This window comes from Maridesulfovibrio spiralis (SeqCode) (assembly GCF_048571135.1).
Classification (GTDB): Bacteria; Desulfobacterota; Desulfovibrionia; order Desulfovibrionales; family Desulfovibrionaceae; genus Maridesulfovibrio; species Maridesulfovibrio spiralis.
The window spans coordinates 57672-115342 of sequence record NZ_CP182344.1 but is presented as its reverse complement, the minus strand read 5'-3'; the positions used below and the strand labels follow the sequence as shown (position 1 = coordinate 115342).

Here is a 57671-nt window from a genome sequence, read left to right as displayed (position 1 = left end):
CCTGGGGTTCCAGCTCATGGAGCGGGTCGGCAGCAGGCGCAGCGGCTACCGCTTAACCGAAGCCGGACGCATTGTCCGCGACAAGTACTTCGAGTGGTTCAACAAAGTGGAGCAGGATGCCCGCACCCGGGCTGAAGAAATCTTCCCATGGAAGTCCAGGAGTTTCGGGGAAAGTTAGGCTCCGCTCAAATCAAAAAAGAATCAGCCCTTGCACGGTTAACGCGCAAGGGCTGATGTCATTTTCATAGATACAAACAGCTGTTTTAAGCTTTCCAGCCCGGTCCTTTCACCACGATTTCATTAAGAACCTTGCCCATTTCAGGGCTTTCCATCATTCCGGTGATAACTTCAATGTAGCAACCTGCGTCTGAGTCTGCTGCTTTTTGCAGGGCTTTATCAAGTTCGCGGTTGGTGGTGACTTTCGCGCTGAACCAGCCGTCCATTCCCAGAGCTTCGGGCAGTTTGCTGTATTTCCACTGCGCCAGATCATTGTAATAAATATAGGGATCTTCGCAGAGCAGCCGCTCAATCAGATAACCTTCGTTGTTCACACAGATGATGATCGGTTTGAGGCCGAAGCGCGCGAACTGGCAGATTTCCTGTGCGGTCATCTGGTGTGCGCCTTCCCCGGTCAGCAGCATGGTGCGCCGCTTAGGTGCGGCAAGTGCGGCCCCGAAGGATGCTGGCGTGGCCCAGCCGATGGAGCCCCAGAGAGTCTGGTTGAAGAAAACAGCATCTTCGGGCAGGCGGGCATTGACCAGTCCCATAGATGCGGTCCCGGTTTCACCCATGATGATATCACCGGCTTTGAAAAAGGCTTCGATGCGCGGGTAGAGGGAGTCGGCGGTGATTTCCGCTTCCGGTTCACCCACGGCTTCACCGAGTCCCTGCGGGGTCATGGGCATGGGCAGGAACAGGTTTCCAATGCGGTCGCAGAGGCTGTTCAGAACTTCGTCCATCATTACGTTGTGATAGACTGCATGGCCGATGCAAACCCGGTCGGGGTGGATTTTGATTTCACGGTTGGGGTCAAGGTTGACGGTGAAAGCTCCGGTGTTGATATCGGAGCGGATGGTTCCGAAGCTGATGACCAGATCGGCTGATTCAACAGTTTCGCGCACTTTCTCATCAAGTATGCGACCATTGTAGACACCGATGAAATTAGGGTGTGTTTCGGAAAGGGTTCCTTTTGCCATGAACATGGAAGTGAACGGGATGCCGGATTGGTCGATAAATTTGAGCATCGGTTCATGCAGTTCGTAGCGGCCTATGAGCGCGCCGACCATGGCAATGGCAGTATCGGCTTTTTCCAGCTTTTTGCTGATCAGCCCGATTACAGTGTCGAGGGTGTCCTTGTCGCTGGCTGGTGTGGGCAGGGTATGCGGCTGGGTGCAGCCCAGTTCTTTGAGTGCTTCGTCAGCCGGAACAGCGATGTAGACCGGTTGCTTTCTGGTGAGTGCGGCGTTGATGCAGCGTTCCACCTCGGCCACGGCATTCTCGGCGGTAAGGATGGTGCTGGCGCAGACCACGGGCTGGGCCATTTTATGGAAGAGGTCGAATTCCCCGTTGCCCAGTGAATGGTGGATGAGGTTACCGTTGCGCTGCACCGAGCATTTGGGAATCCCGACAATATGAAAGACGGGCAGGTTTTCGGCATAGCTTCCGGCAATGCCGTTGATGGCACTGAGTTCACCCACACCGTAAGTGGTGCAGACCGCGCTTTTACCTTTGATGCGGGCGTAACCGTCTGCGGCGTAGGCGGCGTTCAGCTCGTTGCAGCAGCCGATCCATTTGAAGTCCGGATCATTGCAAAAGGCATCATTAACCGGGAATGCGTAATCGCCCGGGACACCGAAAATATCCGTGATTCCGATTCCTTTAAGCCGTTCAAGAAGGTGCTCAATAACATTCTGGCCCATGACTTATCCCCCGTATTATTTAAAGTAGGCAGAAGGGTATAATTATCGTCTACTCTGCCATCTGGGGAAATTCATGTCTATGACAATTTGAGAGTATGTGGAGTCATGGGGTACTTTACTGGCAGAAGGTTCGGGGTTCAAAGGTTTTTTAGAAATAAAAAAGGCGCCCTGAAAAGAGCGCCTTTAAAATGACATTGAGATTTAATTAAGAGAATTTCTTGCGCAGCCCGATCAGCCCGAGAAGGCCGGAACCGAGCAGCCATACAGCACCCGGAATCGGGGTTGCTGCTGTTGAGGCTCTGCCGTGGAGGATGTAGTCATCATAGTCCTTATCGCCCCCGCGGTCGTTGAGCATGATAACCAGATCATTTTCACTGAAAACAATGTTGTTGTAGGAGAACTCTTTGATTACTTTAGCGGTGTAAACGTTATTACTCTGATCGTTCAGACCAAGGTTGTAGCTCTTGTAACCGTCAGTAAAAAAAGTGTTTTCCAGATCAACTGTAACAGCATTGTTCCAGTTGCTTTTGTCCTTGTTGGAAAAAAGCACTGTGCTGGAAGAGCCGTCATTAAGTTTGAATCTGTTATTTAACCCGGCCTGACTGACGACAGCGGTAACGTCCCAGACGCCTGTGCCGGATGTAGTCTGCAGGTAGCTTGAAAGATCGCCGGAAATCTTGGCGCGCTGCATCAAAATATTATTATGAGTAGTGCCGATATATGCTGCAAATGCAGATGTTGAGCAAAGCGTTAACAAAAGCACTACCAGAAGCAGTGTTGTTTTTTTAAGCATCCCCTTTTTCCTCCCCTTAAGTGGATCTTATTGAAATTCTAAGTAAAAAGCTAATTCTGGCGCAGAATATACCTTAAATCATCTTGAATAACCATATGTTTCTGTATGTAAAAATTGTTCAGCGCTTGGGCTTATTGTATGACTGGTAGTGGTTTTTTAGTAACTTCAGAGACTATATGTTTTAAGGTACTTGTTTTTTTAGAAGGCGGTATAGATATATTATATTCATAATGAATATTTTTTATGGCGAACTTGATATTTTTAATGTGTCAATATATGAAGTTCTTAGTGGTATCTTATTTACGTAAATATTTAACATATGGAGAAAGTTTATGACTTACCAAAAGCCTGTCGTTGTTGCGCAAGGCACAACACAGATGGCAAAGTGTAACCCCAGTAGCAAACCAAGCGGCAGGCCTTGTAATGATCCTGGGCCTCGTGGAGGCAACTAGTATTCGTGACCGAATAATTTGGTTGTCCCCCAAGTAGACGATTCGGTGAATTGAGAAAGCCTCTTGCGTGGCCCATTTGCGGTTCAACTGTATGAGGCTTTCTCTTTTGGGATTATGTGTAAAATGTTGCTAGAAGGTAAATATTTTTTAGGCACATCTAAACGTGATTGAAGGTTGTTTTATGTACGTAAAAAGAAAGTCTACTGTTCTTTTTAGAGATTATAAAAAATTTGGATATGTGACTGATAATAGGAATTACGGATATAATAAAGCTAGTGAGAAGAGTGGCTGTGTTGGCGATAGAATATTGTCAGAGAGTGGAGCTGTTTTTTTCTCTGTTTTAGATAGAGAAGCGCAATCATTAGACAGTATTGTAAGAAAGATATGTAATGTCTTCGTTGATGTTAATGCAGATGATATTTATAAAGATGCAAAGGATTTTTATAGTAGTCTTGAATTTGAAGGGTTTGTTGTTTGTGGTGGTGATAGTCAAGAGTGTGAGGATAAAGATGTTGGTTTTTCATACGAAAAATTAAATAATGAGAGTAAAGAGATGCATTTATTTCGCAATAGTTTGTCCTCTGAGTCGTCTACAGAATCATTTTTAGAAAATTATTTTGAAGGTGAACCTCAGCTGATGAGCTTACATATCGAAATAATAAGCAAGTGTAATGAGAGATGTTTACACTGTTATATCCCTCATGAGCATAAAACTAATTTTATTGACAGCGATTTGTTTTATAGTGTTGTTCGTCAAGGTCGCGATATGAATGTTTTGAATTTGACATTGAGTGGCGGGGAGCCGCTATTGCACAAAGATTTTAATTTGTTTTTAAAAATTTGTAGAGAGTATGAGTTTTCTGTCAATGTTCTTAGTAATTTGACCTTGCTTGATGAAGACATTATTGAAGAAATGAAGTTGAACCCACTGTTGAGTGTCCAGACTTCACTGTATTCTATGGATCCAAATGTTCATGATAATATAACTCAAGTAAATGGTAGTTTTGCAAAGACCAAAAAATCGATATTGAATCTTGTTAAAAATAACATCCCGTTGCAAATAAGCTGTCCTATAATTAAGCAAAATAAAAGTAGCTATACAGATGTTCTTGATTGGGCAGAATCTAACAATATTCATGGAGGAGATTACTATGGAATCTTAGGTATGTCTAATAATGCAACATCAAATTTGAAATGTCGTATGTCAATCGATGAAGTAGAGGATGTTATAAAAAATAAATCTAATCTTGATTTTAGGTATTTTGAACAGTTAGAGAATGAAGTTGAAAATAATAAAGATATAGCATTAGATGATTTTGTTTGTAGTGTTTGTGGGTCCTCCCTTTGTGTAACTGATAATGGCGATGTGTATCCCTGTATCGGATGGCATAATAATGTAGTTGGAAATTTGAAAGAACATCCACTTAAAAAAATTTGGGAAAATTCAGATAAAATTAGAGCTTTAAGGAAAGTTCGTATTCGCGATTTTCCTAAATGTGTTAAATGTGAAGATAGGGATTTTTGTACTATTTGTATGGTGAGAAATGCGAATGAAAGTCCTACGGCAGATCCATTTGAGTCTAGTAGTTATTTTTGCAGCATTGCAAAGTTAAATAAAAAATTGATGCGCGAATGGAAAAGTCAAAGAGCTAAGTAACGATGTTGCAAGCGTTTGATAATTATTCCGTCTCACAATTCTTTTTGTTACCCAATTAAACCACATATGTGTTATTTCTAACATATTGGAAATATTGACTTTATTTTCCGTTTAAGATTCTATGGGATCATCAAAGTAATTTTCAGGCGATCGGTGTGATAAATCTTCGGTTTTTATAGCCGTTTACCCCCGCCTGATTTAAATTGAGGAGGTTCCATGAATATTTCACGGCGAGGGTTCATGAAACTTGCGGGCGTCGGTGTCGCAAGTATCGGTATGAGCCAGCTGGGACTCGATCTTTCCCCTACGCAGGCTTATGCTGCGGGGCTTAAGATCAAGGGCGCGAAGGAAGTTATTTCCATCTGTCCTTTCTGTTCGCTCAGCTGTCATTTTATCGCCCACGTGAAGGACGGCAAGATCGTCAGCACTGAAGGTGATCCTGATTACCCCGTAAGTGAAGGTGCTCTCTGTGCGAAGGGTGCTGCTATGCTTTCCATGCATAACAACCACCACCGTATTGAAAAGCCCCTTTACCGTGCTCCTTACAGCACCAAATGGGAAGAGAAGAGCTGGGACTTTGTGCTTGACCGCATTGCCCGCCGCGTTAAGGAAACACGTGATGCAGACTTCAAACGCTTCAACGACAAGGGGCAGGAAGTCAATCGTGTAGAATCAATTTTCCATCTCGGTACATCACAGATGGATAACGAGGAGTGTGCAATCGTCCATCAGGGTGTACGCGGCCTCGGCCTGGTGCATTTTGATCACCAGGCACGTATCTGACACAGCGCAACAGTTGCGGCTCTGGCAGAGTCGTTCGGGCGCGGTGCGATGACAAACCACTGGTGCGATATTGAAAACGCGGATTCTATCCTGATTATCGGTAGTAACGCCGCAGAGCACCATCCTATCTCCTTTAAATGGGTACTCAGGGCCAAGGACAAAGGCGCCAAGGTCATGCATGTGGACCCAAAATTCTCACGTACCTCCGCGAGAAGTGATTTCCACGTACCTCTCAGATCCGGTACAGATATCGCTTTCATGGGCGGTATGATTAATTACGTTCTTGATAATGACCTCTATTTCAAGGAATACGTAACTAACTACACAAACGCGGCTTTCATCGTCGGTAAGGACTTCAAGTTCTCTCGCGGTCTGTTTACCGGTTATGACAAGAAATCCCGCAAATATGATAAATCCAAATGGGCTTTTGAGCTGGATAAGAACGGCGTGCCCAAGCGCGATGAATCACTCAAGAACTCCCGCTGCGTATTCCAGCAGCTGAAAAAGCATTACTCCCGCTATTCCCTGTCCAACGTTTCCAAGACCACAGGTGTTTCCAAAGACAACCTGCTCAAGGTCTACAAGGAATACGCCGGAACAGGTAAGCGCGATAAGGCCGGAACCATCATGTACGCACTGGGCTGGACCCAGCACACAGTCGGCGTACAGAATATCCGTTCCAGTGCCATCTTGCAGCTTCTGCTCGGTAACATCGGCGTAGCAGGCGGCGGTATCAACGCCCTGCGCGGCGAGCCTAACGTACAGGGTTCCACTGACCACTGTATTCTCTGGCATATCCTGCCCGGTTACCTGCCCGTGCCTAAAGCAAGTATGGGTTCTTTTGAGGAATATACCAAGGCAACCACTCCGGTCTCCCATGATCCGCAGAGTGCCAACTGGTGGCAGCACAAGCCTAAATACATGGCTTCCCTGCTTAAAGCATGGCGCGGTGACAATGCCTCCGCAGACAACGGCTTCGGCTACCGGATGCTGCCTAAAACCGAAGACGGCGAAGATTATTCCTATCTCTTCATCTTCGACCGTATGTACCGTGGCGACATCAAGGGCGGTTTTGCTTTTGGGACCAACCCGGCAATGAGTGTTCCCAACTCCACCAAGGTCCGTAAGGCTCTGGACAACCTCGACTGGCTGGTCGTTGGTGAAATCCATCATACCGAGACTTCCGAGAACTGGCATCGTCCCGGTGTTGATCCTACCAGCAACAAGACTGAAGTCTTCCTGCTGCCTTCCGCCCAGCGTGCGGAAAAAGCCGGTTCCATCAGTTCTTCCGGTCGCTGGTTGCTCTGGCACTACGAAGCCACCCGTCCCATGGGCGAATCCAAGAGTATGGGTGAAATGTACGTGGATATCATTAACCACGTCCGCCGTCTCTACGATAAAGAGAACGGTGTCTACCCCGAAGCATTGCTCAGCCTTGACTGGCCTTCCTACTACGATCCTGAAGATATGGCCCAGCGTATTAACGGCCGTTTCACCAAGGATGTTGAATTCAAAGGCAAGAAATATAAAAAGGGGCAGCAGGTACCTTCCTTCGTCGCTCTTGCTGACGACGGCTCCACTTCTTCCCTGAACTGGCTCTACGCAGGCAGTTATACCGAAGAAGCAGGTAACAAGGCCAAACGCCGCAGTCTGGAACAGACTCCCATGCAGGCGAAGATCAATCTCTTCCCCAACTACGCATGGTGCTGGCCCGTCAACCGCCGTATCCTTTACAACCGTGCATCCGTTGACCTTAATGGTAAGCCTTACGCTCCTGAAAAGGCTGTTATCGAATGGAACGGTTCCAAGTGGATCGGTGACGTGCCTGATGGCGGCTGGCCGCCGATGGCTACCGGAAAGGGACGTTATCCCTTCATCATGCGCAAGGAAGGCCACGGACAGCTCTACGGCCCCGGATTGCAGGATGGACCTTTCCCCGACCATTACGAGCCGGTGGAAACTCCCATTACCAGCCATCCGTTCTCCAGCCAGCTCAGCAGCCCGGTTTACAAGTTCACTACCAGTGACCTGGATAAACTGGCTGAGCCCGCAGATGAACGTTACCCCATCGTCCTGACCACTTACAGCCTTACCGAACACTGGTGCGGCGGTGGTGATACCCGTAACACCCCGGCACTGCTCGAAGCTGAACCGCAGCTTTATGTGGAAATGAGCCCCGAGCTGGCAAAAGAAAAGGGTATTGAAAACGGCGATCCGGTTATCGTTGAAAGTATCCGCGGCAAGGTTGAAGCCATTGCCATGGTTACTGTGCGTATGACTCCGTTCCAGATCAAAGGCCGCACCGTCCATGAAGTCGGTATGCCTTTCTGCTTCGGCTGGACCACACCCGGATGTGGTGATGCCACCAACCGTCTCACCCCCTCGGTCGGTGACCCCAACACCACTATCCCTGAGTACAAGGCTTCTCTGGTGAACGTTCGCAAAGCGAAAAAACTCACCGAGATTGAAGAGTAACCTGCAACCAAGGAGTAAAACATGTCTAAAGCATTCTTTGTTGATACCTCCAGATGTACTGCATGCCGCGGTTGCCAGGTTGCCTGTAAGGAATGGCACGGCCTGCCCGCAGTGAAAACCAAACAGCGCGGTTCGCACCAGAATCCCCCGGATTTGAACCCGTTCAACTATAAGCTTGTCCGTTTCAGCGAGCACCGCATCAACGGTAAGGTCGAGTGGTATTTTTTCCCCGACCAGTGCCGCCATTGCGATGTGCCTCCCTGTAAGGATATCGCTGATTCCTATGTTACCGGCGCGGTCATCAAGGATGAAGATACCGGAGCGGTTATTTTCACCGACCAGACTAAACGCCTCGCCGCTGACGAGTGTCAGGAAATTACCGAAGGTTGTCCTTACAACATTCCCCGCCGCAACACCGGCACGGGAATGCTGACCAAGTGCGACATGTGTATTGACCGCCAGCAGGCCGGACTGGTTCCTGTCTGCGTCAAGACCTGTCCCACCGGAACCATGAACTTCGGTGAACGTGAAGAAATGGTAGCCCTTGCTGAAAAAGCACTCGAAAGAGTTAAAAAGGATTACCCCAATGCCGAGATTATCGACGCTGATGAAGTCAACGTTATCTATCTCGTGCAGGATAAACCCGAACTCTACTACGAGTACGTCACCGCAGAGGCCTCCGGCGTCGGCAACGGCGTAACACGCAAAGAGTTCCTAGCTAATCTCGCCAAACCCGCTAAACGGATATTTGGCTAAAGAAGTGCCTCCGGCGGCTGGGGAGGGGAAACTCTTGCAAGAGTTTCCCCTCCCCAGACCCCACCCCTTCAGAACCGTTTATTAGGGCTTCGCCGTTGGGGACAATACTGTGGGGGTAAATAAAATATTTCCTTTCCCGCGTGAGGGTGTGTGGGAGTTCTTTTTGTAAATTTTTGCAGATTTAAGCCAACGGACGCGAAGCTTATTAAAAGTTTTAGGAGAGTCCAGAGAACCCTTTTTCAAAAGGGTTCTTTGGCCCCCGGAGGGCCGCCGGAGGCAAAATCGTTCATAGATAAAAAGCGCGATAGCGCATCAGAATATTTTTTCAGGAGCAAAATTAATGAGTGGTACCAATAAGAAAAAACGTGATGTGCAGGCCGGTCTTCTTACTTTGCGTAAGCGGATGCCTGCTTTGGAAAATATTTTTGATGCCTTTGGCCCGCTGCTTATTGCTCAGGAGAAAGCGGAAGAAATTCTGGCGGACTGGGATAATTTCGAGATCCCTGAATCATACGCCCCGCGTTTTGAGCAGGGTGTGCCTTTACTTGCGGATACGGAACTGCCGGAACTTGGAGATAAGTACCGAGAAGTTTTCATGTTGGTGGCGGGTGCTGTTTCCGAAGGCATTCCTGCCATTTGCGGGCAGGTTGATGAAATTGTCGCTGCTGTCGGCGATGTGGACAATTTCAATGATCTGCCCAAGGCTCTCTGGGAAGAGGATGAAAAGCAGCTGCGTGCTTTGATTGAAGAGTGGAAAGTTGATGATCAGGTGCTGGCTTTTATGGGTACTCTTGCGCTCAAGCCTTTCATGGCCCGCATGGAACCGGAAGCAGCCAAGGCTATCGAGAATATGCAGTGGCATAAGGGCTATTGTCCGGTGTGCGGTACTTTCCCGGATCTGGCTTTGCTGCGTAAATCAGGCGATGATAATGCCTATCTGAAATCCCATGGCGGGCAGCGTTGGCTGCATTGTTCCTGCTGCGGACATGAATGGCGTTTCAAGCGCAACACATGTCCTTGGTGCGAAAATGAAGACCATGAAAAGCTGCGTTATCTACAGGCCGAGGAGCGCATGAACGAGCGGGTGGATGTCTGCAAAAACTGCAACCATTATTTTGTGACCATTGATACCCGCGAGCTTGCAGAGCAGCCTGACCCTCGTGTTGCTCCGCTGGGACTTGTCCATCTGGACATCAAGGCTCAGGAAGAAGACTTTCTGCCTATGGCTGAAACTCCTTGGAATGTTTTGTAATAATTTGGGTTCATATTTGTAATTCAAGGCTGAAACTCTCGCGGTTAAAAGCGTGATGTTTCGGCCTTTTTTTATATGAAGCAGGATGGCCCGCTATTGCAATCTGTGTTGAAATGATGCATTTGGACTTGTTCCATTAAAGAACTGTTCATAGCTATCCAGAGCTTAAGTCGGTATGGTTTGTTTTAGTTTCGGCAAATTTCCTTTCCTTGGACGGAGTCTGTTTTGAGTTTAGAAAAATATCCTTTGTTGAAGAGTTTATGTGAGTTGATCCGGATCAATCTGCGGGTTTATCCGGGATTTTTGCTGCACACGAACTACAAAGTTAAACAGCTTAGAAAATTGAATAATCTTCCAAGCGATGTTGTTGTTAAGGATAAAGTAGACCTTGCAGTCGTTGCCATAATGAAGGAGGAGGATAAGTTTATTGAAGAGTGGCTGTGCTTTTACCTCCGCATGGGAGTCGGGCATTTTTATCTCTACAATAACGGTGATTTTGAAAAGACCGACAAGATAATCAGGCCTTATGTCGAACAAGGTCTTGTGACCCATATTCCCTTTCCTGATTTGCCCAACATGCCTTACGATAGGAAAAAGAAAGAAAGGAATAAAGAGCACAATATGCAGTATCTTGCTTACGGCGATTTTTTGATTCGTTATAAGCAGAATGCAAAGTGGGTTTTGAAGGTCGATTTGGATGAGTTTGTTTACCCGACAGTAAAATCGGGGTATAACAGTATTGCAGAATATCTTGAATTTTTAGATGCCGATGATGTTGTTTATGTAACGGTTCCCAGTTTTTATTTTGGTGCATCAGGGCATGATGACAGCCCGGAAGGACTGGTTATTGAAAGTTATACAGAGCGTCGACCTCACGCTCAAAGCTATAAATGTATGGCCAGAACAGACTATATTCTACCGCAATCCTACAGCACATGCCATGACTTCAATTTGAAGCCTTCCGGCAAGCAGAAGAGGATTAATGATAATAAGTTGCTTTTGAATCATTATTTTACAAAATCTAAAGAAGATTTCGCTATCAAAACAAAATGTTTTTCATTTGCCGGTAAGGATTTTGAGCGGTTTTACAGTTTCAATGCCAAGGAAATGGTTAAAGACGAAGGGGATATTTTACAATACGTAGCCGAAACAAAGGAACTGCTAAAACGCTACAAGTCTTAGCATATCGAAGCATGGGTATTGCAGCTTGCCTGTTGCTATTCCGGGCGGGTATGCAGCTTATTTACAAGGCTTTCCAGTTTTCCATTCTCTTTTATTATGTTGATCCCTTTTTGGAGCCGTTGCACAACATGGTCCGGTGTGTCTTTGTTGAAAGCGAAGTATATTTCACCAAGATTGACAGTGTAAACATTTATGAATTTCGACCAGTCCATACCTTCCTTTTTCACTGTGTAGCGCATCACATTCTTGTTTTCCAAAACAAGATCAACTCTGCCCCTGATTAGTTTATCAAGCATCATCGAAGTCTTTGTGGAGAGGTCGGTCCTAGGCTCGGGGAACTTGTTTTCCTGTAGGGTGTAGTGACCGATACCTTGTCTGGCTGTAGTGATGTTATATTTTTTTAGGTCGTTAATGGAATCGGCTTTGATATTTATGTTTTGAGTATAAAAAGAAAAGGTTGCGTTTGCTATAGGACCTGCCCACTTGAATGATTTTTCCCTGAAGTCGTTTCTGGCAGTACTGAAAAGGCAGGTGTTAGGAGTTTGTAATGCTGTTTTATATCCTCTGGCCCAAGGGTAAATATGCAGCTGGGTTTTATCTAATTGTATATCCACAGCAGCTAGGGCCGCGCGCAAGACATCAACACTGATACCCTGTATTTTTTTGTCCTCCATATAGTTGTATGGAGGGAGATGTTCGGTGATGAACACCGCTTTGTCTAAAGACTGCGCCAAGGCAGTGCTGCAAAGGGAAAGCAATAAGAAGGTGCAGATAAGAAAGCGTGTAAGCATTTGAGTCCTCACTATAAAAATGCTTACCTCAATTTTTGATAAATTAAAACGCTTACCTGCTGTGATTTTTTGATGTGATTGGGTGCTCTGGATCAGGATTGAGTGCAGGCTAAGTCATTGCCTGTAATCAGGTCTGCGAGAAGGTCTTTTCTGTCTTGAACTCCGTTAACTGGCAGTATGTATATGCAATTCCAGCAGCCGTCCCAGAGGCAATCCGCCTGCGGGGGATTTGTAAGTTCTTTACGGAAATTATCCGTTTCTCCGGCATAAAGCATGTTGACCTTGAATCCGGCCCGGTGTCCTCGTGGATGGGTATAGGCGAGAATGTAGACCCCGCCGGATTCAGGAATGGGGCGGGTTTTGGCAAAGATTCCGAATTTATATTCTGTCCCGGATTTACCTTGAAAAAGCCATTCTTTTTTCTTGAACATGTCTTCGTTCTCCGCCCACCCCTGAACCGGAGCTTCTGGTTCAGGGGTGTTGTCGTGTGAGTGGTTCCGATTTGAAAATTATTTCTTTATTGCCGCGCGCAGGTCGCTGACCATTGCGCCGATGTCATCAGCACCGACAATCTCGGTGACGAGGGCTACGCATTTCGCGCCCCGGTTCATGACTTCGTCAATGTTGTGTTCCTTGATGCCGCCGATGGCAACGAATGGGATGTCGATGTTTTTGACTACCCAGTCGAGGTATTCAAAACCTACCGGATCAACCACATCGTCCTTGGTGTAGGTTTTGAAGATCGGGCCTACACCGATGTAATCAGCTCCCGCTTCAACTGCGGCGAGGGCTTCTTCCGGTGCGTGAGTGGAAAGGCCGATTGCCATTTCTTCGCCGATGAGCTTGCGTACTGCGTGTACCGGAAAATCTTCCTGTCCTATGTGGATTCCATCCGCTTCGACCATCATTGCCAGATCAATGTCATCATTGACGATGAACGCGGCTCCTGCTTCACGGGTCATCTTGCGGATTTCCATGCATTCTTCATATTTCTGACCGGATTTGATCTCTTTTTCGCGATACTGGATCAGCTTGATGCCGCTATCGAGCATTTCGCGGACAACTTCGATATTGGAACGGCCCTTGGAAAATTTCAGGGCGGTCAGGCAGTAAATATCGGTATCAAGAATATTCTGGCGGGTAATTTTTTTGTCGCTCATGGTTCGTTCCTTTGCGTTTAAGGACGGCGAAGCCCTGTTGAAAAAGTTTGGGATTCTTAAACCCTTTTCAAAGGGTTTAAGGCCTCCGGTAGGATCGCCGAAGGCATCTCTATTCCCGGAATTTATTCAAATAGTGGCTGAGCACAATGTCGGCCTGCTTTGCCGCACAGATTGCCACCCTTGGCGAGAAGGGCGGGGTCTTTGCGTTGCACTCGGTTTTCATGTCCCCGACAATGTAGAAATTATCACGGACCTTGCGTGTTTTGATTTCATCGCTGTTGCCCGCACCGCCCATGCCCGACGCGCTGACCAGCAGCTTGTCCGTGGGCAGGAAGGTTTCCACCAATGCTTTTTTACATGCGGCATCATCGAAAGCTTCGATGATCACATCGCATTCACCGAACAGCTCCAGCATATTTTCCCGGTTCACGGTCTGTTCATAGGTCGTGATATCAAGGTCCGGGTTGATGCTGCGCAGGTTTGCGCTGAGAGCTTCGACCTTGCTTTTGCCGACCTGCTTCATGAAATAGAACTGGCGGTTGAGGTTGGATTCCTCAATGCGGTCAAAGTCGGCAATGGTGAACTGCTTGAATCCGCTGCGTGCAAGGTGCATGGCGCAGTTTGACCCCAGTCCTCCGGCCCCTGCTATACCGATGCGGACCGCTTGCAAAGAGCGCAGACAGTCCGCACCAAGATATTTGGCTATGCCTTGTTCGGTTCGGTTCACGATGCTTCCTGCAGGGGATGCCAGTCTTTGAAAACAGGCTGGTAGCCGTGTTTTCTGAGTACCGCGCACATTTCATCCACACTGCGTTCATCGCTGATGTCAAACTGGCCGACTTTTTCCTCGTCTTCGCCTGTATGACCGCCTACTTCAGTAGACACTCCGGCGGACATGCGGGTTACTCCCAGCGGGAGGATATTCTCGCGGAAGTCCGGGGCTTCACGGGTGGAAATGGTTATTCCGCAGCGGGGCAGAAAGATGCGCAGGGCAAGCATGTTCTGCACAAGGTCTGTGTCACTGACCAGAGATTTGGGAGTGAAAGCATCGCCCACATGGGTACGGATACGCGGCAGTGATACGGCGATGTCCACTTCGGGATATTTGTTCTGCAGGTACGCGGCGTGGATGCCCGTTTTCAGTGCATCATGCCGCCAGTCGTCAAGTCCGAGCAGGGCGCCGATATTGACCACGCGCATTCCTGCTTTGCAGGCTCTTTCGGGTGCATCAAGGCGGAAGCGGTAATCATGCTTTGGTCCGGCTGGATGCAGTTCCGGGTAAAGTTCTTCGTTGTAGGTTTCTTGAAACATGGTCATGCCATCTACACCCGCATTGACCTGACGGGCGTATTCTTCTTCGGTCATGGCGTAAATTTCGATGGATATGGATGGAAAGTGCTTACGCAGGATCTCCACTGCGGATTCAATGTATTCCGGGGAGGATTTGGCCCGTGCATCCCCGGTGAGGATGAGCAGGTGTTTTAGTCCGGTGGCTGCAATGGCCTTGGCTTCTTTTTCCAGTTCTTCCGGTCCAAGCTGTGAGCGGGGAATATTGTTTTTGGTATTGAATCCGCAATACACACATTTATTGGTACAGAAGTTTGCCATGTAGAGCGGGGTGAAGAGCTGAATGGTTCTGCCGAAGTGCTGCAGAGTGAGCTGGCTGGCTTTAGCCGCCATTTCTTCAAGCAGGGGAATAGCTGCGGGGCTTAACAGGGCAAGGAAGTCTTCTGGGCTTAAGGTTGCCTTGTTAAGTGCGCGCCTGACATCGTGTTCAGTAACGGAGCCGAATTGCTCGGCAAGGGGGGCGTCGTTGTATTCGGCGCAGATGGGATAGAAGCTCATTTTATTTTATCCTTCGTGCAGGAATCCGGTAAGGGGTGAGGATGCCTTGGCGTGGCTGTGTTTTGCTCCGGGACCGGAGAGGTATGCTTCGCGTCCGGCTTTAACAGCCCGACCAAAAGCTTTACCCATAAGTGCGGGGTCGCTTGCGGTAGCGATGGCGGTGTTGACCAGACATGCATCCGCGCCCATTTCCATGGCTTCACATGCTTCGGAAGGGCGTCCGATACCAGCGTCCACGATGATCGGCAGGTCGATTTCGTCAATCAGGATGCGGACCATTTCGCGGGTTTTCAAACCACGGTTGGTTCCGATGGGTGCGCCAAGCGGCATGACAGCGGCAGCTCCGGCGTCTACCAGCGAACGGGCGATGTACAGGTCCGCGTTTACGTAAGGCAGAACCACGAAGCCTTCTTTGGCGAGTATTTCGGTTGCCTTGGCGGTCTCATAGCCGTCGGGAAGCAGGTATTTGTTGTCGGAAATAACTTCGATCTTGATCCAGTTGCCGCAGCCCATAGCCTTTGCAAGGCGGGCGATGCGGACCGCTTCTTCAGCTGTGCGCGCACCGGAAGTGTTAGGCAGCAGCTGCATGTGCTTGGGGATGAAGTCCATGACGTTTCCGGTATCGGATTCAAGATCAACCCGGCGCAGGGCCACGGTGATGATCTGGGAACCGGAAGCTTCACAGACATCCGGGATTACGGAATCATCGGCGTATTTGCCTGTTCCGGTGAGTAGGCGGCTGTTGAATTCAAGACCGCCCAGTTTGAAAATATCATTGTTCATTTTAATCAGCCTCCGCCTACAAAGCGCAGTATTTCGAGGTGGTCCCCGTCATTAATTTTAGTGGAGCCGTAATCTTCCGCAGGGAGGATTTCCATATTCAGTTCAACAACTACAGTATCCGCTGCGAGTTTTTTTGATTCCAGCAGTTCGTTTACAGTCATTTCCCCGGGGAGTTCGGCTTCTTTGCCGTTGAGTTTTACGATCATTTTTACTCCGTAAAAAAAAAGCTCACCACGTAGGGCGAGCGCAACAATAGATGGAACAATGTGAATCTATGGAAGCTTCCCTACGGCGGGATTACCCGCATCAGGTTCAAAGGGACAGGCGAATTCGCCATCTCAGCCATATAAGGCACCCCCAGCTGCCGAGGAGGGTATGAAATTAGTAGAGCGGTGTAAAGGGAAAAAAGAAAAGGCCGGAAACACAGCAGTGTTTCCGGCCTCAGACTGCTGATAAAGCATCATCTGCGTTGTTGCTGCGAAAAAGGCTGAAACTCACGTATGTCTATATACGCTTCGTTCCATCCTTTTTCTTACGCCTTGCATCTGGTACTTTCTTAGCAGTCTGATTTGATCATTTGGTGGCAATTTATTTTTTACCTGCGAAGTACTCCGCATATTTGATGAAATAGATATGTTCGGAGATGTTGGTGATGTGGTCACCGACACGTTCGAGGCAGCGCATGGTGAAGAGCAGGGAGATGAACCCCGTGCCCTCCAGTTCTTCGGAGGAAACGCAGTCCTTCATTCCGGTTACGCCTTCCTTGAACAATGCATCCACGTTGCTGTCGCTGTGCCAGACGTCGAGGGCCTTTTCCACACTCAGTTCCCTGAAGGCTTCCAGCACGCTGGAGAGCATTGCGGTCAGCTCTTGTCCCATATGCTGCACATAGCCGAGATGCTGGGCATGTTCTTCGGCAAAGCCGCGCATGCCTTTCTTGGCGATGCTTTTCGCATAGTCTGCAATACGCTCAAGGTCGGAAGCGATTTTGCTCGCGGTCAGCACGTAACGCAGGTCCCCGGCCTTGGGTTCCATCTTGGTGATGATCATCAGGGACATCTTGTCCACTTCGTGCTCAAGGTCGTTGATTCTTACGTCCATGTCGATAATGGCCTGAGCTTTATCAACATCATTTTCTTCAAAGGTCTCAATGGCCTTGCTTAATTGCTCCAAGGCCATATTGCCAAGTTCGAGAACAAGTCCCTGAAGGTCGGCAAGTTCTTCTTCGTATACCTTCAAAGGGTGGTGCATATCCATCTCATCTACTCCTGTTTTATATTCAGTGGCGTTTAATTTTAAACATGTTTCGCAGTTAGCAATTACGTTATCTTTGTTACGAAAACATGTCGCCATTGTTTCAGGAGAGTGGATATAATTTTAGCACAGACTGCTTAAGCTGCGGCCTTGCTGCCATTGTTGCGTGAAAGTCCGGCATATGAACCGAGCACGAAGGCAGTGAGTGAGGCCAGTGTGGTCGGGACAATGGCATGCACGCCGCCCATTGCCGGTTTCATGATGGTCAGCACGATGAAAGTACCTACGCCGATTACAATGGAGGAAACTGCTCCGGTGGAGTTGGCTTTATCCCAGTACAACCCGATTACGATGGGACAGAGGAAAGCGGCTTCCAGTCCGCCGAAGGCGAAAAGGTTGATCCAGACCAGCAGGTCCGGCGGTTCAATGGCAGCCACAAAAACCATCAGTCCGACAACCACGGTACAGATCAGGCTCATTTTTTTGATGCTGACCAGAGTCATGCGCGAAGCATCACCCTTCAAACGGTAGTGGATGTAGAGATCCTTGATGATTGCAGCGGAGACCAGCAGGAGCATGGAGTCCACGGTGGACATGATCGCAGCCAGAGGTCCGGCGATGAAAACTCCGGCCCAGAACGGGGAGAGCAGTTCAACGATGAGCGAAGGCATAGCCAAATCACCTGCCGGGAGTTCGGGCAGGATGGCCCGGCCCAGTGTTCCGGCGAGATGCGCGCAAAGAATCATGAAGCCGATGAGCAGGGTTCCGATGATCATGGCGTCGTGCATTGCTTTGGAATCACGGTAGCCCATGCAACGCTGGGTGGTCTGCGGCAGACCGAGAATACCGATACCGACCAGAACCCAGAAGGACAGGGTGAACGGCAGCGGTACAGCATCTTTAGGCCCGGTGGGGGTAATCAGTCCGGGATCAATAGCTTTCAGGGACTGGATGCAGTTTTCCATGCCTCCACCGGCGTTGATGACTGCCAGCAGGATAACCACTACAGCCACAACCATGACAATGCCCTGAATTGCGTCGGTGAGTACCACGGCCCGGAATCCGCCAATGGCGGTATAGAGCACCACGCTGACTCCGAAGAGAACAAGGCCCACGATGTAAGGGTATCCGGTTACGGTCTGAAAAAGTCTTGCCCCGCCGATGAACTGGGCCAGCATGGCGGCCATGAAAAATACGATCAGAGCTATAGAGCAGAGGATAACCACGGCATCGCTTTTGTAGCGGGCGCGCAGGAAATCGGTGATGGTTACGGAATCGGTGCGCCGGGCCATGATGGCGAACCTTTTTCCGAGGATACCGAGGGTCAGAAAGGTGGTCGGAACTTGAATCATAGCCAGCAGAACCCAGCTGAGTCCAAGTTTATAGGCCACTCCGGGACCGCCCACAAAACTGCTGGCACTGGTGTAGCTGGCAATGATGGTCATAGCCAGAACCATGCCGCCCATGGAGCGTCCGCCGATGAAATAATCTTCAATGAATCCTTTGGAGGATTGGGTGGATTCGGCTTTTTTACGCGCCCAGAGAGCTACGCCGAAGGACATGGCAAGGTAGAGAATTACCGGAATGACGGTCATCATGGTGTTGCTCACGACTGTTCCTCCCCGCTTTTTGCGTCATATGCGGTTTCTGTTTCTTCGTCTAAGGGCATTTCTTTAAATTTGAAACGGACCAGAGCCCAAAGCAGGATTGTGATCAGCGGGTATCCGACAATGCAGCTGTAGAAAAACCATTCCGGCAGTCCGAATACGTATTCATATTGGTCCGGGTCGCCGCTGCCCATGCCGTAGGCGCAGACGTACCACCAGATGAAGTAAAGGGCATATGCGCCCAGAGTCAGCAGGGCCTCTTTGTTGGCCTGCGCGAATCGCCAGTCCTTTGGATTTTTGTCCATGGTGATCGGCCTCGAGGTGAGAAGTTTATGTTTGCGTGGATTGGGCATCATGTGCAGATGCCGCGCGTTGAGTGCCTTATGGATGGGATAATTGCAAGTTTTTTTGTGCTGGAATGTGACTATTGAATTCCCGGACCGGATTTGTCTTCCCGAGAGGGGAAACGTTTATTGCGGGGGTGTTTCCGTATGCTTTATCAGGAACATGGCTGCTGAAATGCTGGTAAAGTCTTCATTTTCAGTTCATGATAAGAATTTAGTTTCGGAATCTTTATTTTTTGGCGCGTATTGAGTGAATAGCCGCAGTAATTAATTCCGTTGTGCCTGAGTCTATGGCAGATTATATTCTTAAGTATAGGATGAATTGTTCGGAGGTAAACATATGAAGTCTTTACGTCTCGGCATATTGGGAGTTCTGGTTCTCCTGCTTGGCTTTGGTCTGTCCGGTTGCAATGCCGACAAAAAAGTGGAGCAGAAGAAAGAATTGTTGGTTTATTGCGGGATAACCATGATCAAACCAATGGCTGATATTGCAAAGATAATTGAACAGAAGCATGATTGCAAAATCCTGATTACAAAAGGCGGGTCCGGCAATCTGCTTAAGTCCATCAAAGCTAATAAAATAGGTGATCTTTATCTTCCGGGTTCGGATGCATATATTCAGACCACCCTTGAACAGGGGTTGGTTACTGATACTGTCCATGTTGGCTACAACAAGGCAGCCATGATGGTGAAAAAGGGGAATCCGAAAAGCATTCCTGCTTCCCTGGACAGTCTGGCAGATAAGCGTTTTCTTGTAGCTATCGGTAATCCTGAAAGCGGGAGTATCGGCCGGGAAACAAAAAAGATTCTGGATAAGAAATCAATTTTTTCAAAAGTAGCAGCCAATGTGCAGATGATGACTACTGACTCCAAGGACCTTACCCGTCTGTTGAAAGGGGAAGAGGCTGACCTTGTTGTAAACTGGTATGCGACATCCACATGGCCTGAAAACAAAGACAGTATCTCTGTTTTGCCTATCAGCGATGAATATGCCCGAAAGAAGAAGTTGATCCTCGCGTTATTGAGATTTTCCCGTTATCCGGAGATAGCCAAAGCTTTTATGGACTACGCCTCCGGTGACGAGGGCCGGGCTATCTTCAACAAATATGGATTATACGATGTTAGATAAAAAGTTTCCTGGAATATTAAAAGAACAGGTTACTTCCAAAGTGCTGTTTCTTTGCTTGATTTTTCTGCTGACCTTTGCCGTCAATTTTATGGTGGATAGGGTTAAGTTAAATGTTCTAGCTGATTATGATCAGGAAATTTATAATCAGGAGGCCCGGTCAGAGCTTGGCAAGGCTTTGATGCACCGCCTGCTGATGGTTGAACTGGGGGTAGCGAAGATCGTCGATGCTGTTGACCCTCGCATGGTTGATCTCTTGCTGACTGAGATCAACCACAGTCTGGATAAGCTCGGGGCAATTTTGACAATCCTTCAGAACGGGGGAACATTTGTAAATACTTTTCCGGCTAATTTTTATGATAAGGACGAAGTTCAGGAGCAGATAGTTTTCCGCCGCGATAAGAATGCCGGTTATGTCATGGAGGTCATTGATCTTAATCCCAAAATATTCGAGCTTGGCGAAGCCGTTGCAAATATAGCATCCAAAATGCGGGAACTACTGAGAGCACGGGATACTCTGACTCTTGAAAAGGTCCACGAAGCATTAAGGTTTCGGACCATGCAGATTGACGCGCTCATTTTACGCGCCCGCGAATCCTCAAGTAAAATATTCTACGAAACACAGGCAGATATAAAACGTCTGGATGAACTCAAGAAAGCATCTTCCGCCAACTGGGATAATGTGCGGCTTGGAATTATGGCCTGTACCCTGCCTTTATCACTGTTTCTTTTTTTCCGTATCCTGTTCAATATCCGCACTATCCTTGCCGACCGGGAGAAGAAGTCCCATAATCTTGAAGAAGCAAAACAGGCTATTGAAAAAATTGTGGATTCTATCCCGGTGGGCATGGCTATCGTCAATGAACAGCGGAAAATCCTGCGTGTAAATCCCGAGGCTTTAAGGATTTTTGATATCCCTCCGGGAGAGTCGATTCTCGGTGAGCGGTGCGAAAAAGTGTTCTGCCTTTCTGCTTCTGATAGTTGCCCCTTTGTTAAAAGCGAACTTGGAACTTACAAGAATGAAGTAGGGATCAAAACGGCGTCCGGACGTGAAATCACGGTAATAAAAAAAGCGACTTATATTAATCTGTCCGGGGAGCGGGTCATTCTTGAAGCTTTTATGGATATCAGCGAACGTATTGAGATTGAAAAGCGGCTCAAGAGCCAGCAGGATTACACAAACGCTGTTTTGCAGGGTGTCCAGGCCGGAGTGGTTGTAATTGCGGCGGAGAGCCACACCATTGTGGATATGAATGAAACTGCTGCCAGACTTATCGGTGTGGACAGGGACGCAGCAATCGGTTCAATCTGCCATGAGTACATCTGTCCGGCTGAGATCGGCAAATGTCCGGTTACCGATCTTGGCAAGGCGGTAGATCATGCTGTGCGCAAGCTTTCTAACGGTAAATCTATCCTGAAAAGTGTTGTTCCGTTCAAGAGGGGGGATGATACTTATCTGCTGGAGAATTTCGTGGATATTACCGAGCAGGTTCAAACAGAGGAACAGCTGAAAGAAGCCCTGCATGCCGCGGATGCAGGAAGCCGGGCCAAATCTGAATTTCTTTCCCGCATGAGCCATGAGTTTAGGACTCCGCTAAATGCTATTATGGGATTTTCCGATATGCTGTTGACGGATGAACAGGAACCGTTGTCGGAAACTAACCGTACGCATGTGGAATATATCGCTGAATCCGGGCGGTTTCTGCTTCAGATGATTACGGATATTCTTGAATACTCCATTTCCGGTAATATTGATTTTGAGGGCGGTCATGGCAAAACTGATATCTTCAGTGTTTTTGAGCGTGGTGAAGCAAACGGAGACAGCGATGCATTGCCAGTTGATGCAGATGGAGCCAAGAGCGCATATTCGGTCCTGTTCATTGATGCTGACATTAAAAATATTGAAGTGATGCGGGCCGTTTTTTCCAAATCTTCAGATTGCACTTTAATTGTCCGCAAGACAGTTGAGAAAGGAATGCGGGCTTTGCAGCTGCTGAATCCGGAAATAATTGTTCTCGGTGAAGACTTGGACGAGGATTCTTTTGAGCAGGCGATTGCAGCCATTCAGACTCTTGATGGCTTGGAAAGGATGCCGTTTATTGCTGTGCTTGGTAATGATTCTGTGCAAGGGGCTGACGGTAATGTTCCCACACCTGTAGACGCTGAAGGGGTGCGTGATTTGTTGATTAAAAGCAAGGAAAAAATAAATGGTTGATGAAAGTAAGCTGCTTGAATCCAGCATTCTGATAGTGGATGACAATCCGATAAATATTGTCTTGCTTGAAAATCTCCTCGAGCGCAAAGGATATGAAAATTATACCTCCACGTCCGATCCCCGTACTGTTGCACCGTTGCAGGCGGCGGAAAAATTCGACTTGATCCTGCTGGATGTCCGGATGCCGCATATGAGCGGAATCGAAGTGTTGAAAGTCCTGCGGGAGCAGGATTCTTCAGAGTTTCTACCGATCCTTGTACTTACTGCCCAGACTGACCAGCAGACAAGGCAGCAGGTCCTCGAAGCCGGGGCAACAGATTTTCTGACCAAGCCTTTTGAGTATTGGGAAGTCTTGCTGCGTATCAGAAATATGCTGGAAACAAGATTTTATTATAAGCAACAGGTAGAACGGCAGGATCATCTGGAGGCCGAGGTCCGCAGAAGGACACAGGCAATCCGTGAAACCCAGCTGGATATTGTACAGCGTTTGGCCCGTGCCGGGGAATTTCGCGATAATGAAACCGGGGCGCATGTTATCAGGGTAAGTAAAGTTGCCCAGATTATCGCACGGGGGATGGGCCTTGATGATGCTGCATGCGACCTGATCGTTTATGCCAGCCCCATGCATGATGTCGGTAAAATTGCTGTTCCTGATTCGATCCTGATGAAGTCCGGACCGCTGGACCCCGAAGAATGGGAAGTCATGAAAGAGCATTGCTCAGTCGGTTACGAAATAATGGGAGATAATCCTTCTGAAGTTGTCTGGGCAGCTTCGCAGATAGCTCTCTATCATCATGAACGGTGGGATGGAAATGGGTATCCAGAAGGTTTGAAGGGGGAAGATATTCCGCTTTTTGCACGGATAACTGCTGTCAGTGATGTTTTTGATGCCTTGACTTCAGACCGTCCGTATAAGAAAGCATGGCCCATTGATAAGGCCATCGAGTACATCAGCAAAGAGTCCGGGACGCAGTTTGATCCTGGTGTTGTAGGATCATTTTTAAGTAATATTTCTGAAATTATCGCTGTCGGTGAAGAGTATCCTGATTGCTGATTTCATCAGGTTGCTGCGTCTTGCCGGAATAGGGTTGTAAAAGGTGACTTGTGCAGAGGCGGAGGTGCGAGGCCGGTTGGACCGTCGCAACCTCCGTTGTCAGATTTATTGCCGGGTGGTCGGGTTATGCACCCTTGGGTGCGTCAAAGACGGTTACAGCCGGGACTTTGCCTTTGAATTTTTCAATCTGGACCAGCGCGGAGTTGGCGATGGTAGCCTGAGCCAGTTTGGAGGAACCTTTGTCCACGGTAAGGACGTTTACATGGCCGTACTTGCACATGGTTCCGTCTTTTCCGGGATTGAGGGGATCATACCAGCCGCCCTCACGCAGACGCACAACACCGGGCATGATGCGCTCGGAAACCTTCGCTCCGGCCAGCACTTCTCCACGGTCATTGAAGACGCGTACAATATCGCCGTTATTGATGCCGCGGGCCTTGGCGTCTGATGCGCTGATGAGCACAGGTTCACGGTCCTTGATGGCATACTCGTCGCGCAGGGATTTTACATTATTCATCTGGGAGTGCAGCCTGTCTTTCGGGTGCGGGCTGAGCAGGTGCAGGGGATATTGCTTTGCCTTGGGGGAACCGAGGTATTCGATAGGCTCGATCCAGCTTGCGTGGGGCGGGCAGTCGTCGTAGCCCATCTTTTCAATATCCCTTGAGAAAAGCTCGATCTTGCCGGAAGCGGTTCCAAGGGGTTCGAACAGAGGTTCTTCACGGTAGTCCGCATGGCGGGTCCACTGTTTGGCTTCTTCGGTGACCGGGAATTCCACCTGTTTGTTTTCGGCCCAGAAGGTATCGAAATCAGGCATGGACAGCTTTTTGCCGTCGGCCTGTTTCTTTGCTGCGTTGTAAAATGATTTTACCCATTCCATTTCGCTTTTACCTTCAGTGAAAGCCTTGCCGTGGCCCAGTTTATCCGCCAGCATCGAGAATATTTCATAGGTCGGCTTGGATTCGTAAAGCGGCTTAATTACCTGCTTCATGGGCATGATGTAGCGGGCGGAATAGTCACCGCCGCGTTCAACATCATTCTGCTCAAAAGAGGTACATGCGGGCAGTACGATATCCGCGAAACGTGCTGTGGGGGTCCAGAACATTTCATTGACGATGATGGTCTCGGGCTTTCTCCAAGCCTTGATCATCTTGTTGCGGTCCTGCTGGTGGTGGAAGGGGTTGCCGCCGGCCCAGTAGATCAGTTTCAGTTCCGGGTAGGTTACCTTGCCACCGTTAAAGTCTATTGTCTTGCCGGGTTCAAGCAGACAATCTGTGATTCTTGCCACCGGAATTGCCGGGGGCATGTTCTTGGGTGCTTTGCCTGCGCCGAAGCCGGGCAGTCCCGGAGCATTGGCAGTGGGGGAGCCAGCACCGGAGTAGTGGTAAGCCAGACCGAAGCCGCCGCCGGGGAGACCTATCTGTCCGATCATGCTGGCGAGGGTTACCAGTGCCCAGTGGGCCTGTTCTCCGTGGTCGGCGCGCTGCATGGACCAGCCGCTCATGAGCATTGTCCGGCCTTTTACACTGGCACGGGCGATATCGGCAATGGTTTTAGCGGGTACGCCGCAGATTTTTTCAGCCCATTCCGGGGTCTTGGGAGTCTTGTCGGTTTCTCCGAGGATGTAGGCTTTCACTTTTTCGTAGCCCACGGTGTATTCATCAAGGAACTCGAGATCAGCCAGTTCTTCCTTGATCTGTACGTAAGCCATAGCCAGCATCATGGATACATCGGTATTGGGGCGCGGGGTTATGTGTTCTGCGCCGAGATATTCGATGGTATCGGATTTCATTGGGTCAATGGCGATGATGCGTTTACCCGCAGACTTGAGCTTGGCAATCCAGTCCTGACCTTCGTGGTCGGGGATGGACCAGCCCATGCGCAGGGTGGTCAGCGGATCTGCTCCCCAAAGTATGATGGTGTCGGAATGTTCAATGATGGTGGGCCATGAACTCTGCTGGGAATACACTTCCATGTTACCCATTACGTAGCCCATGATGATCTGGGATGCTCCGGTGCTGTAGTCTCCTACACAGCTGGTGAAGCCGCCTTGCAGATTCATGATTTTGCGCAGGCCGGATGCGGAGTTATGCAGCTTGCCGAGGTTGCGCCAGCCGGGAGTGCCTGCATATATCGCTGCCGGGCCGTAGTCCTTTTTCACCCGGTTCAGTTCGCCTGCAACCAGTTCAAGGGCTTTATCCCAGCTGACACGCACAAATTCACCTGTGCCGCGTTCAGCTGTATCGCTCTTGTGGCCGTTTTTCAGGAAGCCTTTGCGGACCATCGGATATTTGATGCGGGTCGGGGAGTATACATAGTCCGGTGTTGCCTTGACCAGTGAAGTAGGGTGGTTGTCTTTGGAAAAGGGGACCGCTTCAATGAATTTACCGTCTTTGACCTTGGCCCGGAATGCTCCCCAGTGGGCCGCAGTCATGATGTTTTCTTCCCCTCCGGCAGCAAAGGCCGGGGTCAGTACGGACGGTCCCAGCAAAGATGCCAGACCGGCAATGGCTGAGTAGCCAAGAAATTTACGCCTTGAAATAGTACCTCTTTTACTCATCGTTTCCTCCAGGTGTTTTTTGCGCAGTGCGCTTTTCAAGCTGTGCATTCAACCAATTTATATCTGCCGCAATAAAGTCCGCAGTAAGCCCTGCTGCTGCGCTGTAGAAACCTTCCGGTTCTACTTTTGCGCAGGTGCTGGCGAAGTCGGGAATCCAATTAAGCAGGTGCGTTTCGAGGAAGGATTTGCTGCGGGCAAATGCAACTTTCATATCCTCGTTGTCCTGTTGTGAAGTGCTTAGGAAGGCCATGAATTCCAGCAGAACAGCTACGTGGTCTGCTGGTTCGGTGAATGTAGAATTCACCCCTATGCCGTATTCAGCCATCAGTTTTGATACTTCTGTTTCAGCCTGCTGGTGGGTTGTGTTGCTCTCGCTGGTGAAAAATGATTCGTAGGGCGGTACGGCCAGCGGGCCGCCTGCCCCGAGAAACAGGCGGCCGTATTCGCTGGCTAAGTCGAGGACTGAGTCTTCGGTGTGTGTCTTTTTCAGTTCAGATTCGATCTTATTAAGAGAGGCCTTTGGGCCGGTAATAACGGCTACCGTTTCAGGGAACCGGCTGTTTTCACCTGTGCGGTAGGAGTCAAGCTGCTCTCGGGTCAGCTCTCGCATAAACAGGCTGGACAGCCAGCGGTAGGCAACGGTCCGCTGTTCATCAAAATTAAGTTCTGTTGTTACGCTCATGATTGCCTCCTAATGGGTTCCACCCATGTCGGATGCGTGCATTTGCAGATATTTGAGGAAGAAGCGGTACTCTTCCTTGGACAGGGAAAGGTTGTGCTTCATGGCCTTGAGGTTGCCGATCCACTGGTTGGCTTTGAAATGGGCCGGGGGAGTGGCACTATGGCAGGTACTGCAGGCACTGGTCAGCATTTCGCTTCCGTAATTCCACAGCGGTGCGCATGAAGGGATCATGTCTGCAGCTTTGACCCAGCAGGTCAGTTCCGCTTCATGCCAGACCTGTTCAGTGTCTGGGTCGGTCATGGTGTTGTTTGTCTGAACATCGCCCTTGATTTTTTTGGAGAGTCCGGCAGAAAAAATACGTTTGCCCTGCTCCTCGTAAATCATGGCTTCAACCCCGTCCTGCTGCCAGCCGTGGATGCTTACTTTTACCCAGTTGCCGTCTTTTTCCAGTATGTTCAGCTTGGTTGCGGGCAGGATTTTCCCCAAGGGGCGTCCGTTTTTTTCCTTGAACAAGGGAATAATCTTGATGGGGTATTGTTCTTTAACGCTGAGAGAGTTGTCGGCTGCTTCGGACTTAAGCTCGTCGAAGACAGCTTTGTATCCAGAGGACATATCCGGTAGCTTGTGGACGATACCTTTGTGGCAGTTGATGCAGGTCTGGCCTTCTGAAAGGCCTTTTTCCATGCGCTTTGCATCCTCCGGCTTTTTGAATTTGCTGAAGTCAAAAGCCTGCTTGTTGTGGCAGGAACGGCATTCGCGTGAATCGTTGGCTTCCATTTCAGCCCAGACGCTTTTCGCCATACGCAGACGTTCTTTCTCGAATTTTTCAGGGCTGTCGAGAACACCGCGCAAAGATTGGACAACTTCCCGCGCAGCTTGAGCCTTGCGGAGCATCATGGGTACGAAATCTTCGGGCAGGTGACAGGAGGTGCATTCGGCACGTACCCCGGACCTGTTTATGTAGTGGGTGCTTTTTGTGTAGTCAGGAAGGACGTTTTCCTTCATTTCATGACAGGACATGCAGAAATTTTCTTCCATGTCACTGTCTTTTCCGTCAGTTGCATAAGTGGACCCGGCAATGAGCAGACTGCCTGTAGCAATCATTGCGACAGCCAATGGAATCCAATCAGCAAATTTCAAACTTTTCATAGCTTCCTCCGAGATGCTTGCTTTCCGCAGGGCGGATAAAGGGCAAGAGCAATGGGGATGCCAGTTTTGTGAGTTTTTTAATTTACTGTTTATTCAGGTGTTTAGGTGTGCGGAACGTTAGCTTGTTTTATTTCTGATAGTGGAGTGTACAAAAAATAAAGACAGTAAATCCTCTCTCAGAGGACAGCTGTCCTCGAATAGTGGATTTTATCTATCTGCTGATCTCATGTTTCTTAAGTAAAGAATACAAGCGGCTGCGGCCCAGCCCTGTTACCTCGCATGCTTGTGAAATATTCCAATTGGTATAGACCAGCACCCTGTGCAGGTATTCACATTCAAGACGGCTGAGGGCCTCCTGCTTGAAATCCTTGTAGGTCGGAGGGCTATTCCGCTCGGCTTCCAGCGGGGTTGATTGCGGGTTCTCAGCATATTCTTCATATTTATTTACCGGTGTCTGTTCTGTTGCATGCAGGCGGGACTTGATGGCGGCAGTGCGTAATCTCTCCGGCAGATGGTGCTGAAAAATGTGTGGTTCGTTCATGGCACCGATGAAAGCACTTTCCAAGGCTCCGGCAAGTTCGCGGATATTCCCGGTCCATTTGTGCTCTTTGATGATCTCAAGCACTTCCGGGGAAATTGTTTTGGGTTCAGTGCGGTAGCGTTCGGCAATGCGGGCATTGAAATGTCCGGCCAGTAATTCTAAATCCTCCAGCCTTTCGCGCAGTGGCGGCAGATGGATGGTCATGGTCTGCAATCTGTAGAGCAGGTCACTGCGGAAAGTGGATTGAGCTGCCATTTCATTGAGGTTCTGGTTGGTAGCGGCTACCAGCCTGAAATCACTGTAAACTTCGTCTTTTCCCCCTACCGGGCGGAATTTTTTTTCCTGCAGGACGCGCAGGAATTTACGCTGGCTTTCAAGGGGAAGTTCCCCGATTTCATCAAGGAACAGGGTTCCGCCGTCAGCTTCACGGACCAGTCCGCTGCTGGGTTGGTCTGCTCCGGTGAAGGCTCCTTTTACGTGCCCGAAAAGAGTGCTTTCAATGAGGTTCTCAGGTATTGCTGCGCAGTCAACTGTGACGAATCGCTTGGCAGAGCGAGGGCTGTTCTCGTGCAGGGCGCGGGCAAAGAGTTCTTTCCCTGTCCCGGTTTCTCCGGTTATGAGCACTGCGGCATCACTGCGGGCTGCTTCCCGCATGGCATTCAGGGCTTTCTTGAGGGCAAAGCTTTCGCCAACGATTCCAGCTCTTTTGGCGGGAGTTTTCGTTTGTCTGCTTTCGGCGAGATTGTCCCTGTATTGGAGTACCCGTTTCAGTGGGAGCAGGATTTTTTTCGGGGAAAGCGGCTTTTGCAGATAATCCCAAGCTCCGTTGCGGATGGCCAGTTCCACGCCATCCGGATCGCCCTGTCCGGTCATGATGATAACTTCCGGGGCGATAGGCAGTTCTTTCAGGCGGGGCAGCAGGTCAAGGCCATTGCCGTCAGGGAGCCTGACATCAAGGAATACTGCGTCGAATTCACCGGAAAGACCTTTACGCATGCCCTCAGCAAGGGAATGAGCCGCATCCGCACTGTGTCCTATGTTCTGGATCAGTTCGGCAAGGAATCGGCAGGTAGGTTTGTCGTCATCAACAATCAGTACATGAGCCATTATTTACGCCTCCCCGAGATCAATAAATTTTGCCACAGCTTCATTCAGTTCCCGGATGCTGACCGGCTTTTTGAGCAGGGCGGCCAGCCCGAGTCCTTCGGCTTTGCTTTCGTCAAAACGGGAGCTGTATCCGGTGCAGAGTACTACCGGCAGATCCGGCCTGATCTCCATTACGCTGCGGGCCAGTTCATCCCCGGCCATGCCCGGCATATTATAATCGGTGAGCATCAGGCTGTATGAAGCCGGGTTGTTCTTGAACGCTTCAAAGGCGAGGAGCGGGTCGGAAAATGGATTTACCGAGTATCCGAATTTTTCCAGCACTTCTGTGTAGGAGTCCAGCAGATCCTGCTGGTCGTCCACGAAAAGTATTCGTCCGGCCCCGTATTCGGAATCGTTGAAATCATTGATCTCCTCCATTGGTATGTCATCGCATAGCGGAAACAAAATATTGAATTCAGCCCCTCTTCCGGGCGTGCTTTCCACTTTAATATTTCCACCGTAAGAGGACACGATTCCGGCAACAACAGCCAGCCCCAGACCGGTTCCTTCCCCCGGAGGTTTGGTGGTGAAAAAGGGATCGAAAATACGTTCCAGAACCTCTTTTCCCATGCCCGGACCATTGTCCTTTATCCGCATCATGACAGACCGGTTGGAGTCTATTTCCGTTCCGTTGATCAGGTCCTGCGGAATCCGATTCCCCGTGCGCAGAGCGATCCTGATTTCCCCGCCTTCTTTATCCATGGCCTGTGCAGCGTTCATGCACAGGTTCATGATAACCTGTGAAATCTGGGTGGAGTTAGCCATGATGATGACATCATCTTCAAGGTCGAGGGTTATCTTGCAGCTCTGGGGCAGGGATGCGCGCAGCAGGCTTTCGGTTTCCTTGATCAGCCCGTTAAGTTTCAACGGTTTGGCGGATTCATTGCGCGGGCGGGCAAAGTCCAGCACTTGGCGGACCACATCGCGTCCCCTGTAGGCGGCGGTTAGAATTGCGCTTACCTTGTCGTTTGTTCCCTCATCTTCCAGTTGATGAAACATCTCGATCATTTCCCCGTTGGCGATAATTGCCCCAAGGATATTATTAAAGTCATGGGCAATCCCGCCAGCCATTGTTCCCAGTGATTCCATGCGTTGGGCACGCAGTATCTGCTTGTCCTTTTCCAGCAGGCGCAGCTCAGCCCTTTTGCGGCTTAGCACCTGTTCAAAAGTGGGGACCAGAGTTTCAAAAACCAGTACGGATTCATCTGAAAAAATTTCATCGCGGGCAATCCCGGCGACAAGTTGTTCCCGTTCATTATTGCTGAAACGGACCAGAATAAGGTGGCGGGGTATTCCGTAGTTGGCGTCAGCGCAGGACTGGAGATCTATCTGCCCGCTGCGTTTTTCACAGGTCTGTTTTACCGTTTCGGTGTGGATCGGCAGAAACTCAAGGTCTGTGCCGGGACTGGTGCAGCGTATATCAAGGCCCGCTTCAGTCTGCACTGCAAGAAAGGCCAGTTCGGCTTGAATGGTTTCCAGTATGCGGTCCAGACAAATTTCACAGGTATCCTGCTCTGTGGATGCTGTAATGGACTGCATGAGCATGCTGTTTACTGCTTCAAGGGAGGCTGTGCGTTTGCGGACTACGCTTTTAAGGCTGGCATTCCAGCCCAGGATCAGGGCGAATCCCCCAAGGCAAAGGCCGGAAATGATCAGGGTCCATGCGATGAGGCGGTCATCCTTGTAGAACGGAACAGTCTTGGGGATGAACCATTTTTCATGGATTTGTGAATGCTCTTCCGGGGAAATTGAATTCAGCGCGGTTAGGATTTCTGTTTGCAAGTGCTCCATGCCCTTACGCACAGCCATGCCGCGCACGGCTACATAATCGGTGAACCCGGAGATTTCCATGTCGTCGAAACGGTCGCGTTTCAGGAGGTCTGCCGCTACTGCAAGATCCAGTATCGCCGCATCGGCATCACCGATGAGTACCGTTTCAAGAGTGGACGAAGCCGGGCCGATTATGGACCGCAGGTTGATATTGTCACCGTAAAGTTTTTCAATGTAGGTGCGTACCCCGGAGCGGTAGGGCAAGGCTATTGTCCTGCCCTTCAGCGAGGACAGGGTGTTCCCAAGTCCGGAATTTTCACGGGTGACAATCACCGCGGGCTGCTGGATATACGGAAAGATAAAATCCATACTCTTCAGCAGTTCCGGGGTCCGTTCCACCAGCGGAATGAAATCCACATCCCGCAGATCCACGGCCAGAAACATTCGTTCCCGGTCCGTGCAGCGGGTGCGTTTGAATTCCCGGCCCAGTTTTTTATCCAGCAGTCGCACATAGTCGGCGGTGATACCAGAATAATTGCCCTTGTTGTCCACAAATTCATAGGGAGCTGAATTCATGCATGTTCCCAGCTTGATTACTGCCGGGACATGGTTGCTTTCAAGGGTGGTATCAGTATTGCCCGCGGCCGATCCAGCAAGGATCGTCCACAGGATGCTGAGTATTAAAATCAGGGCCGGAAATCTACGCATTTATATTCCTTTGTTTTGCCTATTTGCCGAACGGGCATTTGGGGAATGAACAGTGTGCGCATTCCATGCACATGGAACCGTTAGCCATGGCTGCGAGGTCGCTACGGGTAATTTTAACCCCGGCCAGAAGACGGGGCAGCAGCAGGTCCATGCTGGTGTGTTTGTGGAACAGGGCGCAGGCCGGAACCCCGATGGTCTGCACTCCATTGATTCTGCCCAGCAGGGTCATTGCACCGGGAAGGATTGGTGCGCCGTGGAGAATGTTATCCAGTCCGGCGTCAACGAGTCCCTGACGGGTTACATCATCCGGGTCAACGGAAAGTCCAGCTGTGGTAATAATCAGGTCACAGCCCTGCTGTAATAGTTTTTCGACGGCTCCGGCAATATGTTTCCGGTCATCGGGGCAGATGATTGTTTTCTCTATGCTGCTGCCCAGGGCAGCCAGTTTACCTGCAATAATGCCTTCAAAACGGTCCTGAATCAATCCGTTGAATACTTCATTTCCGGTTATAAGTACTCCGGCTCTGGCAGAACGGAGCGGTTTTACATTAAATATTGGTCCGTCTTCAAGAACGCGCAGGGCTTTATCGAATTCAGCTCGCTGCAGGAAAAGTGGAATGGCCCGGGTTCCGGCAATGCTGACCCCGCTTGAGACAAGGGTATACCCTTTGCGGCATGCCGCCATCACTCCGGGAACCATATTGAAGGCTTCCAGAACTCCATCGTCCACGGTGAGCATCCCGGAAGCGGCGGAGACCAGTTCCATCTTGCCTTCTTTGGGATCTCCTTTAATTTCTACATTTTCGCCGCACATGAGCTTGGCGAAACTGCGGGCGCACTCATTTTCATGCACCCAGTCATCTCCCAGTTCTGATTCGGCAACGTAAATTCTGTTTTTGCCGATACGCTGCAAACGGCATAGGTCGCCCACTTCAAAAGTGTGCCCCTTACGGAAAGCAGGACCTTTGCTTTTACCCGGTTCAATGCGGGTCATGTCGTGCATGGCTTCTTTGCCGACCGCCTCTTCAATAGGAACGGTTTTGATGGTGTCCGGAAAAGCAGGGCTGACAGTGGAGTCCCCCAGAATCTGCCTGTAGGGACTGTCTCCCTGACAGGCACGGCAGATAGCACCGTGGTAGCGCGGGTATGGTTCGCCGCAGACGGGGCAGTCCGCGATTTTACCTTTACTGCGTTTTTTTAAAATACTGTCGGTAACAGTCACCTTTTCAATATTGCAGACGGAGGCTCCGGCAAGTGCTATCTGGCGTTGCAGGAGAAGGGTGTCTTGTTCCGGCTTGGGCTTGAGTTTGTAGAGCCAGGTTTTATATTCGCCGTACTTGTCCAGTTTTTTGGGACACACCGCCACACGGAGACCTTCTCCGGTATGTTTGTCATAAAGTGTAACCGCATATCTGCCGAGATTTTCAACCTTAAGCCAGCCGTTACCGATGGTGCAGGGAGTCAGCATCTGAGCGGCATCCGGCAGACACCACGGTGTCTCGGCCAGAACTTCGTAAAGTGTTCCTTCCGGCATGCGGGCTTTAGCGGCCTCAACCATGTATCCGCCCAGCATCAGGCCCGGTGCGGGGTAATTATGGAACAGGGTCGCCATGTTCAGAAATTCTTTATATGTATAACTGCCGATAGGCAGTTCGTCGCCTTGGATTTTAATTTCGTGATCGCTCATTGATGCCTCCTGATCTGATGGTTCCATGCGTGGTATCAAAGGTTGCACCAAATATAAATATGACTGTAATTAAAGAGTGTTCCGCGATGCGTAGTGGCTGTGTCCCTGTGATTAGATCAAGTTTGTCTGAAAAAAAAGGACAAGTGCTTGGATAGAGTCCACAAAAAGTGGAATTTCGTAGCGTGGAAGGCGGATAACCCGTTTGATTTGCTAAAGATGTAAGATGATATCCTATCGTATTGTGGATATGTTGCTGCTATCACGATCGCGGTGATGAACAGATACAAACCAGAACAGAGTACGTTATAAAACGAGGCTCTATTAAGGCTCAAAATGATGTTGGACACAAAAAAAGGACCCACGCACAATCCTAAGATTGTTCGTAAGTCCTTGATTTCTTTTTGGTACCCAGAGTGGGATTTGAACCCACACAAGCGTAAGCTCGAGGGATTTTAAGCCCGTCCAAAAAGATTCTGCCAATTGTTCATTAATGTCTCTAACTGCTTTGAATACAAAAGATTCATCGGTTATTACTCTGTCTACACAGCCAGTAAAGTCTGTGGGTGTATCAGAAAAAAGTGGGACAGGAGTGGGACAGATATGGCAGCAGGAAAATTTGAAGCCAGCAAGTATACCGGAGTGAGATTCCGGTGTCACAAAACACGCAGGCATGGCGTACAGCCCGATAAATACTATGTGATCAGATATAAGGTCAATGGCCGGCTCAGGGAAGAAGGGCTTGGCTGGGCATCGCAGGGATGGTCTCCGGCTAAGGCACATAAAATTCGCTCTGAGATTACCGCCAACATCAAGCTTGGAGTCGGTCCTCAATCCCTTGAGGATTTCAGGGCAATCAAAGCTGAAGAGGAACGGGTAAAGATTGTTACGCAGCAGGCTCGTAAAATCTTCTCTGAAGCTGGTGAAATCTATATCAACGATTACGCCAGAAACAATAAGAAAAGTTGGAAGCATGACCGTACGCGATTCAAAATGCACCTCTTGCCAGTTCTCGGTAAGATTGCGCTTGATGACCTGACCTTTCAGCATATCGAAGACCTTAAAGTCACTGTTGCTGGAAAAGGGCTTGCGAAGGCTACCATTGGGCAATGTCTCGCCCTTACCCGTCAGATTTGTAATTATTCCATTCAAAGAGGATGGCTGAACGGAGCTAATCCGGTCAAGGGCGTTAAGTTTCCGAGGCTTAACAACCGCAGGCTTCGTTACTGCTCTGTTGAAGAGGAGATTGCTTTTTTCAAGCTGGCTGCTGAGCGTGGGTACACTGACAGCCATGATATCTGCCTGCTCAGTCTTTACACTGGCATGCGCATGGGAGAAATTTTCGCGCTCACCAGACAGGACATTGATCTGGTTGAGAACAGAATCATTATTAAAGGTGAAGCTGGAGCTGATGACGGACCCAAGTCTGGTGTCAGCAGGGTTGCCTACATCACTGAAAAGATAGGGCCGATGCTTGCAGGAAGAGTCGCCGAGCTGAAGAGCATGGAAGCTTTGCTGTTTCCCAAGCCTTCCGGGGAAGCACGAAGAGAAATCGGGCAAAACTTTAAAACCCTGATCAAACACCTCGGATGGAATGATGGTGTCTCTGACCGGCGTTTGCGTTTTTGTGCTCATTGTTTCCGTCATACTTTTGCTTCCCGACTTGTTGCCAAGGGTGTTCCGCTTCCTGTTGTAAAAAAAATGATGGGCCATGCCACTATCCAGACCACTATGCGTTACACTCATACTCATGATGAACAGTGCCGTAACGCAGCTCAACTTCTTCTTTAGACCAGAGGTTCAGATTCTTTGATGAACCAGTCCACAAATTGTTCACGGGAATAAAACACTTTACGGCCACGTTTAAAGCGTCCTTCAATAGGACCTGTTCCCTGGCAATCCATCATGCGCATGGTTTTGGCCTTGATGAGCCCGCCTGTGTGTTCTTCAACGCCTTTTCTGCAAAGTATCGGGGGCAGGGTTTTAATAAGGTGTTCCCGCAGTTCTTCACGTGTCATTTTTAACTCCATTAATTATGAGGTTTAAAACTATCGTTAATATCAAGGCCGCAGAGTAGCTCCTGAATAGCTGTCATAGCCTCTTGCCCTTCTTTACGGATAAGTTTCTTGCTTTCGTCTTTCAGTTCGCCGCGTTCAATGGCTTCGCCATATACGGCAATAAGTTCACCAAATTCCTTTACAGCTTTGACTAAGGAGGCATTCGAACAGCTTTCTTCGGGGATTTTTATAAAAAGTCCGTTCATTTCAGCAGCAAGAAGGTGCATGGGAGAATCGGAGCCGCAAGCTTTCATTAAAGGAACGAGAAGTTCTGCGCCAAGTTTGTGGCTAGCGTTTTCGTAGTTCAACTCATTGAGGAGAACATGATGTTTCTTCCCTACTTCGGCTGCTACCGCTCTAGTTCCTATGTCTGAGTGAATAACCATCTTGCGGACTGCTTGCGTCAGCTTCATGAGAAGACTCCTGAAATTTATACCATGCTTAACGTGACCATGAACGTAGATAGACGTAATTTGGGCTTATTGAGATCTGTAATTTAATCGATTTTGCGTTTAGGACCGGGCTTTTCTGTGCTGCGTGCCGGGAGAATTTCTTCGGGCATTTCGTATTCGTCCCGTAAAATATCTATATATTTCTGAGGACATTCACCGCTGCGGATAATGCAGGAAACACGAGAAGGGGTGAGTTCGAATCGTTCCGCAAGCACGACATTGGTTATCCCATTTTTCTCCATCCACGCACGGCGCAGAAAATGGTCGGGAATAGATTCAGTTGTATAGGGGGCTTGCGCTGAGTCTTTAGTTTGGTTAATCATTTACAGAACCTCAATCAGTTGAAGGTTATTTTGATTTAATGTGTGTTGTTGAGTTAAGAAATAATGTAAAATTTAGGCGGTAGTCAACTAATTTTTACATAAAAAATTGGTAGAAATTATAGATGTCCAGTATTGTTCAAAGATTTATGATGGTTAAAGAAACTTTAGGGCTTACTAAAGCGAAGTTCTGCAAAGATATTGAAGTTTCTGTTGCCACCTTTGACAATTATTTCAATGGCAAGGGAATACCAAAAGCGATTTTCCTAGCCAATATTTGTGAAAAATTTCGCGTCGACGGTACATGGCTCCTGACAGGAAAGGGTGAGATGTTCATCAAAGAAGACACTGTTATGGGTAATGAGCTCACCAAGATGACTAAAGAACTACTGGTTGTAGAGAGGTCAATGGGCAAGGCAGCAAGGATCGCCAAGCTCGAGGCCATGAAAGCAGTCATTGAGGGCGAAATCGAAGCTGAAAAAAATATGCGACCCATAGAAGGCGACGATCGAGCTGCGAATGGATAGAGCGTAATTCTGATTGGCCCACATTTATTAAAGGTATGTGGGTCAATTTTTTTTAGCTAACTATGGTGTTATTTGGGGAATTGAGTTTTGGTTTGAGTATTTGAATATTCGAGGGTGGAGTTTTGTCGGATTTATCAATTTTAGTGCTGATAGTAGTCTTAGCTCTTATTTATTGGTTTTTGAGGCCCAAGAAGAAAAGCTCTGAGTCTCCAATAGAGAGAAGGCTCCTCCCTAGGAAAACGAAAGAAACCAGCACCCCTGATAAGCCGAAAGAGCCTCTTTTTAAAGAGAACCCGAATTCAGCAACTTTGCTCCGTTCTGCTGAATACATCCAGCGACTGCGTAGGTTTAATAATCTTTGCTATAAAAATCTGAACGGCCAGGATCGGATAAACCATTATGGTGAAGAGGGAGAGCTGATAGTACTCGGCCACTGTGAGCTTGTAGGCAAGTCTGCTGTATATAGTAATGTTGGCTTGATTCATAATACCGGTGAAAAGTGCGAACTGGATATTCTTGCCCTTTGTAAACATGGCCTTGTTCATGTTGAGGTTAAGAATTTTTCAGGCTGTTATTGCCCGGCAGAAGATTGTACTTGTTACCGACCGGAGAAGTGGCAGAAGGAATGGAATGGCCAGACCAACGTTCTTCGGTCTCCGGTTATTCAGGCTGAAAGGTCCAGAGAAATTCTTGGCGATGCTTTGCCCGTCATCATTGATGAATCCCTTCCAATATTTTCTGTAATCGTTTTCACCAATGGAACCTTTAAACTCTCCAGAGTTGCTGAGGATCGTATGGTTATGTGCTCGGCAGATACTTTTCAGGAAGTTTTTGATGAGTTCGTTAATGGTAGGAATCCTAAGTTTTCAGAAAAGATTGATCCGGTTGTTGCGGCGCGATTTATGGGAGAGATGAAAGGCAGTGGGCTTTATCCGTCTTTTTATGCTCCAGAAACTTTTAGGTGTTACAGGTAGAATGATGATTAAGATATGGGAATGGCGTAAAGCGAAAGGGCTTAGCGACAAGCATGAGGACATGGAAATCTATAAGCAGGGCTTTGAAAAGACTTTGGTTGAAGGGATGTTTCATGAAGTAAAAGTCGCTTCTGATTCGGAATGGGTAGAAATTTCATTTTGTAAGCCAAAGGATCTTATTGGTAGTGATGAAGATCTTTGGGGTGGAAGTGGGCAATTTACTGAGGTGCTGTAGTTGCTCCAAAACGCGTGGTTGTGGCGGAGAGCAAAGAATGAGGTTTGCTTGTGTTTGATTTGATTAATTATTGTCAAAAATTGATCTGACTGTTAATAGGGGTAGCTGGTCTATGTTTGAATGGCTTACTTATAGTTAGTGAGTGTTTACTGTATGTTAATCTTTCTAATTTTATAAATGTATGATGCATTATATTGCTATTTGTTCTCATGATCTTGTCTGTTTGATCCCCCCTTTCTATTTAGATGATTTTAATATCACAAAATGCACTTTGCTTTTGCATGAAGATAATCGGCAATATGCCGTTTGGTTTAAGCAATTTGTTGATAACACTGATTCTCAGTATTCTGAGATGGTATTGTCTGAGTATAAATATGATAAAAGCATAAAGAATTTGCAAAAAATTTTCGAACAAATTGACGATGAAGAGCACGTTTTATTAAATACTTATGGTGCCCAACCTATGCTGTTGGATGCCATTTCAGAGTGTACTGCATCTAAAGAGAATGTTCAGCTTTGTTATATCGATATTGAGGATAATAAAGTTGTTTTCCTGGGTTCTAAAGATAATGAAAATCTTCCATCCTGCTTAAGTATTTCTGACTTTTTGACCTGCCAAGGGTATTCAATTGTTGCCCGTAAAGATCCTTCAGATGATAAAGAATTTAGTTATAATTCTGCATGTGTACAAATAGTAAACAATTTTGAAGGTATATATAAAGGTATTCCTAAGATTAATTATCTTGCTTCTAGTGCACAAGGATCTCTTACAAGCAGCTATTCATCTCCAGATACAAGTGGATCGCACCTAGGAGTGCTCTTATCTATTTTACAAGGTGCTAATCTTATCTCCTGTACAAATGGAAAAATTTCATTTGCAAATGAAGAAGCTCGTTTTTTCGCAAATGGGGGATGGCTGGAACAATATGTTCAGTTGACTTTAGATAGACTGTATAGAGAAGGTATGATTTCTGATTATGCAGTAAATCTTGAGATTGTTTCTTCTATTGGAGTGCGTAATGAAATAGATGCTGCATTCACTGCTAAAAATAAATTTTTCGTCATTGAATGTAAAACTATTCGCTGGCAAAGCAATAGCGACAGGAGCATGCCTGTTTACAAGCTTAAAAGCATAATGACTGACATTGGTGGATTGAATGCAAGGGGGGTTTTGGTTTCGGCTTTTGATGTGGATCAAAAACGATGTGAGGAATATGAAATGATGTCAATTCAGCATGCAAAGATTATTAATCTTGAGGATAATCTACGGCAATTGGTTGCAAAGATAAAATAATTCAAGGAGATTTTTGGTGTGATTTTATGTGTTAGTGGGATTTAGCTAATTTCTTTTAATGATAGTACCTTAAAGTCATTTGGAGGGGTAATGCGAGACGCTTTGCTTGATGATTTGCCTGAGTTTGAAAAGACTGAAAGTGAAATAATAACAAAAGAATATAGGTTTTCATTGATAACCCCCATGTTTGGTGGTGATTCTGACTCATGGGAGCTTAATCTTGAAGCTCCAGTTCGTGCGCAGTCTATTAAAGGACAGCTCCGCTTCTGGTGGCGGACCATGCAGAATGAGACTGACCCTGTAAAGCTTCTTGAATTGGAGAATGCTTTGTGGGGAGGTAAGTCCGGTAAGGATAAAGATGGAAATTATGTCAGGCGTAAGTCCAGAGTTCAGATTGCTGTTGTTAAACAAATCGTAGAGTCAGTTGATAAAGCGAAATTAAATGCTAAAAGAAGTGCTTTGGTACAAGGTGCAATCCCTACATACTTATCTTTTCCGGTGTTGGATACAGTTAAAAAAGAGAAAGAAGTTCATTATATAACTGGGGCAAAATTTACATTATGTGTGTCTTTCCCAGAAAAATATAAAGATGTCGTACTCAATACTTTGAAGTTATGGACTCTTTTTGGAGGTGTTGGGGCTAGAACTAGACGGGGGTGCGGTTCTATTTATTGTAGAGAACTTTTAGGTGAATTTTTATCCTCAGCTGATATTAAAAAATTTATTTCCCAGTGGGATGGAACAGGTCCTATTGCTGGGAGTTATTGCCAAATTGTTGATTCGATAATTGCATGCTCTGAATCCTTTGGTGATGGGGCTGCTGAGAGTTGGGATAGATTGATAGCTAAATATAGCCAGTTTAGGCAAAGCAGGAATAGTTATCGCAGCCGTTCACACTGGCCTGAACCGGATGCCATACGTAGAGTTATGGATTTTTGGTCAAATGACCATGAACCAAAACATGAAGATGGCGTTTGGTTTCCTCGCGCGGCATTTGGTTTGCCGATCATAACTAAATTTAATCAAAAAGGTCGTGGTAAAGGCGATCCTTATGAAGCCCAATTGCTTCCTTGTAATGGAAATCGTTGGCCGTCTCCGGTAATCATTAAGGCTATAAAACTTTCGTCTTGTATTTTGAACGTAGTTCTAGTTTTGAACCAACAATTTCCAGATCGATTGGAGCTTTACTGCACAAAAGAAGAAGGAGGTTCTTCCGAGACGATGGAAGTTCCTGTTACTGTTCATCCCGAAAATCATTCAGGTAAAATGATGCGTCAGTATAATAACTTGAACGGAAAGACTGTTTACGAAGGTCTTTTCGAAGCATTGGGAGTTACAGTTATATGAGTGATACTCTTCTCCTAATCAGCATCGGTCCGGTACAGGACTTCATCGCATCTGCCCGTAAACTGCGGGATTTGTGGTTCGGTTCTATGATGCTTTCGGAATTTTCAAAGACTGTTGCCCGGACTCTGGTAGAGAATGATGCCGAGCTTATTTTCCCGGCTCTAGAAAATGAACAGGATAATATCAGCATTGAGAATATTGATAATTCTCAGGTTTTGAAAGAATTAGCTAAAAATTCTCCGCTAATTGTAGCTAACAAGATTTTAGCTGCGGTTGAAAGCCCTGAACAGGCTGATAAACTTCAGAAGGCAGCAAAAAAAGCATGGCGAGAACATTTTGATAATTTTGCTGATTCTATCAGGAATGTGTTGAGAGAGAAAAACATCTCGATCGATAGAGAGCTGTTTGCAGCCGAACTGAAAGATTACGGTGAGTTCTATGCTGCATGGACTTCCATTGATAATGCTGAATCGTATCAGGATGCCCGCAGCAGAGTTGAGAGCCTGCTTGCATCGCGCAAGAATTTCAGGTCCTTTTCCGCGCCCGAATGGGACGGTTCCGGACTTCATAAGAATAGCCTTGATGGCATGCGTGAGAATGTTTTTACTGGTGAGCCTGAAGAAATTACGGGCCTTCTTAAAAAGCATGAAAAGCTCGATGCAATCGGATGCATCAAGCGATTCGGATTTCTGGCCAACGAAATAGAAAAAAAACATTTTTTTGATCTGGCTGAGATAGCTCTTGTCCCGTGGTTTTCGGGAAGTGAGAATGAAGGCGGAAAAGAGAATGACCAAGAATCAGCTAAAAAGGATTTGGTCAAAAAATTTCAGAACCAGTTCCCAAAGAAGGCACTGTTAAGTTTTGGAAAGCGCAATCGTCATGAGTTGATGGATTTATCTATCGGAGCGGAGAACTTTTTTCTTGATCGCGCTGAAATTGAAAAAAAATATCCCGATGAAGCTAAAGGCATCTGGAATTGTAGAGAAGAGATGATTAAAAAATGCGGTAAACCGTGTCAGTATTCTGTGATTATGGTCGGTGACGGTGACCGCATGGGAAAGATGATCGATTCCATTCCGAATAAGGATATGCACAAGACGTTCAGTAGAAAATTAAGCGAATTTTCCAAGAATGTGTCTTCCAAGGTTGAGGATGCGGGCGGTTCGCTTATCTATGCCGGTGGTGATGATGTAATGGCTTATCTGCCGCTGCACACTGCTGTGACATGTGCGGACAGTATCAGGCAGATGTTCCACGATGAAATGAAAGAGCTTTGCAATACCATCAAATTGGATGTTCAGCATGCTTCGACGTTTTCCGCTGGTTTGGCGGTTGTTCATTATAAATACCCCCTCGACAAGGCTCTTGATTTGGCGCGGAAAGCTGAGTCCATTGCTAAAGACAGCGGGCGCAATTCCCTTGCCTTGATACAAAGTAAAAGGTCCGGGGCGGACATAACAGTTTGTGGTAAGTGGGATAGCGTGGATGGCCTGCCTGGAATAACGGAACGCTTCGAGGCTATTAAGGATCTGTATCGTTCTGAAGGTAAGGAGCTTCCTTCTAATCTGGGTTATAGTCTGCGGCAGGTGAAATTTGAGACCGGGGGAAATAGCGAAATGCATTTTGTTTCTGGTGATGGTAATGAATTTCGTCCTGCCAATGCTGTGGCAGCTCTCGTGTTGCGAATTTTTAACCAGAAAAATGACGGAGATGTTGAGAAAAATAACCGCTTACGAAAGTTGTTGATCGGTAGAAATGATGTGGATCAACTTTCAAAGGAACTTGTTGTGGGCCGGTTGATTTCAGATGCTGCAAGAATGGTGGAAGGAAAGGGGCAGAACGATGAATAATTACACGATATCAAGTGATGACCTGATTATACTGCGTGATGGCAGGCCGTTCGGTGAGGCTGGAATCTTTGGCGGAACCTCTCTTGATTGGCCTTATCCGCAGACCATTGCGGGGATGGTTCGCTCTGCTGTAGGGTTTAATAGTGACCCGGATTTTTTTAAAAATAAGGCCAATATTCCTAAAATACTGAGTGTCGGGATTTCAAAAATTACTCCTCTGCTGGATTCAGGTCATGATGAGTACTTGCTTCCGATTCCTGCCGACCTGTGTTTTACCGGGCAGGAAGAGCGCCAGGTTCATGTCCTTTCATGTCATCCGTTGCTGGAAGGAGAAGGAACGGATATCCGTTGTGCTCATTGGCTCTACCCCAGCCTTGGAACTGCTGAAAAACCTGAGCCGAAACCAGCTTTTATCCGTCAACAATTCGCGCAGCAATATCTAGACGGGAGCCTTTCTATTTGTACTGAGGTACATGATATTGATGCTGATTTTGTAAGCGGACCTGTGCAGGAAACACGACTCCATAGTGCCATTGATGAGTATACCCACTCTGTTGAAACAGGAAAACTTTTCGCGGAATCAGGGCTATACCTTACTGCGCCAAGGTCATCCGGGGCAGCTGTACAAACAGATGATCGATTGTATGCTGCGCAGAATGAACATGGCGTGCTAGGTGACATAAAAATTGGATTCGAATTATCCGGGCTGGAGGAAGGTATGTCCATGCCCGAGTCCGCATACCTTGGTGGTGAAAGGCGTAGGGTTGCGGTGGAGATGTGTGAATCTGCATTGTATCCCGAAGTTCCAGTCATGGATGGCAATGAGCGGTTTCTTAAATTATTGCTGACCACACACGGAGACTTCGGTTCCTGGGCACCGTACTGGCTTGTTCCTGATGGAGACGAATCAAAGTGTAATTGGGTGTCAGAACCGCGAAGTGGGGTCCGGATAAGGCTGCGTTCTGCGGTTCTTTCTGGATGGGCTCCCATCAGCGGTTGGGATTATGTAAAATTTTGCCCCAAGCCGTTCAGGAAACTGGTTTGCCCAGGTTCTGTTTATCTTGTTGAGCTGGAAGATCCATCTGAGTCGCAGAAGTTTGTTGATTCCTTGTGGGGAGCATCAATCTGCGGTCCTGATTCTCAGTCTGAATTGGATGGTTACGGACAGGTGGTAATTGGCAAGGGTATGCATATTTTTGAAGATAAGGAGTAAATAATGATAAATCTGACTATTGCTATAAGAACTCTTTCTCCGCTTCATTGCGGTATCGGCGTAGGCATGAATGATATTGATCTTCCTGTAGCCAGACATAAGGTCAGCGGACATCCTGTTATCCCCGGATCAACTATCAAGGGTGTGCTCAAGGATGAGTATCTAAAAGGCAAGACTTCGCAGGATATTACTGACCGGGGTGCTGTTAAAGCAATTTTCGGAGATCCAGCTAAAGGCAACTCTTTTGCATCTGCCATATCCATTGAGGACGGTTTACTGGTCGCTCTTCCGGTTCGTTCTTATTTCGGTACTTTCGGTTATCTTGCATCCCCGTATACCCTGCAACAATTGAAAAAGGCACTTGTTCGTTCCGGTGTGAAAGAAGGGCTTCCGGCTCTTCCCGCAGTGAGCGGAATAGACCCGTCCAAGAACAGTTACCGGGTACTTTTGACCAAGGATTCCCTTCTTGTGCAGGGCGGTAATGTTCTGCTTGAAGAAATGGATTTGAGTGTGGAGAAAGGCAGTGCCGATGACTGGGCTGCCTACATTGCCGAATATTTTTGTGAATCAGAAGAAGACAAGGAAGTTTTCATTAAACGTTTTGCTATTGTTGATGATAACGTTCTTAATTTCTTGTGTGACACAGCTTTGCCTGTGGATGCTCGTATAGCCATTGATAAAGATCTCGGCACAGTTAAAAACGGTGCTCTCTGGTACGAAGAAAGTGTGCCTCCGGAAGCCCTGTTCATGTCTGTGGCTGGAATGGATCGATCATACAGAAGTGGAAAAGACGTAAAATCACTTACGGACTCGGAATTGCTTGAGGTCTTTACCGGTAATGAACCGGTGAAGGAGTTATACGTTCAGATGGGCGGCAAGGCGACAACAGGCAAAGGGTTTGTGGCCGTTCGCATTACCAGTGGAGGTTCGGATGCTTAGGGGGCAGAAATATTCGGATCTTGTTTTCAAAGAAGTGGAAGCCGTTTCATTATCGTTGGATGAAAAATATCGGACAAAATACAAGAGCCTGTGCAAGAGAGCCGGGGGAATCTTTCGAACTGTAGGGTTACTGCAATTCATGGCTTTTATCGATGCCAAAGGGCGTAAGGAAAAGCAGTATGCAGACCTTGGTGAACATCTTCGTAGTGAACTATGCATGTTGAATCTTGTCACTAGCTCTAAACTGGAGCCATTTCTGCGTGAACTTCGTCAAGCACAATTGCCTGAGTATATGCATCTTTCCCGCTGTGTACTTGACCTTTTGCAATGGCATAAACGTATATCTGAGATCATGATCGCCGGTGAAGCCGATGAATACGAAGGTGAGGGTTAGAGTATGGCACACAGAGCTGTAAGGGATAATTTCACAGGACGTTTTGACGGCGTTGGACATAACCTTGGACTTAAAATTTGCAAGTTGAACATAAATATAGATCTACCACGTGAGAGAAATGACCGTAACTCAGGGAGTAATAAACCTGAGAACAGGGAAAAAGCTCTGCAACAGATGGCAAATTTTCGGTTCGGGAAGGAATCCGCAAAAGCTTATAAGTTTGCGTTTGAACGTTTGGGCAAGGCTGCACAGGCGCACGGTGATTGTGAAATATTTGAGATCAAGACCAGCACCCGCGTGCTATTGGGAACCGGCAATGCCAGTGTTTTTGAATTCGGGTTTAACTTGAATTACCCGTGGGGTGTTCCGTACATTTCCGGGGCGACCCTCAAGGGAGCGGTATCTTCATATCTTGCCCGCAACGGCGGCAAAGACTGGGAAATCTTTGACGGAGCGGAAAAGAGCAGGTTGCAGGTGGATATGTTCGGCGGCAGGTTGCAGGGTGACAGTAAGTCTTATGTAGGTCTGGTTACATTTCAGGATGCCTGGATGTGCCCGTGGGAACCGAGGGATGGACGTGGCGACTGGTTTGATATGGATATTATTACTCCGCACTATACTGGCTATTACCAAGGAGAATCCGCGCCCACTGGCATGGATAATCCGCTGCCCATCAAAATCGCTGCCCTCTGTCCCGGTTTACGATTTCAGGTGATATTGCAAGGTCCCGATAAACACAGGGAGTTTGTCCGTAGAATATTGTGGAAGCTGCTGGAAGAAGATGGAATAGGCGGAAAGACTGCTGTTGGATATGGGCGATTTGAGTACATAGCTCCTACTAAAACAGGTATGGAGTTGTTTGAGGAATGGTTCGTGGCTCAGAAATTTTCTGCAGCAAATAAGGGGCGGTTTAGCGAAATTATAGAAAGAATGCAGGAGTTGGAAGACGGGTGCCTCCATGATGCAGCTAAACTTGTGGGAACATCTATTAAAAAGAAAATTAGAACACCAAAGCTTAAAGAATATTTGAAGAGTATCGAAGCTTAAAGTTTATCTTTCAGTTTAAGAATTCTTCGTCAATTGAGTTATTTGGATATTGGTTCGAAGTGGACTTGCTTGGTGTAGTTAAGCTACTTTGTTGGTCTACTGAGGATAAATGGATTCTCATGATCTACATTGTCACATACGACATAGAGGACGATAAGATCCGCAGTAAGCTTTCCAAAGTCCTGAAGGGCGTTGGGCAGCGGGTGCAGAAGTCTGTTTTTGAGTGTGAGCTGAGTAAGCGTCAGCTGAAAATATTGCAAAAACAGATTGGGAGAATGTTGCCAAAATCCGGAGAAGACAGTAATGTCAGGATTTATCCACTTTGCATGAAGTGCCACAAAAAGGCATCAGGGGTTGGTAGGGTTACGCAAAGTATCTATTCGAAGCATTATATTGTGATCTGATCCGGCTTGCTTAAGGACGAAAATTGAAAATGATTATCGGCAAATACTTGAGCGATTTCGGATTTGAACCGTGCTTTTTGTAAATGTTCAAGATTCTTGTTAAAAATAGCTGTTTTGTGTAAAATGAAAATTAATCGCTAGCGTAAGTTAGTAATTTCAATGGTTTGAAGCCCATTTTAGGCCGTTTTTTGAGGTGGAAAAAGTCGAAAAAAAGTCCAAATTCAGTCGCCAGCGTTTTTGCCCTTCTTAACCCGCATGGTTAAAGGGCTCCCAGAGGGTGCTGTCTAAATGGGCTTCGCCAATTGAGGCATTAAGACTGGACGCGTCAACATCATAGGAAGCGGTATGGAGTCTAAATGGGCTTCGCCAATTGAGGCATTAAGACCCATAGCCATCACCAGAGCCATAGCCATCGCCAGTCTAAATGGGCTTCGCCAATTGAGGCATTAAGACTTTTTCACCGATCTCCTTTGCCAGCTCCATCCAGGTCTAAATGGGCTTCGCCAATTGAGGCATTAAGACAGGATCAATTTCGCCTGGAGCATAAACTATATCTGGTCTAAATGGGCTTCGCCAATTGAGGCATTAAGACTCGATAACCAGGCCTGATACTGTGAAGTCGTCAGCAGGTCTAAATGGGCTTCGCCAATTGAGGCATTAAGACTTCAATTAGTTCCATTTACTGCACCGTACCTGTTAGTCTAAATGGGCTTCGCCAATTGAGGCATTAAGACAAACCCCAGCATTACCGAAAACCCTAGCATCACCGGAAAGTCTAAATGGGCTTCGCCAATTGAGGCATTAAGACTTTTTATTAAACTGGTTATAACAGCTATTTCCATATGCGTCTAAATGGGCTTCGCCAATTGAGGCATTAAGACCCACTAGTGATTGCATGTGACCACTTGCCACTAGTGTCTAAATGGGCTTCGCCAATTGAGGCATTAAGACTTCTGAAGGATGTTTCCACCCTGTTGGTTAACGGTTTGTCTAAATGGGCTTCGCCAATTGAGGCATTAAGACAGGATATCCGGATTGCCATCTGTAGTGAGAGCAAGTCTAAATGGGCTTCGCCAATTGAGGCATTAAGACTGCATAATTACCCCGTGCAAAGTAACTTTTCTGCGTCTAAATGGGCTTCGCCAATTGAGGCATTAAGACTCCTTGTTAAAAAATTCATTGCGCGCCTTTTGTTGGTCTAAATGGGCTTCGCCAATTGAGGCATTAAGACCCAGTCGCTGGTATCCCAGGGCTTGACGTCGGTAGTCTAAATGGGCTTCGCCAATTGAGGCATTAAGACAGATAGCAAAAGGTGTTTCCATGATCTGGGTGTAGGTCTAAATGGGCTTCGCCAATTGAGGCATTAAGACTTTTGCCTTACGCTGGAGACGCTCTTCCTCAGTTTCAGTCTAAATGGGCTTCGCCAATTGAGGCATTAAGACTTTGAAGACAATATTCTCCATCAAATACTTTCCAAGTATGTCTAAATGGGCTTCGCCAATTGAGGCATTAAGACCTGTTTAGCGGATGCCGGCCAGGTTAGGCTACGGGTCTAAATGGGCTTCGCCAATTGAGGCATTAAGACCTGTTTAGCGGATGCCGGCCAGGTTAGGCTACGGGTCTAAATGGGCTTCGCCAATTGAGGCATTCAAAACAAGCTTTGCTTAATTGCGGAGCTTGTTTTTCTCTTTGTAACTTCCTGTATCTATTGCGATATGTTTTTAGAGGGTATACAGTATTTATCTCTTGATAAAGTCTACCCGCAGGAAGGTTCGCATGCATATCCCCGTTCGCCAGTTTCGTTTTTCCTTTACTCTTACCAGTGCAGTGGAATGCCCCGTTTATCATGGCAATGCTGTGCGCGGGCTTATTCTTGCTGCCTTGTTTGGGGAATATGCAGATCCTAAAGATAGTGCGCATAACTTACCTATTGGAATGGTTCCTGTTGTTTGCGAATTTGGCCGTATGCGTATGGTGGCGGGGGAGATTTATACCTTCGGCATCAACTGCGTGGGGGATAATGCTGATGAGTTGGCAGAACGTATGGCTGTGTTGGCTGACAGACTTGCCGAGATAGGGCGACGCAGCCTTGATTACTGGGGCGCGAACCTTCCTATCTTTGGTGGAAATTTCACTAAGCTTACAATGAGCGAACTGGCAGTTGCCCCTGCTTGTAATGGTATCGGGGAATTGCAATCAGGAATACAGAGTGGAGATGTTACACTCCAGTTCGTATCTCCTTTGAAAATGCGCAGCCCCGATGAATTCAGCCAGCGGTTTCCTTTGCAGGGGAATCGCTGTTTTGTTGTGCAGCATTTTTTCAAGCAGCTTTGGAGTAATATTAATAAAGTTACTCCGCTTAAGTCTTTCGAAGAGTTTGCTGCTCTGGATGGAGTTGATATTGTGCACAAGCAGTTTGTGCAGATTGAAACCCCTGTCTGGGGTAATATTAATGCCGCTATCAAGCACAAACGCAAATCCATAGAAGGGGTTCAGGGACATGTTTTTTTCAGTAATATTCCGGAAGAGTGGCGGAATTTGCTCTGGTATGGGCAGTTTGTCCATGTCGGTGGTAATAAGGCATATGGCTGTGGACGTTATGTTCTGCACGGTGCTGAAAATATAGTCTTTACGTTACGCTCTGGTTTTTCAGTTTTTGAGCAGATGTTTGCCGCTGATTTATTTGTCGATGCATTTGAACATGTTGCTTTGAGGTCTTCAGCAGCAGGAGTTGATGGTGTTGAGCCTGAAGATTTTGAGCAGCAATTAAAATTTCACGCCCGTAAATCTGAGGAATTGATTAAGACCGGGGAGTACTGCCCGCAGCCTTTAAAAGGTTTTTTGTTGGATAAAGGTAACGGGAAAGTGCGGGCAATGGCGGTCCCTACGGTACAGGATCGTGTTTTGCAGCGTTGTACGGTAAGCGTGATCGGGCCTATTCTGGAGCAGTTGTTTGAACATTGCTCCTATGGCTACCGTCCGGGATGTTCCCGCCAACAGGCTGCTGATGCCTTGGAGTATGCCCGGCAACAGGGGTATAATTATATTGTGGATGCAGATATCCGCAGTTTTTTTGATTGTGTTCCATGGGATAAATTGACTGCCAAGCTGTTCGCCTTGTTCCCCTTTGAACCTGTTGTTGATTTGATTGAGCAATGGGTCCAGAGCGATGTTAAATTCAAAGGGCGGACTATTAAGAGGTCTCGTGGATTGCCGCAGGGGGCTTCCATCTCCCCTATTATGGCAAATTTGTATCTTGATGAATTGGATGATGCTTTACTTGAGAACAATTATCTTCTGGTAAGATACGCTGATGATTTTGTCATTGCTTGCAAATCGAAGGATGCCGCAGAGCAGGCAAAGGCGGATGCAAAGTCTTTGCTTGATTCTTTGGCCCTGCAATTAAATGATGAAAAAACAGCAGTAACCTCGTTCAATGCCGGATTCTCATATTTAGGATATTTGTTTTGCAGGTCTTTGATTATAGAAAAGAGCAAATCTTTCGGGAATGCTGCGCAGCAGAGTTCTGAAGCGGAAAGCAAAACATTGGAAAATGCATGGCTCGGCACTGCACAGGTGCATACTCTAGCCGATGCTGAAAAGAAAAAAGATAAATATAAGCCCTACAAGGCAAAGCAGGTTGTTCATAGTTTCGGTCATTTGAAAAAGCTGTTTGCCGACAAGGAGCTGCCGGAATACGTATATTCTGAACAATCCCCAAGTGCAGAAATAACCTACGCTAAACTGATTGATCCTGAGGAATCCCAAAGCCCTGCGCAGGCTTCTGATAAGGAATTGGATTCCGGGTTGAATATTAGTGATTATGATTTTCCAATAGATGGTGCTGAACTTCCAGAAGAACCAACATCTCCGCTATTGGAAGCAGAATTGCGGACGCAGAGAAAACGTCCTCTGTATCTGTTGTCTCCGAATGTGAGCATCAATCTGGAAGGGCAGGCCATCCGCTTAACTGCTGATAACTCTTCAACTACACAAACGTTGCCTTTGAAGGCTGTTTCTCATGTTGTCGTAGTCGGCAGGCCGCGTATAACCATGCCTACCGTCATTGCCCTTTCCCAGAGAAAAGTACCGACATATTTTTGCAGGCGTAACGGCTTGTTGCAGCTTTCTGTTGGCAATAATAAAGGGCATTGGCACTTATGGACCATGCAGGCAACGGCTCAGGGTAATGACCTCTTCTGTTTACAGATGGCACGGGAAACTGTTTCTGCAAAGTTGCATAATTGCGCTTTATTGATGCGTAAAAGCTTGAAAGAGCAGTCTGAGCAGGTCAAAAATCTTTATGAATTGCGGGATAGGGTTCTTGTCTCAAGTTCCATCGACGAAATCAGGGGGCTGGAAGGTACTGGCGCAAGGTTGTATTTTGATTCTTTTATCTCCTCCATGCCTGATTGGATGTGTTTCGGAGGACGTAAAAAGCATCCGTCGCCAGATCCATTAAATTCACTTTTGTCGTATGGATACACCTTGCTGCACAATCACGTATCCACCGCATTGCAGGTGGTGGGGCTTAATCCACAGATCGGTTTTATGCATGCTCAGTACGGCAGGCATCATGCCTTGGCTTCGGATTTACAGGAAGAGTTCAGGTTTGTGGTAGATTCCCTGATAATTTCCCTGATCCGAAGGCGGGAAGTGCGGGCAGAGCATTTTAACAGCAATTTTACAGATGGCTCGACGCCTTGTTTAATTAAGTATGAATTACTAAAAAAAATCACGAAGCATTTTGAGAAACGGATCATGCTCCCTTATCAGTTTACGACATTGGAGAGTGCTGTCTGCCGCAGCACAATAATGCGGCAGGTTAATTTTTATAAAAGGGCTATCCTTAAAGGTGATGAGTATAAATCTTTGAGAATTAGAAAATAAGTTTGGTATATTCGATGTAATTTTTAATGTTTAAGAGTGGTTAGTATATTTTGCTGTTGGAAAGTGCGTTCAAAATACTTGAGCGATTTCGGATTTGAACCGTGTTTTTTGTAAATGTTCAAGATTCTTGTTAAAAATGCTTATTTTATGTAAAATGGAAATCAATCGCTAGCGTAAGTTAGTGAATTCAACGGGTTGAAGCCCATTTTAGGCCGTTTTTTGAGGTGAAAAAAGTCGAAAAAAAGTCCAAATTCAGTCGCCAGCGTTTTTGCCCTTCTTAGCCCGCATGGTTAAAGGGCTCCCAGAGGGTGCTGTCTAAATGGGCTTCGCCAATTGAGGCATTAAGACAGCCATGAGTCTTGCGTTTACTTCCTGAGCATCAGTCAGTCTAAATGGGCTTCGCCAATTGAGGCATTAAGACCCATAAAACGCCTGTCAACAGAAATGCATTTCGGTCTAAATGGGCTTCGCCAATTGAGGCATTAAGACCAAGTTTCTCAAATTTGCCATTCCCAACTCTGTTTGTCTAAATGGGCTTCGCCAATTGAGGCATTAAGACTAAGAAGGAAATTGCTTGCCATTTTCAGTCTAGGGTCTAAATGGGCTTCGCCAATTGAGGCATTAAGACCGAATCGGAATAAAGTTCTGAGAACAACTTCTTGAGTCTAAATGGGCTTCGCCAATTGAGGCATTAAGACTCTTCCTTGACGTGGAACACAGCTTTGAGCTGTTTGGTCTAAATGGGCTTCGCCAATTGAGGCATTAAGACACTGAAGCATGACGGGCAGGATCAGCGCAATCAGTCTAAATGGGCTTCGCCAATTGAGGCATTAAGACCTCAAGAGCAGCGATGTTCATTGGGTCATTGCCAAGTCTAAATGGGCTTCGCCAATTGAGGCATTAAGACTTCATGTGCTTCTTTGTAGTACTCACGATCACCACAAGTCTAAATGGGCTTCGCCAATTGAGGCATTAAGACCAAAAGTACCTTCCGGCTGCAACATTTTAGCCAGGTCTAAATGGGCTTCGCCAATTGAGGCATTAAGACTTTTTTCCGTTTAATGTTTCCCCATCAATCCAAGTAAGTCTAAATGGGCTTCGCCAATTGAGGCATTAAGACTTGTTTACTAAACCGCCGTAGCTGGGATCATTTTGTGTCTAAATGGGCTTCGCCAATTGAGGCATTAAGACCAGACCCCATTTGACGTTGTTTGTCCGCTGACTAGTCTAAATGGGCTTCGCCAATTGAGGCATTAAGACCAAAAGTACCTTCCGGCTGCAACATTTTAGCCAGGTCTAAATGGGCTTCGCCAATTGAGGCATTAAGACATTATTTCTCCAATATGGAGAAGGATCTCTCATTTCCTTCAGTGTGAGTCTAAATGGGCTTCGCCAATTGAGGCATTAAGACTAAGAAGGAAATTGCTTGCCATTTTCAGTCTAGGGTCTAAATGGGCTTCGCCAATTGAGGCATTAAGACCGAATCGGAATAAAGTTCTGAGAACAACTTCTTGAGTCTAAATGGGCTTCGCCAATTGAGGCATTAAGACTCTTCCTTGACGTGGAACACAGCTTTGAGCTGTTTGGTCTAAATGGGCTTCGCCAATTGAGGCATTAAGACACTGAAGCATGACGGGCAGGATCAGCGCAATCAGTCTAAATGGGCTTCGCCAATTGAGGCATTAAGACCTCAAGAGCAGCGATGTTCATTGGGTCATTGCCAAGTCTAAATGGGCTTCGCCAATTGAGGCATTAAGACCCAGAGCTGAACGAACAGGATGAGGCATTGCCAAGGTCTAAATGGGCTTCGCCAATTGAGGCATTAAGACCTTCCATAGCCTCCACGGAAGCCGCCACGTAAGGTAAGTCTAAATGGGCTTCGCCAATTGAGGCATTAAGACGAGACCTGTTCCTTTTCGTAGATTCCAAAATCGCGTCTAAATGGGCTTCGCCAATTGAGGCATTAAGACCAACTTTCATTTATGACCCCTTTTATGGTTTTTATTGTCTAAATGGGCTTCGCCAATTGAGGCATAAAAAAACAAGCTTTGCTTAATAGCGAAGCTTGTTTTTTTATATTGTATAATTGTTTATAATTTTAATGCGTAAGTGTTAGTGATTTGTTTATGAATATACGTGTGTCGACTACGTGCGTATTTTCGCAGCCGACAGTATGGGGAATAAGCACGAGGGAGTGCTTGTGGAGTCCGCGCGGATCGGTCAAAGTAAAAAATCTGGATATGCGGAAAAGACTAAATGGTATCAAATATTTATTGGCCGCACTGCGAGAAACGGTGTCATGTGGGCTGAACAGAAGATGAAATCCGCGTGTTCAGGGTCAAAGTTTTGGGCGCGCGTATTGATAATTCTCAGATTGATTATAGGGTGATTGAGTAGGTTTTTATGTATATGCTGCATGGCAGATGATAAATTTAATAAAAGAAAAAGCCTGTGAATTTTGCTTTCAGGCTTTTTCTTTTATTTGATATTTTAGTGCTAATCATGGTCGAATATTTTTAATTATTTTTTGTGCAAGGAGAACCAGTATAGGTATTTGTCCCCTTTCAGGGGATCTCTTTCAAAATAATAAACTTTAGTGAAAATCCGATTAGCTAATTGTTCACCTACATATGTAGCTATAACAGCCGGGCCAGCATAAAAGAGATGTAGTATGTCTGGTGATAGTTCTGCGACTTCATAAAGTTTTGTGTCAATTTCAGATAGAACATCATTGATATTGTGTTCGTCTACGGGAATATAGGGACCCGATATCGCATCCTTATGCCATGCGTACGATATCGTCATTTCTTCATTTATGTGGCCAAGGTTAAGGTTGTATTTGCTTTTGGAAAAGGCATTGTCTGCTGGCGGGTTTTTTAGCGTGTCAATTATCAAGGCAACTTCTCTTTTACCTTGTGCATTTCGATATTTTTCATTGTCTGCACGCATTCGAGCTTTTCGTCCGTACATGTAGTCATATACAGTATAGGCAATTGTTCCGGCTGAAATAATTCCTGTGAAACTGCCGACTAGATTGATGGCATCGAGTGAATCTATTCCAAAGAAGACAAATATCAAAGTTAAAATTAAACAGGCAGGTGTGAATCTAAATACAAAAAAAAGTGCAATTTCACGATAGGTTGGTGGGGAGTTAGTGAAAGAGTTATTGATTATATTTCTTATGCCTTCAAATACATTGTATGATTTCTTTTTATTATACAATTTTTACCTCGGATCATGATTAAAAATCTGCACAATACCAGTAACGGGAGAGTCATAGGACAATGACCGCGCAACACCGTGCAAGTGATGTGCAATCGATAAATACATCCAGACAGGTGCGCGACCTGTAAGGGTTATATCATTTCCTTTGCCTGCTAATTTTTCAGCTCCAGAACAATATGTGTCTATCTCACTAAGTTTGGCTGTGTCGTCAAACATCGTCCCCAAATCAATGGTAATTTTTTCATTCATATGGTGTCCTTTTTTGCGAGCGACCATATCTGAATTTTACGAGATTATGCAAGAATTAATAAGAGTCTTCAGGATTTAACAAGACTTAACGAGAATATACAAGAACAAACAAGAACTAGCAGTAATAATTAAATAAATTGAAATTTTTCCGCTAAATCGCGTATACTCCTGCGGAGTCCGAAGGCAGGACAGGTAAGGTAGTCCCACCTTTTCAGGTGGTCTCCCTTACGTCCTGCTCAGCCATGGGGCTGAGGTTGGCTTATTCGCCTTCGGCTCAACGTATGTTGCTGACGGAATTGAGGACGGCTCAATTTTGGACTGGCATTAACTGCAAACGATATGGAGTATCTGAGATGAGTAAAAAAGATAGTAAAAACAGTGAAGTATCAACTGTAGTTGAATTGGTAATGGAGAAAAATAAGCCAATGGCTTCGTCTTTAGTTGTGGCAGAACTGTTTGAAAAGCAGCACAAGAACGTGCTTCGCGACATAAATGAACTAGAAATTCCTGATGAATATCGACAGCTCAATTTTGAGCCGTCCTCATATTTGAATAAACAGAACAAAGAGCAGCCCTCGTTTAACATGACTCGTGACGGCTTTTCGCTTCTTGCTATGGGCTTTACTGGCCATAAGGCAATGGAGTGGAAAATCAAGTTTCTTGAAGCATTCAATGCCATGGAAGCCAGGCTGACTATTCCGCCGGCGGAGGGAAAGCTTCTGTACAAGAAAGCAAAGCCGGAGGCTGTGAGGGCGTTTGAAGGTGTCGCCCGCTACTGGTGCTTTCTGGAAGGCATCAGTTGGGAACAGGGCAAACGGCAGATTGAAGGGGTGATCCGGGTTCCAGATCTTTATGAAATGGATGCGCTGGCTATGGACAGTGCATGGACTTATCTCAGGATGTGTATGCGCATTGTTCCGCCTAAAATGCGCGGTAAGGACATCTGTTCGAAGGAGGAATTGTCACCGGTTAATGGCTTACTTGATTACTGGGCTTATTGTGGCCAGTCGTCCCGTGACGAGCTTCTTGGTAGTTTATGTGAGGACATGTGCATTGATTCGCTGGAGTGCTTGCCCAAATCGTATGTCTCTCATGCGGTTAGTATCGTTTGGGAAGGCATCAATAATGAGTCAGGTAAAAGACATGCCCAGCAAGAAGCAAGTTATTAAAACCTACGTTTCCGACGAGGAGTACAAACAGATCCGCGAGACTGCGCAGCAGTGCAGTCTTTCGCTGTCTGCTTTTGCCAAAGCCGTTTGTCTGGGGCATGAGATCAAGAGTCGTACTGACCAACTGGCCCGCCGTGAGCTACTGAAGCTCAATGCCGATCAGGGTCGTCTGGGCGGTCTGCTCAAGATGTGGATTCTTGACGATGACCAGCATCGCACAGATGTTGAAGCTTTGCTGGAAGACCTTCGTCGGCTTCAGAAAGAAATAGTTCAGAAGGTCCGAACCATATGATCAGTCGTAGAATTTCCTGTAAGCCTCAGAATGATAATTATGGCCGACTGGCCGATTACATTGCCGATGCCAAGCACAAGGGCGAAAAGACCTTGATGTCCTGGTGCGCAGGCTGCTGGGCTGGTGAGGATTACGAGCTGGCCATTCAGGAGGTGCTCGATACTCAGGATCTGAATCAGCGCACCCGCAAGGAGAAGACATATCACCTGATAGTCTCTTTCAGGCCGGAAGATGAGTCTGTTCTCACGGAGAAGGATTTCAAAGAGATTGAGCAGGAGTTCTCCAAGGCCTTGGGCTTTGAAGAGCACCAGCGTCATTGTGGTGTCCATAAAAACACCAACAATATTCACATGCACATCGCATATAATATGATTCATCCGGAGAAGCTGACCCGTTACGAGCCTTACCGGGATTTCTACAAGCGGGATCGGCTGCACCGTGAGCTGGAGCAGAAGTTCGGTTTGAAATTCGACAACGGCAGGAAGAAGGATCAGGAGCCGAAGCGCAGCAATGACCGGGCAGCTACTTACGAAGCTCACTCCGGCCAGCAGTCCTTTGATTCGTATGTGAAGGAACGCAAGGATTTTATTTTCGAGTCTCTGGATAAAGCGCAGGATTGGCATCAATTCCATATGTCTCTTGCAGAGATCGGGATCGAAGTTCGTTTGCGCGGGAACGGTTGCAGCATCAAGGACCGCCATTCCAAGACGGCCATCAAAGCTAGCCGGCTTGATCGGAATTTTACTAAGTCCAAGCTTGAGGCGCAGCTCGGCCACTACCAGTATACCAAGGGGATCGTGGTCAGCGAGAAGGATAGGTATGTCGCCCGACCACTGCATAAGCATCAGGGTGAGCTTTATGCTGAATACCGTGCCGCTGTTACCGGCAGGAAAAAGGCTTACGAGGTTCTGCGTGAAGAGCAGGATGGTTGTTGGAAGCAGACCAGCTCTTATTGGGATGGCAAGATTAAGGCTCTTAAGAACGATAAAAAACTCAGGATCAAAGACCGCAGCCGTTTGATTGCTCTCGCTGCCGGCAGAAAGACAGAGGCAATTGAAGCTCTCAAAAAGGAAATGTCCGGAAAGCGCGCGGAGCTGCGTCAGCAGAT

The 57671-nt window shown here is 47.1% G+C and carries 48 protein-coding genes, 2 CRISPR repeat arrays and 1 riboswitch (2 of these 51 cut by a window edge); of the genes, 25 read left to right on the top strand and 23 right to left on the bottom strand.

Translation table 11 applies throughout. The annotated features are described in order from the left end of the window. Positions 1-178, top strand: the 3' end of a protein-coding gene (locus tag ACNI29_RS00535; RefSeq protein WP_419780247.1) for a winged helix-turn-helix domain-containing protein. The gene continues 242 nt to the left of window position 1, outside the view; the window shows 178 of its 420 coding nt (coding positions 243-420); its start codon lies off the left edge, out of view; its stop codon occupies positions 176-178. Positions 179-263: 85 nt separating this feature from the next. Here the strand turns inward: ACNI29_RS00535 and ACNI29_RS00530 are convergent, their stop codons facing one another. Further along, positions 264-1919 (bottom strand): alpha-keto acid decarboxylase family protein, encoded by a 1656-nt coding sequence (locus ACNI29_RS00530; RefSeq protein WP_419780246.1) that lies wholly within the window; start codon positions 1917-1919, stop codon positions 264-266. A gap of 205 nt (positions 1920-2124) precedes the next feature. After that, complete coding sequence (locus ACNI29_RS00525) at positions 2125-2712, bottom strand: hypothetical protein (protein ID WP_419780245.1); 588 nt, start codon at positions 2710-2712, stop codon at positions 2125-2127. Between the two features lie 633 nt (positions 2713-3345). Between ACNI29_RS00525 and ACNI29_RS00520 the strand changes: the two genes are divergently transcribed. The 5 genes from ACNI29_RS00520 (at position 3346) to ACNI29_RS00500 (ending at position 11269) form a co-directional block, all read left to right on the top strand. Next, on the top strand, positions 3346-4821 hold the full coding sequence (locus ACNI29_RS00520) for a radical SAM protein (protein WP_419780244.1): 1476 nt from the start codon (positions 3346-3348) through the stop codon (positions 4819-4821). A 216-nt stretch (positions 4822-5037) separates the two neighbouring features. Continuing rightward, the gene (gene fdnG / locus ACNI29_RS00515; RefSeq protein ID WP_419780243.1) at positions 5038-8079 is read left to right on the top strand and encodes a formate dehydrogenase-N subunit alpha; all 3042 of its coding nucleotides are present in this window, start codon (positions 5038-5040) and stop codon (positions 8077-8079) included. A gap of 21 nt (positions 8080-8100) precedes the next feature. Beyond that, a complete protein-coding gene (locus ACNI29_RS00510) occupies positions 8101-8835 on the top strand; it encodes a 4Fe-4S dicluster domain-containing protein (protein WP_419780242.1) in 735 nt (244 codons plus the stop codon). Between the two features lie 340 nt (positions 8836-9175). Beyond that, on the top strand, positions 9176-10087 hold the full coding sequence (locus ACNI29_RS00505) for a formate dehydrogenase accessory protein FdhE (protein WP_419780241.1): 912 nt from the start codon (positions 9176-9178) through the stop codon (positions 10085-10087). Positions 10088-10312: 225 nt separating this feature from the next. Next, on the top strand, positions 10313-11269 hold the full coding sequence (locus ACNI29_RS00500; RefSeq protein ID WP_419780240.1) for a glycosyltransferase family 92 protein: 957 nt from the start codon (positions 10313-10315) through the stop codon (positions 11267-11269). A gap of 35 nt (positions 11270-11304) precedes the next feature. Here the strand turns inward: ACNI29_RS00500 and ACNI29_RS00495 are convergent, their stop codons facing one another. From ACNI29_RS00495 to ACNI29_RS00450, 10 genes are all read right to left on the bottom strand, one after another. Then, positions 11305-12060 carry a substrate-binding periplasmic protein gene (locus ACNI29_RS00495; protein ID WP_419780239.1) on the bottom strand — a complete coding sequence of 252 codons (756 nt, stop codon included), beginning with the start codon at positions 12058-12060 and terminating at the stop codon, positions 11305-11307. Positions 12061-12152: 92 nt separating this feature from the next. Then, the gene (locus ACNI29_RS00490) at positions 12153-12491 is read right to left on the bottom strand and encodes a hypothetical protein (RefSeq protein ID WP_419780238.1); all 339 of its coding nucleotides are present in this window, start codon (positions 12489-12491) and stop codon (positions 12153-12155) included. 78 nt (positions 12492-12569) lie between these two features. After that, positions 12570-13220, bottom strand: a complete 651-nt coding sequence (gene thiE / locus ACNI29_RS00485) for a thiamine phosphate synthase (protein ID WP_419780237.1) — start codon at positions 13218-13220, stop codon at positions 12570-12572. Positions 13221-13329: 109 nt separating this feature from the next. Next, complete coding sequence (gene thiF / locus ACNI29_RS00480; RefSeq protein ID WP_419780236.1) at positions 13330-13947, bottom strand: sulfur carrier protein ThiS adenylyltransferase ThiF; 618 nt, start codon at positions 13945-13947, stop codon at positions 13330-13332. Next, positions 13944-15065 carry a 2-iminoacetate synthase ThiH gene (thiH, locus tag ACNI29_RS00475; RefSeq protein ID WP_419780235.1) on the bottom strand — a complete coding sequence of 374 codons (1122 nt, stop codon included), beginning with the start codon at positions 15063-15065 and terminating at the stop codon, positions 13944-13946. Before thiH ends, thiF begins: the two co-directional genes overlap by 4 nt. A 6-nt stretch (positions 15066-15071) precedes the next feature. Continuing rightward, positions 15072-15848 (bottom strand): thiazole synthase, encoded by a 777-nt coding sequence (locus tag ACNI29_RS00470; protein ID WP_419780234.1) that lies wholly within the window; start codon positions 15846-15848, stop codon positions 15072-15074. A 5-nt stretch (positions 15849-15853) separates the two neighbouring features. Continuing rightward, a complete protein-coding gene (gene thiS, locus ACNI29_RS00465; protein WP_419780233.1) occupies positions 15854-16054 on the bottom strand; it encodes a sulfur carrier protein ThiS in 201 nt (66 codons plus the stop codon). Positions 16055-16114: 60 nt separating this feature from the next. Next, a riboswitch (TPP riboswitch) is annotated at positions 16115-16217 on the bottom strand. 219 nt (positions 16218-16436) lie between these two features. After that, a complete protein-coding gene (gene phoU / locus ACNI29_RS00460) occupies positions 16437-17105 on the bottom strand; it encodes a phosphate signaling complex protein PhoU (protein WP_419780232.1) in 669 nt (222 codons plus the stop codon). A gap of 134 nt (positions 17106-17239) precedes the next feature. Next, entirely contained in the window at positions 17240-18700 is a 1461-nt protein-coding gene (gene panF / locus ACNI29_RS00455; protein ID WP_419782073.1) for a sodium/pantothenate symporter, read from the bottom strand. Between the two features lie 8 nt (positions 18701-18708). Next, positions 18709-19014, bottom strand: a complete 306-nt coding sequence (locus tag ACNI29_RS00450) for a YhdT family protein (RefSeq protein ID WP_419780231.1) — start codon at positions 19012-19014, stop codon at positions 18709-18711. A 379-nt stretch (positions 19015-19393) separates the two neighbouring features. On the opposite strand from ACNI29_RS00450, the gene ACNI29_RS00445 reads away from it, so the two are divergent. From ACNI29_RS00445 to ACNI29_RS00435, 3 genes are read left to right on the top strand one after another with little or no spacing between them, the layout of a single operon-like run. Then, positions 19394-20182 (top strand): substrate-binding domain-containing protein, encoded by a 789-nt coding sequence (locus tag ACNI29_RS00445; RefSeq protein ID WP_419780230.1) that lies wholly within the window; start codon positions 19394-19396, stop codon positions 20180-20182. Then, positions 20172-22394 carry a histidine kinase dimerization/phospho-acceptor domain-containing protein gene (locus ACNI29_RS00440; protein WP_419780229.1) on the top strand — a complete coding sequence of 741 codons (2223 nt, stop codon included), beginning with the start codon at positions 20172-20174 and terminating at the stop codon, positions 22392-22394. The genes ACNI29_RS00445 and ACNI29_RS00440 overlap by 11 nt, the downstream gene beginning before the upstream one ends. Beyond that, complete coding sequence (locus ACNI29_RS00435; RefSeq protein ID WP_419780228.1) at positions 22387-23448, top strand: HD domain-containing phosphohydrolase; 1062 nt, start codon at positions 22387-22389, stop codon at positions 23446-23448. The genes ACNI29_RS00440 and ACNI29_RS00435 overlap by 8 nt, the downstream gene beginning before the upstream one ends. Before the next feature lie 124 nt (positions 23449-23572). On the opposite strand, the gene torA is transcribed toward ACNI29_RS00435, so the two are convergent. The 6 genes from torA to ACNI29_RS00405 all read right to left on the bottom strand — a co-directional run bounded on the left by torA (position 23573) and on the right by ACNI29_RS00405 (position 33688). Next, complete coding sequence (torA, locus tag ACNI29_RS00430) at positions 23573-26005, bottom strand: trimethylamine-N-oxide reductase TorA (RefSeq protein WP_419780227.1); 2433 nt, start codon at positions 26003-26005, stop codon at positions 23573-23575. Further along, entirely contained in the window at positions 25998-26687 is a 690-nt protein-coding gene (gene torD / locus ACNI29_RS00425) for a molecular chaperone TorD (protein ID WP_419780226.1), read from the bottom strand. The genes torA and torD overlap by 8 nt, the downstream gene beginning before the upstream one ends. Before the next feature lie 9 nt (positions 26688-26696). Continuing rightward, entirely contained in the window at positions 26697-27836 is a 1140-nt protein-coding gene (locus tag ACNI29_RS00420; protein WP_419780225.1) for a NapC/NirT family cytochrome c, read from the bottom strand. A 211-nt stretch (positions 27837-28047) separates the two neighbouring features. After that, on the bottom strand, positions 28048-29484 hold the full coding sequence (locus tag ACNI29_RS00415) for a sigma-54-dependent transcriptional regulator (RefSeq protein WP_419780224.1): 1437 nt from the start codon (positions 29482-29484) through the stop codon (positions 28048-28050). Positions 29485-29487: 3 nt separating this feature from the next. Beyond that, positions 29488-32001, bottom strand: a complete 2514-nt coding sequence (locus ACNI29_RS00410) for an ATP-binding protein (protein WP_419780223.1) — start codon at positions 31999-32001, stop codon at positions 29488-29490. 19 nt (positions 32002-32020) lie between these two features. Then, a complete protein-coding gene (locus ACNI29_RS00405; protein ID WP_419780222.1) occupies positions 32021-33688 on the bottom strand; it encodes an FmdE family protein in 1668 nt (555 codons plus the stop codon). 600 nt (positions 33689-34288) lie between these two features. Here ACNI29_RS00405 and ACNI29_RS00400 point away from each other — a divergent pair. Continuing rightward, positions 34289-35476: a tyrosine-type recombinase/integrase gene (locus tag ACNI29_RS00400; RefSeq protein ID WP_419780221.1), complete on the top strand. Its 1188-nt coding sequence runs from the start codon at positions 34289-34291 to the stop codon at positions 35474-35476. On the opposite strand, the gene ACNI29_RS00395 is transcribed toward ACNI29_RS00400, so the two are convergent. The 3 genes from ACNI29_RS00395 to ACNI29_RS00385 form a co-directional block, all read right to left on the bottom strand. Next, on the bottom strand, positions 35473-35703 hold the full coding sequence (locus ACNI29_RS00395) for a hypothetical protein (protein ID WP_319779044.1): 231 nt from the start codon (positions 35701-35703) through the stop codon (positions 35473-35475). The two genes, ACNI29_RS00400 and ACNI29_RS00395, sit on opposite strands and share 4 nt — an antisense overlap. Before the next feature lie 11 nt (positions 35704-35714). After that, positions 35715-36155 (bottom strand): phage regulatory CII family protein, encoded by a 441-nt coding sequence (locus ACNI29_RS00390; protein WP_419780220.1) that lies wholly within the window; start codon positions 36153-36155, stop codon positions 35715-35717. Positions 36156-36238: 83 nt separating this feature from the next. Further along, a complete protein-coding gene (locus tag ACNI29_RS00385; RefSeq protein ID WP_419780219.1) occupies positions 36239-36517 on the bottom strand; it encodes an XRE family transcriptional regulator in 279 nt (92 codons plus the stop codon). Between the two features lie 122 nt (positions 36518-36639). Between ACNI29_RS00385 and ACNI29_RS00380 the strand changes: the two genes are divergently transcribed. The 12 genes from ACNI29_RS00380 to cas1 all read left to right on the top strand — a co-directional run bounded on the left by ACNI29_RS00380 (position 36640) and on the right by cas1 (position 51628). Then, positions 36640-37041 (top strand): helix-turn-helix domain-containing protein, encoded by a 402-nt coding sequence (locus ACNI29_RS00380; protein WP_419780218.1) that lies wholly within the window; start codon positions 36640-36642, stop codon positions 37039-37041. Between the two features lie 122 nt (positions 37042-37163). Continuing rightward, the gene (locus ACNI29_RS00375; RefSeq protein WP_419780217.1) at positions 37164-38015 is read left to right on the top strand and encodes a nuclease-related domain-containing protein; all 852 of its coding nucleotides are present in this window, start codon (positions 37164-37166) and stop codon (positions 38013-38015) included. 1 nt (position 38016) lies between these two features. Next, on the top strand, positions 38017-38250 hold the full coding sequence (locus tag ACNI29_RS00370) for a hypothetical protein (protein ID WP_419780216.1): 234 nt from the start codon (positions 38017-38019) through the stop codon (positions 38248-38250). 181 nt (positions 38251-38431) lie between these two features. Then, on the top strand, positions 38432-39544 hold the full coding sequence (locus ACNI29_RS00365) for a Card1-like endonuclease domain-containing protein (RefSeq protein WP_419780215.1): 1113 nt from the start codon (positions 38432-38434) through the stop codon (positions 39542-39544). A gap of 90 nt (positions 39545-39634) precedes the next feature. Next, on the top strand, positions 39635-40891 hold the full coding sequence (gene cmr1, locus ACNI29_RS00360) for a type III-B CRISPR module RAMP protein Cmr1 (protein ID WP_419780214.1): 1257 nt from the start codon (positions 39635-39637) through the stop codon (positions 40889-40891). Beyond that, positions 40888-42741 (top strand): type III-B CRISPR-associated protein Cas10/Cmr2, encoded by a 1854-nt coding sequence (gene cas10 / locus ACNI29_RS00355; RefSeq protein ID WP_419780213.1) that lies wholly within the window; start codon positions 40888-40890, stop codon positions 42739-42741. The genes cmr1 and cas10 overlap by 4 nt, the downstream gene beginning before the upstream one ends. After that, the gene (locus ACNI29_RS00350; RefSeq protein ID WP_419780212.1) at positions 42734-43954 is read left to right on the top strand and encodes a type III-B CRISPR module-associated Cmr3 family protein; all 1221 of its coding nucleotides are present in this window, start codon (positions 42734-42736) and stop codon (positions 43952-43954) included. Before cas10 ends, ACNI29_RS00350 begins: the two co-directional genes overlap by 8 nt. A 3-nt stretch (positions 43955-43957) precedes the next feature. Then, positions 43958-44893 (top strand): type III-B CRISPR module RAMP protein Cmr4, encoded by a 936-nt coding sequence (gene cmr4, locus ACNI29_RS00345; protein WP_419780211.1) that lies wholly within the window; start codon positions 43958-43960, stop codon positions 44891-44893. After that, complete coding sequence (gene cmr5, locus ACNI29_RS00340) at positions 44886-45287, top strand: type III-B CRISPR module-associated protein Cmr5 (protein ID WP_419780210.1); 402 nt, start codon at positions 44886-44888, stop codon at positions 45285-45287. Before cmr4 ends, cmr5 begins: the two co-directional genes overlap by 8 nt. Before the next feature lie 3 nt (positions 45288-45290). Continuing rightward, on the top strand, positions 45291-46334 hold the full coding sequence (gene cmr6, locus ACNI29_RS00335; protein ID WP_419780209.1) for a type III-B CRISPR module RAMP protein Cmr6: 1044 nt from the start codon (positions 45291-45293) through the stop codon (positions 46332-46334). Between the two features lie 119 nt (positions 46335-46453). Continuing rightward, the gene (gene cas2 / locus ACNI29_RS00330) at positions 46454-46738 is read left to right on the top strand and encodes a CRISPR-associated endonuclease Cas2 (RefSeq protein ID WP_419780208.1); all 285 of its coding nucleotides are present in this window, start codon (positions 46454-46456) and stop codon (positions 46736-46738) included. Between the two features lie 282 nt (positions 46739-47020). After that, a CRISPR array of direct repeats spans positions 47021-48392; the repeat unit is 35 nt; unit sequence GTCTAAATGGGCTTCGCCAATTGAGGCATTAAGAC. 122 nt (positions 48393-48514) lie between these two features. Then, positions 48515-51628, top strand: coding sequence for a CRISPR-associated endonuclease Cas1 (gene cas1 / locus ACNI29_RS00325; RefSeq protein ID WP_419780207.1), 3114 nt, complete (start codon positions 48515-48517; stop codon positions 51626-51628). A gap of 313 nt (positions 51629-51941) precedes the next feature. Further along, a CRISPR array of direct repeats spans positions 51942-53669; the repeat unit is 35 nt; unit sequence GTCTAAATGGGCTTCGCCAATTGAGGCATTAAGAC. Between the two features lie 479 nt (positions 53670-54148). On the opposite strand, the gene ACNI29_RS00320 is transcribed toward cas1, so the two are convergent. Together ACNI29_RS00320 and ACNI29_RS00315 are read right to left on the bottom strand one after the other, a co-directional pair. Further along, positions 54149-54850 (bottom strand): hypothetical protein, encoded by a 702-nt coding sequence (locus ACNI29_RS00320; protein ID WP_419780206.1) that lies wholly within the window; start codon positions 54848-54850, stop codon positions 54149-54151. A 3-nt stretch (positions 54851-54853) separates the two neighbouring features. After that, on the bottom strand, positions 54854-55102 hold the full coding sequence (locus ACNI29_RS00315; protein WP_419780205.1) for a CRISPR-associated protein Csx3: 249 nt from the start codon (positions 55100-55102) through the stop codon (positions 54854-54856). 353 nt (positions 55103-55455) lie between these two features. Between ACNI29_RS00315 and ACNI29_RS00310 the strand changes: the two genes are divergently transcribed. The 3 genes in view from ACNI29_RS00310 to traI are tightly spaced (each overlapping or abutting the next) and all read left to right on the top strand, a layout consistent with a single transcriptional unit that may run on beyond the window. Further along, positions 55456-56271 (top strand): Rha family transcriptional regulator, encoded by an 816-nt coding sequence (locus ACNI29_RS00310; protein ID WP_419780204.1) that lies wholly within the window; start codon positions 55456-55458, stop codon positions 56269-56271. Next, positions 56228-56563 (top strand): plasmid mobilization protein, encoded by a 336-nt coding sequence (locus tag ACNI29_RS00305; RefSeq protein WP_419780203.1) that lies wholly within the window; start codon positions 56228-56230, stop codon positions 56561-56563. The genes ACNI29_RS00310 and ACNI29_RS00305 overlap by 44 nt, the downstream gene beginning before the upstream one ends. Then, positions 56560-57671, top strand: partial view of a TraI/MobA(P) family conjugative relaxase gene (gene traI / locus ACNI29_RS00300; RefSeq protein WP_419780202.1) — the 5' portion only. The gene runs 502 nt beyond the window's last position; the window shows 1112 of its 1614 coding nt (coding positions 1-1112); its start codon is at positions 56560-56562; its stop codon lies off the right edge, out of view. The genes ACNI29_RS00305 and traI overlap by 4 nt, the downstream gene beginning before the upstream one ends.

Coding starts and splice junctions, on each gene's coding strand:
- ACNI29_RS00435 (WP_419780228.1), top strand. CDS start 22,387: ATGGTTGATGAAAGTAAGCTGCTTGAATCCAGCATTCTGATAGTGGAT.
- ACNI29_RS00420 (WP_419780225.1), bottom strand. CDS start 27,836: ATGAAAAGTTTGAAATTTGCTGATTGGATTCCATTGGCTGTCGCAATG.
- torA (WP_419780227.1), bottom strand. CDS start 26,005: ATGAGTAAAAGAGGTACTATTTCAAGGCGTAAATTTCTTGGCTACTCA.
- cmr1 (WP_419780214.1), top strand. CDS start 39,635: ATGCGAGACGCTTTGCTTGATGATTTGCCTGAGTTTGAAAAGACTGAA.
- ACNI29_RS00410 (WP_419780223.1), bottom strand. CDS start 32,001: ATGCGTAGATTTCCGGCCCTGATTTTAATACTCAGCATCCTGTGGACG.
- panF (WP_419782073.1), bottom strand. CDS start 18,700: ATGATGACCGTCATTCCGGTAATTCTCTACCTTGCCATGTCCTTCGGC.
- cas2 (WP_419780208.1), top strand. CDS start 46,454: ATGATCTACATTGTCACATACGACATAGAGGACGATAAGATCCGCAGT.
- cas1 (WP_419780207.1), top strand. CDS start 48,515: ATGCATATCCCCGTTCGCCAGTTTCGTTTTTCCTTTACTCTTACCAGT.
- ACNI29_RS00395 (WP_319779044.1), bottom strand. CDS start 35,703: ATGACACGTGAAGAACTGCGGGAACACCTTATTAAAACCCTGCCCCCG.
- cas10 (WP_419780213.1), top strand. CDS start 40,888: ATGAGTGATACTCTTCTCCTAATCAGCATCGGTCCGGTACAGGACTTC.
- thiE (WP_419780237.1), bottom strand. CDS start 13,220: ATGAGCGACAAAAAAATTACCCGCCAGAATATTCTTGATACCGATATT.
- ACNI29_RS00400 (WP_419780221.1), top strand. CDS start 34,289: ATGGCAGCAGGAAAATTTGAAGCCAGCAAGTATACCGGAGTGAGATTC.
- ACNI29_RS00445 (WP_419780230.1), top strand. CDS start 19,394: ATGAAGTCTTTACGTCTCGGCATATTGGGAGTTCTGGTTCTCCTGCTT.
- ACNI29_RS00510 (WP_419780242.1), top strand. CDS start 8,101: ATGTCTAAAGCATTCTTTGTTGATACCTCCAGATGTACTGCATGCCGC.
- ACNI29_RS00440 (WP_419780229.1), top strand. CDS start 20,172: ATGTTAGATAAAAAGTTTCCTGGAATATTAAAAGAACAGGTTACTTCC.
- phoU (WP_419780232.1), bottom strand. CDS start 17,105: ATGGATATGCACCACCCTTTGAAGGTATACGAAGAAGAACTTGCCGAC.
- ACNI29_RS00315 (WP_419780205.1), bottom strand. CDS start 55,102: ATGAATGAAAAAATTACCATTGATTTGGGGACGATGTTTGACGACACA.
- ACNI29_RS00305 (WP_419780203.1), top strand. CDS start 56,228: ATGAGTCAGGTAAAAGACATGCCCAGCAAGAAGCAAGTTATTAAAACC.
- ACNI29_RS00505 (WP_419780241.1), top strand. CDS start 9,176: ATGAGTGGTACCAATAAGAAAAAACGTGATGTGCAGGCCGGTCTTCTT.
- ACNI29_RS00495 (WP_419780239.1), bottom strand. CDS start 12,060: ATGCTTACACGCTTTCTTATCTGCACCTTCTTATTGCTTTCCCTTTGC.
- ACNI29_RS00385 (WP_419780219.1), bottom strand. CDS start 36,517: ATGATTAACCAAACTAAAGACTCAGCGCAAGCCCCCTATACAACTGAA.
- cmr6 (WP_419780209.1), top strand. CDS start 45,291: ATGGCACACAGAGCTGTAAGGGATAATTTCACAGGACGTTTTGACGGC.
- ACNI29_RS00370 (WP_419780216.1), top strand. CDS start 38,017: ATGATGATTAAGATATGGGAATGGCGTAAAGCGAAAGGGCTTAGCGAC.
- ACNI29_RS00525 (WP_419780245.1), bottom strand. CDS start 2,712: ATGCTTAAAAAAACAACACTGCTTCTGGTAGTGCTTTTGTTAACGCTT.
- thiS (WP_419780233.1), bottom strand. CDS start 16,054: ATGATCGTAAAACTCAACGGCAAAGAAGCCGAACTCCCCGGGGAAATG.
- ACNI29_RS00390 (WP_419780220.1), bottom strand. CDS start 36,155: ATGAAGCTGACGCAAGCAGTCCGCAAGATGGTTATTCACTCAGACATA.
- cmr4 (WP_419780211.1), top strand. CDS start 43,958: ATGATAAATCTGACTATTGCTATAAGAACTCTTTCTCCGCTTCATTGC.
- ACNI29_RS00405 (WP_419780222.1), bottom strand. CDS start 33,688: ATGAGCGATCACGAAATTAAAATCCAAGGCGACGAACTGCCTATCGGC.
- ACNI29_RS00415 (WP_419780224.1), bottom strand. CDS start 29,484: ATGGCTCATGTACTGATTGTTGATGACGACAAACCTACCTGCCGATTC.
- thiH (WP_419780235.1), bottom strand. CDS start 15,065: ATGAGCTTCTATCCCATCTGCGCCGAATACAACGACGCCCCCCTTGCC.
- ACNI29_RS00490 (WP_419780238.1), bottom strand. CDS start 12,491: ATGTTCAAGAAAAAAGAATGGCTTTTTCAAGGTAAATCCGGGACAGAA.
- ACNI29_RS00350 (WP_419780212.1), top strand. CDS start 42,734: ATGAATAATTACACGATATCAAGTGATGACCTGATTATACTGCGTGAT.
- ACNI29_RS00365 (WP_419780215.1), top strand. CDS start 38,432: ATGATGCATTATATTGCTATTTGTTCTCATGATCTTGTCTGTTTGATC.
- cmr5 (WP_419780210.1), top strand. CDS start 44,886: ATGCTTAGGGGGCAGAAATATTCGGATCTTGTTTTCAAAGAAGTGGAA.
- ACNI29_RS00530 (WP_419780246.1), bottom strand. CDS start 1,919: ATGGGCCAGAATGTTATTGAGCACCTTCTTGAACGGCTTAAAGGAATC.
- ACNI29_RS00520 (WP_419780244.1), top strand. CDS start 3,346: ATGTACGTAAAAAGAAAGTCTACTGTTCTTTTTAGAGATTATAAAAAA.
- torD (WP_419780226.1), bottom strand. CDS start 26,687: ATGAGCGTAACAACAGAACTTAATTTTGATGAACAGCGGACCGTTGCC.
- ACNI29_RS00380 (WP_419780218.1), top strand. CDS start 36,640: ATGTCCAGTATTGTTCAAAGATTTATGATGGTTAAAGAAACTTTAGGG.
- ACNI29_RS00450 (WP_419780231.1), bottom strand. CDS start 19,014: ATGGACAAAAATCCAAAGGACTGGCGATTCGCGCAGGCCAACAAAGAG.
- ACNI29_RS00310 (WP_419780204.1), top strand. CDS start 55,456: ATGAGTAAAAAAGATAGTAAAAACAGTGAAGTATCAACTGTAGTTGAA.
- ACNI29_RS00470 (WP_419780234.1), bottom strand. CDS start 15,848: ATGAACAATGATATTTTCAAACTGGGCGGTCTTGAATTCAACAGCCGC.